This window comes from Psychrobacter sp. UBA6766 (genome assembly GCF_002453355.1).
Classification (GTDB): domain Bacteria; phylum Pseudomonadota; class Gammaproteobacteria; order Pseudomonadales; family Moraxellaceae; genus Psychrobacter.
In genome coordinates this window covers 1-57,671 of record NZ_DKGQ01000042.1, presented here as the reverse complement: position 1 = coordinate 57,671, position 57,671 = coordinate 1, and the positions used below count along the sequence as shown (strand labels likewise).

Sequence of the window (57,671 nt, the reverse complement as noted above, 5' to 3'; positions counted from 1 at the left end):
TGATAGCAGTATGACTAAAGAGTCGCTGGCGCTACTGCATAAATTGCCTGATCTTTCAAAACCTATTGAGCAGTTTCAAATATTACCGGCTAAAGAGTTTCCGCTCGATGAAGGGCGCGACACGTTTCGTATGAATTTTGCGGCGATGTTCCCTAATGCCAGTAGCCGCAAATCTGAGCTGCATAAGGATGTGATGGCAGGTATTGCCAGCAGTGGGCTTGAATACTACCAGCCATTATTTTTTGATTTAAAAGATTGGCAGTCCGAGAGTAGTTTATTTTCTTACTTGCCGAGCGATGCCTTATTTATCACGGACGAGCTAATTAACGAGAAACAGTCAGATTATTGGTCTCAGATTCAGCGCCGTTATGAAGAGCGTCGTCATGATATCGATAAGCCAATCGTTGCGCCTGAGTTGTTATATTTATTATCGAATACTTTAAATGAGCATCTGAATCATTATCCACGGGTAATATTGAGTGCACGTGATGAGCTGGCGACTATGACGGATGTTGCTGCGATTGATAGCGATGAAGCAACCCTAACGCCTGAACAACTACCCCTGACGTCAAAAAAACAAGGACTGATAACACTTAATGCCCAAGAGCCACCGCAACTGGCCGTCAATCATCAAAAAGCGGAGCCACTTACCGAGCTTTTGGAGTTTTTAAACTTACAAGCCCAAACAGGAACGCCAGTATTAGTAGTAGCAGAAACGGCTGGTCGTCGTGAAATTCTGATTGAACTGTTTAAAGGTAAAATAGATGTTAAAGCCTACGATAGCTTTGAGGCGTTTTTAGCAGCAGATAAAACTAAGAATACTCATGATAAAAAGCTACCGCAGGTCGGATTGACCGTAGCGCCTATTGAACGCGGTGTTTATGTTCCTGAGCGATTGGTATTGATTAGTGAAACGCAACTATTTGGCCGGCAAGTGCTGCAAACGCGCCGTCGCCGCCAAAGTGGTGTGTCAGAAGAGTTTTTGGTTAAAAGCGTCACCGAAATAACTGAAGGCAGTCCGGTGGTGCATATTGAGCATGGTATTGGACGTTATAATGGGCTGATTACGCTGGATGTTGGTGACGGCGAGCAAGAGTTCATTCACTTAAAATACGCTGATGATGCCAGTATTTATGTGCCGGTTGCTAATTTACAAATGATCAATCGCTATAGTGGCGGTGATCCAGCACTTGTCCCACTACATAAAATCGGTAGCGGTAAATGGGATAAAGCCAAGCAAAAAGCGCTTGAACAAATCCATGATGTTGCCGCTGAGCTACTTAACATGCAAGCTCGGCGCGAAGCAAAAGTTGGTATTCATTTTAAAATAGACCCATCACAGTATGAGCTGTTTGCTAGCCAATTTGCCTTTGAAGAAACGCCGGATCAAGCCAATGCCATCCATGCAGTGATGGAAGACATGAGACAAAATCAACCGATGGATCGTCTTATCTGCGGTGATGTGGGTTTTGGTAAGACAGAAGTAGCGATGCGCGCGGCCTTTATAGCAGTCAGCGCTGGTTATCAAGTAGCCGTATTAGTGCCGACCACCTTGCTGGCAGGCCAGCACGAAGACAATTTCCGCGATCGATTTGCGGATTGGCCGGTACGTATCGAAACCTTGTCGCGCTTTGGCGGTAAAAAACATCAACAGACGGTACTGGCTGACTTAGCGGCTGGCAAGGTTGATATCGTCATTGGCACGCACAAGTTACTACAACCTGATGTGAAATTCTCTAATCTCGGTTTGATGATTGTCGATGAAGAACATCGCTTTGGCGTGCGTCATAAAGAGCGCATTAAGGCGATTCAGACCAATGTGGACAGCATGTCGATGACAGCGACGCCAATCCCTAGAACGCTTAATATGGCGCTCTCAGGAATGCGAGATATGTCAATTATTGCCACACCACCAGAGCGTCGTCTCGCGATTAAAACCTTTGTCATGCAAAAAACGGATGCCTTGTTAAAAGAAGCTATCTTGCGTGAGCTACTGCGCGGCGGTCAGGTTTATCTATTGCATAACGATGTTGCCAGTATTGAGCGAATGGCAGAGACTGTCCGTGAACTGGTTCCTGAAGCACGAGTAGGGGTCGCTCATGGACAAATGCAAGAGCGCCAACTTGAACAAGTGATGCAGCAGTTTTATCATAAAAAATTCAATGTATTGATATGCTCGACCATTATCGAAACTGGTATTGATGTTCCGAATGCCAACACCATTATCATTGAGCGCGCGGATAAATTCGGCTTGGCTCAGTTGCATCAGCTGCGAGGTCGAGTTGGTCGCAGCCATCACCAAGCTTATTGTTACCTGTTGGTGCCGTCTATTAAAGGCCTTAAAGGCGATGCTAAGCGCCGTCTACATGCGATTGAGCGGGCCAATACCTTGGGCGCAGGCTTTATGCTAGCAAGTGAGGATTTAGAGATTCGCGGCGCAGGTGAAATCCTTGGCAAACAGCAAAGTGGTAATATGCAGGCGATTGGCTTTAGCTTATATATGGACATGCTTGAGCGCGCAACAAAAGCGATTAAAGCCGGTAAAGAGCCCGACTTAAACACGCCACTATCATTGACCAGTGAGATTAATTTGCACAGCTCTGCTTTAATACCAGAAGAGTATTTGCACGATGTGCATCAGCGCTTACTGTTTTATAAACGCATCAGTAATGCCGATGATAAGGAGGCATTGACCGATATTCGTACCGAAATGATTGACCGTTTCGGGACGCTGCCCGATCAGACCAAGCAATTATTTGCCATTCATGGGCTACGAATTCAAGCCGAACCGTTGAAAATTAATAGGATCGATGCCAATAGTAGTAGTTTGACGTTAGAGTTTGCGCCTGATACGCCAGTCGATGCGTTAGCGATTATTAAGCTTATTCAAAAGGACGGTCAGCGTTATCGAATGAATGGCGCCTCTGGTATTCGTTATCAAGATGCGGATAAGTTGGCAACGCCGCAGCAGCGTGTCACTGTGATTCAAGAGCTATTACGCTATTTTAGCGAACATATGGTGGCGGAGTCTGCTTAGTTTTGTTTATTCGTTGGCTTATCTCTCTAAAATATGCCAACTCATAAAGAGATTTAAATAAGATAAAGGTCAAGCCCTAAGACAGTCAGTCACGACGCTATTTTATCGGCTAGATAACTGATAAAATAGCGTCACTTTACAATATTTAGCCTACTATTTTTTATCGCGTACTGTTTTCTAAACGCTCTATTCTCTAAACGCATTGTGTTTTAGCAAAATAAGTGCTGCATTTTTACATACTACTTTACTTTATTTAAGCGTCATAACAAGAGAACCGTCATTATGTTCCAACTTCATCATAAACTTGCGGCTGACAGTTTTTTAGTGGGCGATTTCCCATTATCAACCTGTCGTTTAATCAATGATTGTCAATTTCCGTGGTTAATATTGGTACCGCGGGTATCAGGTATCAAAGAGCTATATGAATTATCTGAGGCAGACCAAGCGCAGTTTTTGCGTGAATCGAGCTGGTTATCAAGCCAACTTGCTAAGACTTTTCAAGCAGATAAAATGAATGTGGCTGCACTCGGCAATCAAGTGCCGCAGCTACATTTCCATCATATCGTGCGCTATCAAAACGATATGCAATGGCCAAATCCAGTATGGGGCGTTCCTGCCGTCCCTTATACCAAAGAAGTGTTGGCGCAAATGCAGCAAACGCTCATGATGGCGCTGCGTGGGCACCATCAAATGCCATTTGATTGGCAAATGTAATATATTTTTAAACGGAAGCTTTTGAATGTCGCTTCAGCATTCAATAATTGCTTTCATTCAAATGTGCATTGATTTTTAGCTCTCATTAAGTTTTCACTACGAAAAAGTCAGGTAGCTATTATCTGGCTTTTTTCCTTTTGTTATTATCATCAACATAAACCATGTTTATTGCGATTTAGTTTTATAGTATGTTTTAGGTAAATAAGCGATAAGTGGTATGCTTTTGCTTACCAGTGTCCTAGGTAAGATGGCATTAAAGCCGTATAATAGATAGATTTACTATCTACTCATATTAACAGATATTGATAAAGACATTTATTTATCAATGCATTCACTTATTAGTTTAAGCACTTATTAACCTAAAGACTGCGCAAAAACATACGTTGATAGAAGATCCGCTTTAATTTTTATTCAAACCTTTGATAGTTATCCTCTAAGCGAACATTGATCATGGCATTTTTTGAAACCACAGGCCCAAAGATTCCTGTACACCGTGGTGGTAATAGCAATGTTTATCGATTTGATTATCCAGAAATCTTTGTTTTAATACTAACGGTCGTATTGCTCGCGATACTTTACAACTTTAGCCCGACGTCGATGGCGCTCGCTGTCGTGGTTTGTCTGCCAAGCTTGTTGATTTTAATTTATAACTATCGCCGTCCAACCAGTTTTTGGACATCTAACATCGTTATTATCTTATCTTCAGCGGTCATAGGCTCGATACAGTTTTGTGCGGTCATTTCGCTCAGTCTAGCAGCGCTCATCGGTCTGCGAATTATTCTTAGTAGCCCGGAAAACCATCTCAAACTTCTCGCTGCATCAGTAGTGACGGTTATTGTTTTTTATTATGTCAGTGTGACTTTAAATAGCACTGAGATGGACTGTCACGACAGCTTTGTCACACCCGTTGTGTTATTGGCCAGTATGATTGTGATACTGTGCCATTTTCGCCACGTTTATCGGGATTATGTAGATTATGAAGCGCGGGCGCGGCAAGCGGCTGGACGTCTAAATACCATGGTTTCTGTCATTAATAAACTGACGCGGTTTGTACCGCCGCAAGTTTGGGAACCAATCGTCAAATCTGACAGTCCCGTTAGCGTCGAAAATAAACGCGCCAAACTGACGATGATGTTTTCAGATATTGTCGGCTTTACAGAGTTGTCCGATAGTTTGAGCGCTGATAATTTGGCGGACATTTTAAATACCTATATGCATTGTATGACGTTAATCGCCAATAAGCACGGCGCGGTGCTGGATAAGTTTATCGGCGACGGTATGGTGTGCTTTTTTGGCGAGCCGAACAGTCGGGGACCGCGCCAAGATGCGCTCGATTGTGTGGCAATGGCCATAGATATGCGCCGTGAAATGCGTACCTTGCGACAAAAATGGCGACTGCTCGGTTTCGAGGGACTATATATCCGTATTGGTATTACCACTGGCTACTGTCATGTCGGCAATTTTGGCAGTAACAACCGCCTGAGCTATACGCTGATTGGGAAAGAGGCCAACCTTGCTTCACGGCTTGAGGCCGTCGCCGGTAAAGGTCAGATATTTATTAGCGAAAGTACCCATGACTATATCTCGCATGATTATGACTGTGAATATGTCGGCGCTTTTCAGCTAAAAGGTTTTGATAATAAGGTAAGTGCGTGGCAAGTGCTTGACCCTGATGAAAATAAAGGGCAGTTGTCAAAATGGGTAGACCATACGTTACCCGGTTTTAATTTACATTTGAACTTTAAAGACATGCAAGATAATGACTATCAAGACATCAGAAATCGCTTAAATCTAGCTCTTGCACGTATTGAACAAGAAGAACAAGCAGCGATGCTTGAAATAGCAGAAGCCTGTAAGCAAGAAAATACCAGTCATAATTAGGTACAGATTGATTTCGATTTGAAAGTATTTATAAAAAGAAAAATCCAGTTATGATAAATAACTGGATTTTTTAGTTTAATTTTATACTTTATTATTTAATGATTTTCTTTCGCATGGTTTAGCGTATATTTAGGAATTTCGATGGTTAAATCATCATCCTCAAGCATCACTTGACACGATAGGCGTGAGTCAGGCTCCAAACCCCAAGCGCGATCCAGTAAGTCAGCTTCGATATCATCCATTTCATCTAACGTATTAAAGCCTTTACGCACCACAACATGACAAGTGGTACAGGCTTTTGACATCTCGCAAGCATGTTCAATCTTGATGCCTTTTTCCAATAGCGCTTTACATAAGTTGCTACCCGATTCTAGCTCGACTTCAGTACCTTCGGGGCAAATTTCATGATGGGGTAATATCGTAATTTTTGGCATAAGTTGTTTATCCGGTGCTAATCAATTAAAAAATAAAAAGGGTCAACCTAGTACAGGTGCTAAGCTAATGTGTTAAGTGTATATCTTATCAATATATCTATTACGAATGTATCTACTACCAATCTTGCGCACTGGTGCCAGACATGCTGGCTTTGACGCTTTGATTCATAATACGCGCTGCAAAAGCATCACTGTGCGGCTTGAGCTTGGCTTGTTCGGCTTCGATAACGGCTAAATCATCCGTACTAAGCGCCGTTTGTAGAGCTTGCATACTTTTAGTTAATGACTGCTGCTCTTCAGGTGAGATTAACGCAGCAAACTCGTTAAGCGCCGACTGTAGTGCTAATAACTCACGTTCCGCTTCTACTTTGGTCTCGATTAAAGAGCGCGCATTTTTGTCTTCTTCAGCGTATTTAAAGCCTGCGATCAATAGTTGCTCTTTTTGTTCATCAGACAGTCCATAAGAGGGCACAATCTCGATTTTACTTTCGGTCTTGGTTGTGGTTTCTTGCGCGCTGACGGTGAGCTGGCCATTGGCATCAATACTAAAGGTCACTTCAATACGAGCAAAACCTGCTTTCATAGGCGGAATACCGTATAACTCAAAGCGTCCAAGTGAGCGGCAGTTGTCGACTGTCTCACGCTCGCCCTGTACCACGTGAATCACCATGCCGGTTTGTCCATCTTGGTAAGTAGTAAATACTTGGCGTTTTTTGACTGGAATAGGGGTGTTGCGCGGAATCAGGACTTCAACCAGCCCGCCCATGGTTTCAAGACCAAGCGATAATGGCGTGACGTCGAGCAATAACAGGCCGTGGTCACTATCGCCATTGACCAGTTGATGAGCCGTCTGAGCGGCGCCTAAAGCGACGACTTCATCTGGATTTAGACGGCAAAGCGGCTCTTTCGCAAAAAAATCTGCGACCACTTGTTGGATAGCAGGCATGCGCGTAGAGCCGCCAACCAAAATGACTTCATCTAAGTCGGTGGCAGATAACTTGGCATCACGTAATACTTGTTCGCAGACACTTAACGTGCGGCGACTGACAGGCCCTGCAATACTCATCAAATCTTCGCGACGTAACACCCCTTGATAAGATTGTTCATTAACGACAATATCAATATCGACTTGCTCAGCATCGGTTAACGCTTGTTTATAAGTTTTAGCCTGTTGAGCAAGGATGGATTTGTCGTGCAAGCTGACGTTTTTAGGGTCGATATTTGATTGCTTAATGAGCCAATTGGTCAATAAGCGGTCAATATCATCACCGCCAAGCGCACTATTACCGCCCGTCGCTAATACCTCAAATACACCATCGCTGAGCTTTAAAATAGACACATCAAAGGTACCACCACCTAAATCATAGATTAGGTAGTAGTTTTCAGTATTGTCATCGCTAGGCTGATCGAGACCATAAGCAACCGCAGCAGCGGTCGGCTCATTTAATAAACGCAGAACATTAATACCAGCAGCCTGGGCGGCGTCTTTAGTTGCTTGACGTTGAGCTTCATCGAAATAGGCTGGTACGGTAATCACTGCACCTTGAATGCTGTCGTCTGGCAAAGCACTTGCGGCACGTTGTTCAAGCGCGGCTAAAATACGTGCTGAAACTTCAACAGGAGACACTTCGCCTTGCGCCGTTACAAACGCTGGCATGGCATCTTCGCTACCACTTAACTCATAAGGATGTGAGAATTTAATATCTGCTTGGCTACGTCCCATAAAGCGCTTAGCCGAGACAATCGTATTTTTTGGATCATCTGCTAAGTGTGTAAGGGCATCATGCCCAACCAATGGCTTGCCAGTGCTTGGATAGTAAACCACCGATGGCAGCAAGGTATCAGTTGTCGTACCTGCTTGCAAAACTTGCGCCTTGCCTGAGCGTACCACAGCGACCAATGAGCGCGTCGTACCAAGGTCAATTCCTAGGCCAAAACGATGCTGGTGAGGTTGAGCACTTTGATTAGGTTCGGCAATTTGCAATAAAGACATAAGAAAACTCAAAGATAAAATGAATTAAGTGAAATAGAACAAATACAACACAGCAACGATCATCATGTAACCGTTGTACTATTAATAATCAAAAATTGAACAATAAGCAAAAACAATCGTTTAAAAATATATGGATTTAGTAAGCCATGATAAAAATAGCAAAAATTGCAAAAGACATTTATTATTTGCAATTATACGGGATAATAGTGCCTATTTTAACCGCACTATATATTAACTTATCTCTTATAAAGTTAATAAGCGATAGCACACAGGTCTCTAAACGTATAAATCATCGTCATCTAAATGCTCAGCAGACGCGACTTCATCAAGCCCTGTGGTCACATCAGCATCTAACTTCACTAAGAATTTTAATTTTTGCGTCGCATCAATCGCCGTTTGCCAATCTTGGCTCTGATAAGCGCTATCAAAACGCTCAGATTGCTTATTTAGACGCTCGATAATTTGCGGATGTAGTTGTTTCAGCGCGGCAAGCTCTTTGCCTTCAATCGCATCATCCAAATCCATACGCATTTGCATCGCATCTTCTAAGAAGTCCAGATCGGCAATAGAATGTTCTAAGTTCTGCGCCTGCCCAGCGATATCCAACAAATAGCTGGCACGACTGTCAGGGGCACTTAACGTTTGATAAGCTTGGTTAATCAGCGCTGAAGCTTGCTCTGATTGCTGCTTGGCTTGTGCGCTATCCGCTGCATTTTTGCTATCAGCGACAAGGTTGTCCGGATGATAGCGTTTTTGCAGCAGGCGCAGCTGTTGATCAAGGCGCTCTTGATTGACCGCAAATTGTACAGGTTGTTCAAATAGGTCAAAGAAGTTATCAAACTGGGCTTCTGGAGTAATGTCTGTCATATCGTCTGCCTTCGTTTTTATTTATTATTGTAAGGTCTTCAGCGTTTTAATGCTCGTCTTTAATGGCTTAATGTTATGGGCACTTATGCAACAGCTTGTTTTGAATCGCCCACACTAAAAAGTCAGTTCTAAGCACAGATACATTTAATATCGGTTGCTTAAAGCCATCTTACTTAAGTCTGCTATACCGTAAACGATTCACCGCAGCCACATTCGCCTTTTTGATTAGGATTAGAAAATTTAAAGCCTTCGTTGAGACCTTCTTTTTCATAATCCATCAATAAGCCATCTAAATAGACCAAGCTTTTAGGATCAATAAAAATATTAACGCCACGGCTTTCATAACGGGTGTCGTTTTCGTCAGGCGTATCAACAAACTCTAAAACGTAAGCCAATCCTGAGCAGCCCGCTGTACGGATACCAACTCGGATGCCTTCACCTTTACCGCGATTGTTCAGGAAATCTTGAACATGCTGAGCGGCGCGTTCTGTCATTTCAATCATGCCAACTCCTATTGACTCTCAATAATTCAGATAATAATTGATGCAAGAGTGTCTTTTATCAACACTATTACGAATAAAGTATCAAAAAAGAAATAAAAGGTGACAATTACATGAGCGTTATTGTCACCTTTTGGGCGTTAGTAGCTTCTAACGTCGTACTGCTCATGTTTTTTTAGAATCTGCTACTAAGGCCTATTGTATAAATAAGCGCATACGCTCTACATTGACTTAGCTGGTTGCTTCTTCTGTTACTGCAGTAGTAGTAGCACCATGCTTACCTTTATAGTCGCTAATAGCGGCTTTAATGGCGTCTTCTGCAAGGACAGAGCAATGCACTTTAACGGGTGGTAGAGCAAGCTCTTGAGCAATATCATTGTTTTTGATTTCGCCAGCTTGATCCAAGCTTTTGCCTTTTAGCCACTCGGTGACAAGAGAGCTTGAAGCAATCGCAGAACCGCAGCCATAGGTTTTAAAGCGTGCATCTTCGATGATACCGTTGTCATCGACTTGGATTTGTAGACGCATCACATCGCCACAGGCGGGAGCGCCAACCATTCCCGTACCAACGTTTTTGGCATTTTTGTCAAGGTTGCCAACGTTGCGTGGATTTTCGTAATGATCAATAACTTGGTCACTATAGGCCATGAGGTTTTCTCCTAGTTAGATGATGAGTAGTTACTTAAACGACTAAATTATATGAGTAACTTATTCATTCTGAGTATCTCTCTACTCATCGATAATTGGGGTCAAACACATATTATAAAAACTGTATTTATAATTGTCTGATAAATGGTTTGGTTTAGTGGTTATATCTGATAACCATTAAACCGTTTAACTACTAAAAATTTTGCGAATCAATATTAATGCTCAGACCACTCTACCGAGTCTAAATCAACACCTTCTTGATACATATCCCAAAGTGGTGATAGAGCACGTAATTTTTCTACCGCTTCATGCATCTGTTTCACTACGGTATCGATATCTTCTTCGGTGGTATAACGACCAAAGCTAAAGCGGATGGAGCTATGAGCCAATTCATCTGGGCGACCGATAGCACGCAATACATACGATGGCTCAAGCGTTGCTGACGTACAGGCTGAACCTGATGAGACGGCTAAGTCTTTTAGCGACATCATCAATGATTCGCCTTCAACAAAGTTAAAGCTGATATTAATAATATTGGGAACGCTGTTTTTTAAATCGCCGTTTAGATAAATCTCTTCGATGTCTTGTAGACCGTCCCACAGTCTTTGGCGTAATTTTGCAACGTGAGCATGGTCTTCTTCATAACGTTCATTGGCCAATGCAAATGCTGCACCAAGACCAACAATTTGGTGCGTCGGTAAAGTTCCTGAACGCATACCGCGCTCGTGACCACCGCCATGCTGCTCAGCTTTTAGGCGAATACGTGGTTTACGGCGGACAAATAAAGCGCCGATACCTTTAGGGCCGTAAGCTTTGTGACCTGAGAAACTCATCAAGTCAATTTTCATTTCTTCAAGATTGACGGGTATTTTACCAATAGATTGCGCCCCATCGACGTGGAAGATAACACCAGCTTCGCGAGTAATTTCGCCAATCGCTGCAACATCCGTAATCGTACCAAGCTCGTTATTGACTATCATGAGGGATACTAAAATCGTGTCTTCACGTAATGCTTCTTTAACTTGCTGTGGCAGAATCAAACCTGTACCAGGCTGCGGCTCAAGATAAGTAATCTCAAAACCTTCTTGCTCAAGCTCACGGCAGGTATCTAAAACAGCTTTGTGCTCAATTTTACTGGTAATAATATGCTTACCACGAGACTGATAAAAGTGTGCTGCGCCCTTGATGGCCAAGTTATCTGACTCTGTCGCACCCGAGGTAAAGACGATTTCGCGCGGATCAGCATGAATCGCTTCAGCCACTTGTTGACGAGCCGTTTCTACCGCTTCTTCTGCTTGCCAGCCATAGCCATGCGAGCGTGATGCTGGGTTACCAAAAATGCCGTCTACTGTCAGATATTCGCTCATCTTAGCAGCAACTGACTTAGCAACTGGCGTAGTGGCGGCATAATCTAAGTATATAAGGTTGTTATGTTGGCTCATGCTGGGTTTGCCTCGCTGGTCGATAGGGTAATAGTATTGATGTCTTTTGTAGACATATCTTTTGTAGAAATGTCGTTTGGAAAAGCAGCATGCTGACGGTCTGATACTGACTGCACGTGTTCCATGTTTAATAATTGCGCTAATGTTATATTTTTCAAGTACTGCTCAACATGATTAGATAACGCACACCATAAATCATGCGTTAGGCACATTGTACCACTTTGGCAGTCACCGCGTCCGCCGCACTGCATTGCATCTACCGATTCATCGACGGCAGAAATAATGCTCATCACATCAATCTCATCAAGCGGCTTGGCTAAATGATAACCGCCTGCCGCGCCGCGGATACTGGTGACTAAACCGCGCTTGCGGAGTTTGGAAAATAACTGTTCAAGATAAGAGATAGATATCGATTGTCGCTTAGCAATGTCAGATAAAGAGACGGCGCTCTCTTGTTGGCTAGTTTGCAATGCCAAATCAAGTAAAGCGGTCACGGCATATCTGCCTCGAGTAGTCAAACGCATGTGTTATCTCCAATCCTTTTAATGATAAATTTATTTAACAACGATCTTAGTCTTGTCGTATCTAGGAAAATCATCTATCGACTAAGTGGTGTCTTGTCGCCATTAAACAGCAGATGGTTTACCCGATGTGTGCAACGATAGAATTATTATACGCAATCCCGAGTAATTTAGTCAAGATTAAAGTGTGGGTGAATGGTGAGTGCTACTTATCACTGTGATTGATAAAAACAATGACAGTTAAAGTGAAGAGAAAATCGAGGATAATAAATGAGCAATAGCTCAGGGTATAAGACTTTGAAGATTTGCAAAAGTGGCGATTTTGCAAGATTTGGCCATTTTTAGTTCACTTAGACAGCCACCATTTGAATTAAAGGCATATTCTAATACATTAAAAAAGCGTTTAATAAGTCTGAGACATATTAAACGCGATAAAAACGAAAAATTTTTAAAATTAAAATAAAACCTAGTGACTGTAAATGACTATAAATTAAGTGACTATAAATTAGTTGATTATAAGTTAGTTCATGATAAATAAGGCGATGATAGCGGCAATGGCGACGACAGCCGCTATTATGGTAGTGATAATAAACGTTTTTTGCTTACTTTGCAGCTCTTTTACTGTCGTTTCAAGCTCACGGTTTTTGATGGTTAATGTGTTAATTTGCGTTTGCTGCTCTTTAATTCGCAGCTTATAACTCTCCTTCTTGTCGGCCATTTCCGCTTCAGTAGGCTTAGGCTTATTTTTACCGCCTTTAATCTTTTTAATCAAACCTTGAATAAGGCTACCAAGACCAAGTTGCATTATAAATTGCTTAACCAATTGTACTTGCACAGACTCGCCGCGCATTTGCAGCTTTTCAGTCGTTTCGCTGTCGTGGGTAGTGATGGCGTTAATCACTTGAATGCTATAGGCATTGATAATAACGTCAGGCTCACTGCGGCCAATAGGCAACCTATCATCCAATAACACCCCTTTGGTACTAAAAGTGGCAAACACCTCTACATGGGGCAGATATAATCTAAGAGCGACGACGGTACCTTGCTTGGCAAGTGGATAAGCGGCTTTACGGAGTTCTGGGTCTAAACGTAACAGCAGAGTCAGCGCCGACTCGATAAACACCAATATGATATTAAGAAAAGAGTGAGACAACGTAGAACGCTTCATGTAAATAATCCGTTTTTATTGTTTAAGTTAAAGATAAAAGGTTAAGCAAAGATCAAAATAGACCCAAAATGTACAATAGAATTGCGCTTATAGTAACGCCTTTATCATAAAAAGTAACGCGCGTTTCTGTCAGTCAGAAAATTATTACCTTACAATTTGTCGGCTTATAAAGACACTGCTATTTATGACTGACGATATACTAGTCCGGCTTTTTAACGGGTTTTAGCATTAACACTGAGTTTTGAACAATAGAGTTATAAAACTAAAATCTGCAATAAAGCCATGGGTTAAATATTGGTAAACCCTCTAAGCTAAAGTAGCGATTTCGCAGAAAATTTGCAGCAGTTTTAAGTAACATTGAGTGTCAAATACGTAGTAGAGTGCACAAAAATATGTAAAATCGCTTGCGCTCCTTATGCGGCCTTGATATAAAGACTTAACAAAGCGAAACCTGTTTATGCGTAAGTCAGGTGGTTTTTATTGCTTAAGTACTCTGAGAGCGATACAATACTTGGCGTGAGCGTTTTTTACCCCCTAAAACTTGAAGGAAATTTTATGAATAAGTCAGAATTAATTGATAGCATCGCCGAAAAAAGTGGTCTAAATAAAACTCAAGCTGGCGAAGCTTTGAATGCAGTAATGGAAAGTGTTGGTGAAGCGCTAGAAGCTGGTGATAGCATCTCATTGGTTGGTTTTGGTACTTTTAGCGTCAAAGATCGTAAAGCACGTACTGGCCGTAACCCTAAGACTGGTGAAGAACTTAGCATCCCAGCAAGCAAAGTCCCAAGCTTTAAAGCCGGTAAAAACTTAAAAGAGCGTTTAAACTAAGCCGCTTTATTTAGGCCAAACTCTTTTTAGCCATTCTATGATGATCAAATGCTGGTTAGCGACGTGATACATGAATAAAAACAGCGTTTGTTAGCAGTCAAGGAATAGATGGCAACTTATGATTCAAAGCACAATCTAAGTCATGAGTGATGTAGCAAAAAAGCACCTAAAGATTAGGTGCTTTTTTTAGTGCTATAGTTTGTATCATTTAGTATGAATAGTAGCGTGAATATTTTGAGTATATATTAAAAATCACGTATCATAGGGCGCGCGATAGCGGTGTTGTTTAAACAAAGGGCTGTGAAATCTTGTCAGAAGCTTAGCCAATAAGCCATGTTTTGCAGCGATAAAGTGCACACGTTCTTCTTCTTACCATTGCCTGCTTATACAGCGTTGATATTATTAATAGTATTACAATGGTTTTTCATCAATATAGGTTAATAAAGCAGAGATAACTATGGATAAATTGCGCGATTTCTTAAAAAGCTGGCCGGGTCGCATTTTATTGATTTTATGCCTATCGCCGCTCGCTCTATTGGGTGTCGAAAGTTACTTTGGCGGCGGGGTCGATCCCAACCAGATCGCTCAAGTAGGGGACGCAAGCGTGGGACTGTCCGAGTATCAGACTGCCGTCAATAACCGCCGTACCGAGCTTTTAGAGCAAGTTGAGGATGCCAGTTTATTAAATGAAGATGTGTTACACGAGCAAGTGCTAAAAGGACTGATTGATCGTACCTTATTAGAGCAGCAGGCTGGCAAGCTTGGCATGACAGTTTCTGACGACACCATCAATCGCTTGCTACTTCAAGAAGAAATCTTTAAGGATGCAGAAGGTAACTTTTCTAACGAGCAGTTTTCAAACTTTTTACGTCAGCGCAATATGACAAAAAACCAGCTATTTGCTGAGTTCCGTAACCAGTTAAGCCTTGACCAGCTCAACGCCAGTATCGTAGGAACAGCGGTATATCCCATGCAAGCGGTCAGTCAATTGATTGATTTACAGCTAGAGTCGCGCAATATTTGGTTGCATCGTTTTAACTGGCAAGATTATGCTGAGCAAGTGAAAGTAAGCAAGGGTGATATACAAGCCTACTATGATACCAATAAAGACAAGCTAAAAAGCGCTGCCATGGTAGATTTGGCTTATCTGCAATTGAACCCACAGACAATCGAAGTCAGTGAAGTAACCAAAGAAGATTTGCAGCAGCAGTATGAAGCTTATAAACAAAGTCTTGCTGTGGTTGACGAGCGTAAACTCAGTCAAATCTTGCTAACCGGTAAAGACGCCAAAGCGCGCGCAGACAAGATTAAAGCCCGCCTTGCTAAAGGTGAGTCATTTGCCAAACTGGCTAAAACGGAGTCTGACGACCCGTCAGGAGAAACAGGCGGCGCTATCGGTAGCTTTAATCCAGCGGTGTTTGGTAATGACGCTGCAGCCGTTGAACAAGCGCTTGCAGGATTAAGCGTTGGCGATGTCAGTGACCCTGTAAAGACCAGCTTTGGCTATCAGATATTTACCGTGACTGAAGATAACGGTAGCAAGATACCAAGTTTAGAAAGTATGCGTGAAGAATTAACGGTTAAAGCCAAAGAATATAAACGTCAGGAAGTTTATGCTGATAAAGTGACGGCAATTAACGACTTAGCGGCAGATGGCTTTAGTATTGAAGATATCGCTCAGCAAGAAAATGTGCCATTAAAGCGTATCAAAGATTATCGTAAAGTAAATAATACCTCTGTTTTAGCACAGCCTGCAGTGATTAAGCAAGCGTTTGATGAATTTACGATTCAAGACCAAGCAGTGACGGCAGGAATTGAAGTTGGTAATGGTACGGTATGGGTACAGCCAAGTAATTATCGTCCAACAAAGACGTTGTCTCTAGCAGCAGCGACGCCACAAATTACGCAAATATTGCGTCAACAAAAAGCCACCGCACTGGCTTTACAAGAAGCGAAAAAATTAGCCGCTAACATTAAGACGCCTGCTGATATTACTAAGCAGCCCGTTAAGCTGCAAGCGTTAGGCGAAATAAACCGTCAGACCACGCAATTGACAGAAAAAGAGCGCGGCTTAGCGTTTAGTAAGCAAGCAGCTGCCAATGGTGTTGTGGCAGTAGCGAGCGAGACTGAAATGGGAGCGACGTTATTGGTCGGTGATCGAATCAAGACAGAGCAGCAATCGCCCTTATCCGCTGCCCAAAGAGCGCAAACTGCTGCTATTATTCGTGATAATTTAGGTCAAGATCAGTTGCAAGATTATCTAGATTATCTGCGTATGGTGTATAAAGTTGAGATTAACGAAGCCAATATGGCCAATGCGCAAGGACGTTAAGATATCTATAAAGCGCTTGTTACACGTTTTGTCTTAATAAGTTTTATTAACTCTTAAATAAAAAGCCACTACGATAGTGGCTTTTTTTATGCAATACAATTTTATTTACTCTTAACGCTTTTATCTTAACAGCATTATTTTAACCGCTGCTTAATGGCGGAAATGGCGCATACCAGTGAATACCATGGCAATGCCATGCTCGTTGGCGGCAGCAATCGTTTCGTCGTCACGCATAGAACCACCTGGCTGAATGATAGCCGCGATACCGACTTCAGCCGCGTTATCAATACCATCTCGGAACGGGAAGAACGCATCTGATGCCATTACCGCGCCTTCTGTCGCAAGACCTGCATGCTCAGCTTTGATAGCAGCAATACGCGCTGAATTGACGCGGCTCATCTGTCCTGCACCAACACCGATAGTGCGTTGGCCTTTAGCATAAACAATCGCATTTGATTTGACATATTTGGCGACATTCCAGCTAAACAGCAAATCAGCAATTTGCGCTTCCGTTGGTTGGACGTCGGTGACGATTTTTAAATCATTGGCGGTAATGAGGCCCAAATCTTGCTCTTGTACCAACAAACCACCATTGACGCGTTTATAATCAAGCTGGCTTTCGCGCTGCTCAGGCGTTGGTAGTTCGCCACAAACTAAGACACGGACGTTTTTCTTTGAGGCAGTTGCTTCAAGGACACCATCTTCAATACTTGGCGCAATAATGACTTCGACAAATTGATTGTCGATAATGGCTTTGGCAGCAGCAACCGTGAGCTCGCGGTTAAAAGCAATAATCCCGCCAAAAGATGATTCAGGATCGGTACTAAAGGCCGTGCGATAAGCAGTTACTTGATCGCTATCTACGGCGACACCGCAAGGATTGGCGTGTTTTACAATCACGCAAGCGGGCGCACTAAAGGCTTTTACGCATTCAAGCGCGGCATCGGTATCAGCAATATTGTTATAAGACAGCGCTTTACCTTGCAGTTGCTGGGCGGTTGCGATAGACGCTTGCTGGCTTTTTAGAGCATGGTTTTCAACATAAAAAGCAGCGTTTTGGTGTGGATTTTCGCCGTAGCGCAGGTCTTGTACTTTTTCAAGTTGAACGTTAAAGGTCCGTGAGAATTTCTCTGGTGCCTGGCTCTCATTAACTCGGCTACCCAAGAAATTGGCAATCATGCCATCGTATTGCGCCGTGTGCTCAAAGGCTTTAACCGCTAAATCGTAGCGTAGGGCGTGAGTTAGTGTCGTACCCTCACCTAAGGCGTCGAGTACGCGCGAATAATCAGTAGGGTCGGTCACAATACCAACGTGGGCGTGGTTTTTTGCTGCCGAACGAACCATAGTAGGACCGCCAATATCGATATTTTCAATAGCATCATCCATGGTCACGTCAGGACGTGCAATGGTTTCTGCGAATGGATAAAGGTTAACAACGACCAAATCAATACGCTCAATGGCGTGTTCACTCATTACCGCGTCATCGGTGCCACGGCGCCCTAAAATACCACCATGGATTTTTGGATGTAGCGTTTTTACGCGGCCATCCATCATTTCAGGAAAGCCCGTGTAATCTGATACTTCGGTGACGGCGACATTGTTTTCTGTCAGCAAACGGTAAGTACCGCCAGTCGATAATAAGCCAAATCCTGCTTTAAGCAGACCTTGAGCGAATTCAACGATATTGGATTTGTCGGAAACTGATAGTAGGGCAAGTGGAGTTGTACTCATAAAAAAAGTTCCATAAAAAAAGCCTGACGTAAACGTCTGGCAAGGTAATAATGACAAGCAGTAGAGAGGATATCGCGATTGATAAGATCATAAACTATAAACGTGCCATACATATTGAATGTCAATTAAGAATGATGAGCGTTACATTTGGCCGTACTGCGCAAAAGCATGAGGTATAAATGTTAAACTGATCGCGCTACATTAAACCATAGGTTTTGAGTTTTTTGCGTAGCGTTCCGCGATTGAGGCCTAACATTTGCGCGCACTTGGTTTGATTGCCGCGGCTCTTTTCAAGCACGACCGCCAGCAGTGGTTGTTCTATCTCTTTTAAAATAAGCTCATATAAATCCGTTGGCATCTCATCATCCAACATCGAAAAATACTGCCGCACCACGCGTTCTACATGCGCCCGTAAAGGTTCGTTGGCATGGAGGGTGTTGTCTAAAGAAGATGCTACCTTATGAATGGAGCGATGGCAGTCCTCTTTATCATAATCAGCAGGATTCTCAGCATTTTTGTCAAAATGAGTGGCAGTATACGGTGCATTCGGTGCCATAAGATAATATCCTTAAGAGTAAAGCGTGAAACCATAAGGCGTTTGAGCGCTATTATAACAAAGTCATCGCCTAGCAGAGCAACAGATTGAGCATTATCCTAGTATTACTTTAGGATTGACGCTATTTATTCCTATTCATTATTGTGGATTTAAAGCGTTTAGGATAAATACGATTGGATACTAAAAAATTTAATAAATAGTATTTCTAATATAGGGTATTTCACCAAGCCCATCTTTAATAAATAGGTTCAGCACTTACTCTGTTGATTTGAGCGTTGGCGACTGGGACGGTAAATAAAAGCTGCTTGCGATTTAAAGCCCCCAATTGGTTCTGTGTGCTTAATAAATAATCTTGCGGTGCGGCAATAAATTCGCCGATTAGTGCATTGTCACTATAAATACTGATTTTCACATGCGGAAGAAGTTGAGCCTGCGAACTTTTATTGTTTAAAGTGACGTTGATATCGCTAAAGGTATCGGCCGCTTTAATGCGACTGGGTCGATGCCCAACATCGCTTGTATTCAATGCCGCCAAGTTGGCGCTAGGTAGGCTACACGCAGCGATTGAACACAGTGTCTGTAAGCGCGCTGCATGAGCAGGGTTTTTAACCAAGTTATCTAAGTTAAAAATAACATACTGAGCAAAAAGTAGCAGCGCTAATACCAAACAACCAAGTGTCCACAGCAAGGAAGCTATCGAGCGCTTAGTAGGTGTTGATGAAAACTTGGCTTGGGCTTGCTGGCTTTTGGTACGCGCAGCATGGTTGTTGTCATCGTCTTTGGTAGAAACGCCCATACTGGCAAGCAGTTCCGATAAGTCGGTCTCACTTTTTGGTGAATGTTCCGCTTCGTTCTGATTTTGTTCTTTGAGTAATTTTTCAAGCCAAGATTCATCGCTCTTATCATCGATACTGGCGTGAATATTATTAGCTGCTGCTGAGCTTAGGGCAACTTGAGCAGCTGATGGTGATTCGTTTAAAAAAGTATTTGCTAAAGATGGATTTTCTACTGAATTAACGGCTGAGTGAGTGTTTCTATTTATAGTGGAGGCGGGCGTGCTATCCGCTGCTTGCGTTAACCAAGCGTCCATACTATCTAATGAGCCATATTCTAAATCTTCTTCTTCAACAGCTTCAACATCCATATCGTCATGAATTAACTCATCATGAATTAAGGTCTCATCAGGCATATCGTCATGAATGAGAATGTCTGCTTCTGAGATTATTGTTGGCTTTGTTGTGATTTTGGATTCTGATAAGATTTTAGATATTTGCTTACTGTTAGATATTTGCTTACTGATAGATACTTTAGATGTAGAAGCTGCGACAGATTTGTGTTCATTAGATTTATGTTCATTCACTATATCGTCGTCAGTAGTAGATTCTGTATCTGCCGTGACAATAAGATTGTTATTAACCAAAAAACTGTGCTGGCAATGTTCACAGCAGACATTCGCTGTTTTTTGGTTTAACTGCGTTTTTTTAATATTAAAAATAGCATGACAATGAGGGCACTGGGTTTTGATTGGCGTAGTCATAGAGTCGAATCCGAACAGGTATCAGTATTAATACCGCATAGCCACTTACCAACCGCTGCCTGTTATTCTTATGTTATCTTTTATAGATTAAGTATGATCTACGGGCAACGATAGAGCAGCGTCAAATACACAACATTATTTAACTGCCTCTCTATCGTAACAGATGTAATTAAATGTTGCTAGCCTGTAAATGTACCAGATAATCGCTGCCAATGTTGATCTTCTTGCGCAGTAAAAGCGTGCTTGGGGTCCAGGGCAAAGTAAGGCTGATAAGCATCGGTGACTTGTTCAGTCTGTGACTCAATGAGCCCTGCAAGCACGATACGACTTTTTGGTGCCATCAAAGTTGCAAAATAAGGCGCTAAGCCAATAAGCGGCTTGGCTAAAATATTGGCGACCATAACTTCTACGGGTTGAACGTCATTCTGTTGCCAGTAATCAGCAAAGTCTTCTGGTAAAAACGCTTGTAAGCGGTCATCAACGAGATTTCGTGCGGCATTTTGATTGGTCGCAAGCACGGCTTGTGGGTCAATATCGACCGCATAAACTTGGCGGGCACCCAATAATAGGGCAGCAATCCCTAAAATACCTGAACCACAGCCGTAATCAATCACGACTTTATCGGTAAGATCTTGCTCTGTTAGCCAATCAAGGCAGAGACGGGTAGTCGCATGATAGCCGGTACCAAAAGCCAGACCTGGATCCATAATAATATTGGTGGCGTTAGGGTTCGGCGGTGTTAGCCAGTTAGGGACAATCCATAAGTTATTGGCGCACTCGATAGGATTGTAATTGGACATCCATTCACGTTCCCAATCCTTATCATCGACAGCGCTGACCCAGGTTCGGCTAGCTTGAACTTGCGCGCCGATTTCATGACTTAACTGCTCAATCGCTTGACGATTGCCGCTCTCTGTAGTGGCATCAAATAATCCTGTTAATATAACTTCATCCCATAAGGGAGATTCACCAGGAAGTGGCTCAAATAACGGTTGATCGCCTGCGTCATCTAAAGAAATTGAAAGAGAGCCAGCTTCTAATAATAGCGCCTCGGCGAGGTCGACGTTATCTTTTTCACATTGTAAATGCAGTTGTTGCCATGCCATAAGGGTAACCTTAATTTAAAATAAAAAATGAATCATTAAAATGGAGAAGAAAAATTAACGACCGAGTATATAAACCTACTTTAGCGCTTATATATTCAGTCGTCATGGTAAATACTAGAGCTCGTGCTATTAGCGCAATGCTTGTTTGGCTTCTTTTATCACGCGGGCATTGCCTTGGGCTTGTCCTGATTGTAAGATGATTTGCCACAGCGCACGGCGGCGATTGTTATCTTGAGAAACCGTCAAACCACGGCGTGCCATTGCTTCTGCCTTACGTGGTTGATTTTTTTTGAGTGCCACTTGTGCCAAATAAAAATAAACTGCCGATGATTTGGGAGCGAGTCGTTGCGCGCGGGTAAAGCTACTTTCGGCGCCACTTAAATTGCCAGATTGTAATTGCCCCGTTCCCACTTGCATGAGGTTGCGAAAGGCTGGCAGGTTGCTGTTATTAGTGGTGCTTTGCTGACTGCGCTGCTTCGAGTTTTGCCGTGCCAGCTCCAACAGCTCACTATGTGAGGGTATCGATGATTCAGGTATTATGTAATCTTCACGAGAAGGCGTGAGAATAATGACTTCGGACTGCGTTTCTACTGGACTTTGCGTGGGCGGCGTATAAGGCTCAGTAGGGTTTTCATAACCATCGCTTTTAACAATAGGGGCCTGCGTCACCGCTTCTGGCTGCTTTGTCACTGATTGCTGAGTGGACGGTTGCTTAGTGGTTGATGGCTTAGCGACTGAAGGAAACGTTTGCATAGAAGAGGTTTTAACGGTTGTCGGCGCCGTTTGACAGGCACTTAAACTCAGCATTCCGATAAGCGCACTTATGCTAAGAATAGTATGAATAAGTTTAGTTTGTATTTTACATGGTGCAGTGATAGCGTATTTTGCTGCATCAGTTTGCTGTATAAATAATGCCATGTTAAAACCCTTTTTTAAGTTTTAAAAACGCTAGAACCATTCAACGGCACGGTTATACCAAGTATCGGCACGATTGGTTGACTCATCCTCTTGCTCAGTATTGTCATCTTCGTTATTCGCATCAACGGCTTCGCCATTAGGAATATCTAAGCCTTCACGGCGGCGCTGCTGACTGATAGCGCCTTGTTGGTTTTGCCACTGAATCTGCTCACGGGCACGCTCTTGTTGATATAATCCAATCGCGCAGCTACTGGCCTCTTGTGGCAGATACGCTGACATAACAGGAAGGTAGCGCGCATCGGCACAGCGCTCATTAGATAGCTTGCCTGAATTGTTTTCTAACCACAACCACTCAATCCCTTCCGGTTCTGGCAGAGCCACAGGAGTCAGTTTTAGACGGTTCATATAATCGACCCAAACTGGTAAAGCGCCACTACCGCCGCTTAGGCCGATAGGTTTATTATCATCACGACCGACCCAAACCACGCTGACATAGTTTCCACTGTAACCTGCAAACCAAGCATCGCGGTAATCGTTGGTAGTACCGGTTTTACCAGCAAGATTTAAGTGACTACCAAGCGATTTCACGCGTCTGGCAGTGCCGTTTTTAACCACATCTTGCAGCGCATAATTAATCAAAAAGTTGGTCTCAGGCGGGATACTGCGCTGAGTATTTAACCCCGTACGCTGTAAGATGCGACCATGATTATCAATAACGCTACGAATACTATGGATAGGCGTGCGGAACCCGCCGGTGGCAAACACTTGGTAAACCCCAAGCATATCCATTGGGCTAAGATTGACCGATCCTAGCAAAGCCGAAGGATAGGGCGGGATTTTTTCTTTTACGCCCATGCGCTGCAATTGCTTGGCAAAGGTATTAACGCCGAATTCCATACCTAAACGCACCGCGCTGTGGTTATAAGACTGTGATAAAGCCGTGGTAAATGGCACATTACCATGGTCACGATTGTCGTAGTTTTTAGGATTCCACTCAGTACCATCGCTAAGATTGACCGTAATCGGCGAATCATCGACCGAGCTTGCCAAGTTATAGCGCCCGCTTTCCAGCGCCGTCATATAAATAATCGGTTTTAATAACGATCCGACTTGGCGTTTGGCATCGACCGCACGGTTAAAACCCGTAAACTCACTGCCGCTACCGACTACTGAGACCAACTCGCCTGTCTCTGGGTTGGCACTGACTAAAGCACCTTGTAAATCCTTGGTCTTACTACCGCGACGGCGCAGCTCACCAAGTTTTCTCTCGACCGCTTTATCTGCTGCCAACTGTGCGATAGGATCTAACGTACTGATGATAATTAGACCTTCATTTTTAAGGTCGTCAGAATAATAGACTTTGTTCAATTCACGCTTAACGATGTCTAAAAAATCTGGGAACTGACTTTTGCCCTCGACTGGTTTGTCAGCCACGTCGAGTGGCTTTTCTATCGCCTTATCATACTCTTCTTGGCTAATTTTACCTACCGCTAGCATATTGCTCAGCACCGTATTTCGGCGCGCTTTTGAATCGTTTGGATGACGGCGCGGATTATAAACGCTCGGTCCTTTTGCCATACCGACTAGCAGTGCCTGTTGGTCTAAACGCAGCTCTTTAAGTGGTTTGTCAAAGTAAAATTGTGACGCCAATCCAAAACCATTAATAGAGCGGTTACCGTTTTGACCCAAGTAAATCTCGTTCAAATACGTTTGCAGGATTTCATCTTTGCTATAGTGCAGCTCAAGCAATACCGCCATCAGCGCTTCATTGGCTTTGCGTTTCATCGTACGATCAGAATTGAGATAGAAGTTTTTAATCAACTGTTGGGTGATGGTCGAGCCACCTTGTCTAGGACCACCGGTAAAATTGTTTAATACGGCGCGAGCAATACCGCGTATCGATACGCCTTTATGCTCATAAAACCCGCGATCTTCTGTGGCAATTAGCGCGTCAATCAGTGGCTGTGGTACTTGATCGAGCGTCACCACCATGCGATCTTCGTTGCTGTCTGGATAAATACCACCGATATTAACCGGCTCAAGACGAATAATGCCGGTTTTGGCGGGCAAAGTACTTTGTACCGACTCAATTTTATTGCCAGCAATGGTCATTTTGATGACTTGCTCTTTGTCCACATCATTGGCGCTATACGTAAAGCCGCGCGTATGGATAAAGTAGGTATTACCAGATTTATGGTAAGTACCCGTACGATCATACGCCTTGTTGCTTTGATAATTAAGTAGCTCAAGCCACGTCTTTATCGTGTCTTTATCGACATTCGCGCCTTGATATAGTTCTAAAGGCTGCGAGTAAACTTTGGCAGGAATATCCCAGCGCTTACCCTCAAACTTATGAGTAATGGTGCGATCAAGCTTAATCAAATACAGCGCCAGTAGCACCATACCAGCGATAATGACAATTAATAAAATACCACTAAACACCATGCCGCGCTGCTGTGAAGGGAGCGTGTTGATAGCAGACTTAGGCGACTGTGGTCGCTTAGAATTAGATTTTTGCACTGATGACACACCATTCTGGGATAAAAAACTGCCTCATAATGACGCAAATTGACAAATTTTTCAATCTATCATCGTCAACGCAAGCATTCATTAAGCGTTTGCTAGACATTTATAGTAGGCGTTTTGGATGCATTGAAATTATGTGATAAAGGGTTAGGCTGCTTACGACACCTGCTTATAGTATAATGTTCTTGTTGTTGCCTAAGTTAATGGCAATCGTTTTTTGCTAAGGCGTTTTCTCAAGCGAATGACACTTTTAATAGCATTTATTGATGCCATATAAGCCTTATTCAAAGCATGAAATAAAATAACAACTCATCATTTATCTTCTCCTACCATTTGCCCCTTGATATTTTTATCCACTTAATCAATGAGGCGTTATTGTTTTTATTATTAACTTTGTTTGTGCCAGCCATGCCAATATCTATGTAAAGTAGCTGTACTAAAGACAGACGAATTAAATAGCTCTTTTACATAGGGATTGACCCTATTTGATCATAGCAAGTTTACTCAAGGCTAATGAGCGATGAGTAAACCTGTCGAAAGGAAATAGCGCGATTATGTCCAGTATGCCCTCGTCCATGTCATCAACTAACAATGGTCAGTACCAAGATCTTTCTATTACTGAAGGGTTGGTGCTGCCGCGTGCGGGTCACTGCTTTCATTGCGGTGACCCTGTGCCAGAGCCGCCGTTTTATACCGATATTTTAGGTCAGTCGCGTGAGATGTGCTGTATGGGATGTCAGTTGGCCTCGCAAAGTATCGTCGAAGCGGGACTTGAACAATACTACCTTGACCGCTCGGAGATTAACCGCACGGCAAGTTTACCCACGCAGCTGACGCGCCTTGAAGCTTACGATCATGACGAGATAAAGTCGCAGTTTGTCTACGCTCAAGATGGCATGTCGGTGGCAGAATTGTCGGTCAATAACCTGCGCTGTGCCGCTTGTACGTGGCTGATTGAATCACGACTAGATGAATTAGATGGCATCAGTCAATGTCAGGTCAATTTAACCAATCAACGTATGCGAGTAATTTGGGACGAAGATAAGCTGCCAATCAGTCGTATTTTAGGCGTAATCAACGAAATTGGCTATGAAGCCAAACCCTACCGCCAAGATACGCACGAAGCCATGTTGGCGCGCCATAACAGTCAAATGCTCATCAGGCTCGGTATCGCCGCGCTCGGTTCGATGCAGGCGATGATGTATGCAGTGGCTATCTACTTTGGTGAATATAGCGATATGCTCATTTTTCAGCGTGATTTTCTGCGCTGGGTGTCTTTATTTGTCAGTACGCCGGTATTCTTTTATGCAGGGATTCCTTTCTTTACCTCAGCTTGGTCGGCGATTCGTGCTCGTCAAGTTAATATGGATGTGCCGGTTAGTATTGCCTTAGTGGTGACGTTCTTTGCCAGTCTTTATGCCACTATCACGGGGCAAGGGGAAACGTACTTCGATTCGGTCAGTATGTTTATTTTCTTCTTATTGGCTGGGCGCTACATTGAGCATAATGCACGCTTAAAAGCCGCCACCATGGCAAATGATTTAGTGGTGGTTGAGCCAGTGTTGGTACAAAAAATTGCTGAAAATCAAGACGCAGCTGAGCGTATCTTGCAGCAGTTAGAAAAAAATGTGCTTACTAAAAACAATCTTGATAATGACACTGAACAAGCTACCAATCCAAATAATAATTTAGCTGTTGATAAAACAAGCGTGTCATCAAAATCGATGCCCGACTTTATGCAGAGTATGGATGCCAATATTCAGCAATTGACGTCGCGTATCGCTCAAGACTGGCAAGAAAAAAATCATCAACCATTCAGTCTATCAAACACAGAAAGTGGGCTAGAAGAAAAGCAGATGGTGACCGCCCATAGTTTGCAAGTGGGTGATATCATTATGGTGGAAGCCGGTTCTGAGATTATCAGCGATGGCATTTTACTCAGTCCAACCGCTACTGTCTCACAAAGCTTGCTGACGGGTGAGGGTGATTTAATCATCAAGACCCAAGGCGATTATATCGTTGGCGGCGCGCAAAACGACAGTCAGCCGTTTGAGATGTTGGTCACCGCCTTACCAGAAGACAGTCAAATAGGCTTGATTGATAGACTGATGAACCGTGCTATGAGCGAGAAACCAAAACTCGCCCAGCAGGCAGATAAGCTGGCGCGTTGGTTTGTAGCACGGATTTTAGTATTGTCAGTCTTGGTATTTATCGGCTGGTACATCGTTGATCCAAGCCAAGCAATTTGGGCAACGGTTGCAGTACTGGTTGCCACCTGTCCTTGTGCGCTGTCTTTAGCAACTCCCATTGCACTTACTGTCGCCACCAACCGATTGGCAAGTTACGGCTTTTTGACCACGCGCGGTCATACCTTACAGACCCTTGCTGAAATTACCCATGTGGCGTTTGATAAAACGGGAACGCTCACTTATGGTAAGCCCAATTTATTAAATATCGAACTATTAACAGCCAATGATACGGCAGTTGACACCAATGAAGAAAAAGATAAGCTATTAGCGATGGCTGCCGCGCTCGAAGTGGGCAGTCGTCATCCGATTGCCCATGCTTTGCTGACAGCTGCTTATCAATTGCATCTACCCGCCACGCAGTCGTTGCAGTATTATCCAGCTGGCGGCGTAGAAGCTAGAATTGATGGCGCGCTATATCGCATTGGTCATGTGGATTTTGCTTTGGATAAAGCGAATAGAACGAATGATGCGGATAATGGCTCTTATCAAAATAACGACTTAACCATTAATTTGGTTGCTGAGCGTGCTAGCTCGGCCGTAGTACTGTCTTGTCAAAAGAGCGATTCAGACATATGGCACGCGCTGGCCTGTTTTTACTTTAACGATAAGGTTCGTGATAGTGCTAAATCGATGCTTGATATGCTTAAAGAAAGAGGTATTGAGCCAGTTATGCTGACAGGTGATCCAAGTCCGCAAGCATTGATAATGGCTGAAGAATTAGGCATGAAGGCCGCCTATAACGGGCTATCACCAACGGATAAAGTCAATCATATCCAAGCGTTACAAGCAAACGGGGCAGTGGTGCTGATGGTTGGAGATGGTATTAATGATGCGCCAGTATTGGCCGCAGCAGATGTTTCAACCTCAATAGCGGGGGCGGCAGATTTGGCGCAAGTATCGAGTGACAGTATTATTCTAAATGGCCAGATTGAAGCTATTACGGCGGCAAAACGTATCGCTGATAAGACAAAACGTATCATTAAGCAAAACTTGCGCTGGGCACTTATTTATAACAGTAGTGTCTTGATTCCAGCGGCTTTAGGCTATGTACCACCTTGGCTTGCGGCAATTGGGATGTCATTAAGCTCACTATTTGTGGTATTAAATGCCCTGCGTCTAAAGCGTTCTTAATTAACCCAGATTAAACTCATTCAAATGACCTTTAAAACTCGTCCAAAAAAAACCGTCTTTATAAAAGACGGTTTTTTTATTTAACTAACTGCTAAACAGGGTTTAGATTAGTCTTGCAGATAGCTTAATAGACGCATAAATTCGATATACATCCACACCAGCGTTGCAAGGATACCAATACTAAACAACCATTCGTAGTCTTCTGAGACGCCCATCGCTACACCGCGATCGATATTATCAAAGTCCAATAACAGCGTAAAAGACGCGATAACAATCACAAATAAGCTAAAGCCAATAGCAATAGCGCCGCCTTCAAATAAGAATGGTAGGCTTGAGCTAAACACTAAAGACAATACCCACTGCGCCACATAAACCAGCATGATAGCAATCAATGCTGAAGTGACGATGGAGCGGAACTTTTCAGTGACTTTAACCAAACCTGAGCGATAAAGCCCTAGCATGACCGCCGCGGTAACAAAGGTCGCGCACATCGCAGTGACAGGCACGGTTGGATACATGCGCATAAAGAATAGCGAAATACCACCTAAAAATATGCCTTCCAATAACGCATAAGGTACCGCAAAAGTCTTGGCTTTTTGCGGTTTAAAGGTGATAAAAAGGGCAAGACCAAAGGCAGCAAACATACTACCAAACGCCGCCATAGTGATAAAACCTTGTGATAGACCTGCCATCAACGCATAAAAGAAAAATCCAATACCAGTAATCGCCGATAATCCAAGCAATAAACTGGTTTTTTGAATCACACCCTTCACCGTCATCGGTGCGCCGCCAACAGCAAGCTCTGCGCGACTGACAATAGGATTTGCCATAAAGTTGTCCTTTTCAAAATATAAATAACTAAGATGCCAGCTACTTTAGCAAAACCGCCATTATTGTCAACTGTGTTTACGTGAGCGCATGCAAGGCATCACGTGACTATCGAGCCTTAATCAACCAGGGAATATTGATATATCTAGCGATATGAGTAGTTAAACAACTACGCCTAAAAGTAGCGTATGATAGGGATTATATGGCGTCAATTACGACAGTTAACAACGAAAATTGATAAACATGCTAGTCTAAGCGCTTATTTCTCGTTATTATTGCACTGTACTTTATCGTTATGCCGAGTCGTTTTATGGAAAACTCAGCGCAGTCCGCACGATTGCCGCACTTACACGAATCAGAGCTGTTTCACGCTATCAAAAACCCTGCTTTTAGGCGTATTGGTTTGATGGGCCGAGCTGGAAAACGCAGCGTTATCCAAAGTTTGGTACAAATTGCTAAAACCATCAATGAGATGAACCTAACATTGATTATGGATGTGCAAACGGCCAATTTACCGACGTTAAACCTGACCGAGATTGAGCGCGTAAAAATTGTTAAACGCAGCCTGATTGGTGAAATTTGTGACTTAGTCATCGTCGTGGGTGGTGATGGTTCGATATTGCATGCCGCCGAAGCTTTGGCGCGTTATCGAGTGCCGGTATTAGGGGTCAACCGTGGTCGTTTAGGGTTTTTGGCCGATGTGAAGCCCAATGAGGCAGCCTTTAAACTACGCCAAGTACTGATGGGTGATTATCAATTAGATCATAGGTTTTTGCTTACCATGGAGATTCGTGAAGGTCGTAAGATTATCCACGAAGACATGGCGCTCAACGATGTGGTTCTACATGCGGGTAAATCGGTGCATATGATTGATTTTCAGATGAAAATCGACGGTCACGATGTGTATCGTCAGCATAGTGATGGTCTTATTGTCGCGACGCCGACGGGTTCGACGGCTTATGCGCTCTCCGGCGGTGGTCCGATTATTCATCCGAGTATGGATGCCATCTGTTTGGTGCCAATGCACCCGCATACTTTGTCCAGTCGCCCCATCGTAGTCAGCGGAACGAGTGAGATTTGTATTCGCATTCACGAGGACAACCGTACTCAGCCGCAAGTGAGCGCCGATGGCAAGCCGAGCATAGCGCTTGACCAAGAGCAACGCCTTTATATTCGCAAACATCCTGATAAGCTCACTTTGCTACATCCACCCGGATTTGATTTTTATGAAGCTTGCCGAACTAAGCTACACTGGAACGTCCATGCCGAAGAGTTCAGTATGGATGTCGATGATGATATTATAGAAGAATAAATGCAGTGCTACTTTTTTCAAAATAGCGCTGTGTTATAAACATAGTCGTGGAGAGTAGGTACGATGGACAAACAAACGATATTAGCAAGTGTCACGCCAGAAGTGGTGGAGAAATTTCGTCAAGCCATTGAGCTGGGTAAATGGCCAGATGGGCGCAAGTTGACGCCTGAACAGCGCGAAACTTGTATGCAAGCAGTGATGGTTTGGGAGCATGAGCATTTGCCACCAGCCGAACGTACTGGTTATATCCATAAACCCGTGAGAGAAGATGGCTCTGTCGTGGGCGCCGAATGTGATGTCGAGCATGAGCATCATTATCCCAATATGCCCAACCCTAAAGGGGTGGTACAACCTGTTAAATTCCGTAATAAATAGGCAGGTTTATTAGTAATCGTACTTATCAATAAGTTATAGTTAAAATATTTTAAAAACGCTACGGTACTGCTTGTATAGTTTTTTTGCAGCCTCTATCTGCGTAGGCTCAGCAAGCAAGAAAAAACTATACAAGCAGTATGTGGTATATCGATATTACTTTTCATTGACTATATCAGATAAATACGCCGCAATAGTAAAGGCAAGAATAAGAAAAGCCACGCTAATACCATAGCGTGGCTTTTTTAATGACTTCAGAATAAAAAAATAAAAATTAGAAAACTAAAGGGCACTGGTATCAACACTTGGACGCGGCGTTAAGGGATTTTTCTCCATCAGAAATCCTTGCCAACCCCAATGTAAGAAATTACGAATATTGGCATGGTCGGTACCTTTAGGCGTCGCTTGCACTTTGGCATAGTGCTCACCGAATAGCTTTAGTGTGTCTAATTGATTTAAGCCGTGGTGTTTTGCAAAACCAAAAATTTTCGCGCTGCCTTCATTTTCGCCAGCCGCATTGTGCAGCATACCATTAACAAAAGGCACGGGCGCATAGCGATAAAAATCATCAATAAAACTGATAACATCATTGAATCCAATGGCTTTTTTATTCAAACCATTAAGTAAAGCCGATACATCTGATGGGCGGATACTCATAAATAAATGACCTCAGAGCAGATTAAAAAGCAAAAATAGGGTGCTTGATTTATGCTCAATAATTATTGATAGTTAGATGATAAGCAAACAGCTTAGCGATTAAAATAGTCTTCATCGTCAAATGAAGGCGCAAAGCTACCTTGTTCAAGATGCTGCATTTGCGATTGTACCGTGCGTTCATGCTGAATACGCTGATAAATCTCTTCACGGTGCACCGCAATATCTTTTGGCGCATTGACGCCGATTCGTACTTGATTGCCTTTAACGCCTAGGACAGTCACACTGACCTCATCGCCAATCATTAGCGTTTCGCCCACGCGGCGTGTCAAAATTAACATGCGTCACACTCCTTATGTCGCATCAACAGATTATTACTCATCAGATTGCGTCTCAATTACAGGACATTACCGAAGTATTAGATAGGCAAAGTAGTTACTATAAAAACAATGTATCACGTTGTACTAATAGCGGTAATGATAGATAAATTCATTTAGCCCAAATGAAAGCCCCATTATAGGGGGCATAACAGATACTGTCACGGATTTTCACAAAACTATTAGGTATATACTTACCTGAGCAATAGTAATAAAAGAAAATAGAGCCTAAAAAGACTCTATTTCATGAGTGTTTTACTAGAAACCAATCGCTATTTAGCCAATTGTTATTGAACCAAATATAGCTTACCGCGATTTAATGTATAACCATTAGCAACTAAGCCTTTAAGTGCTATAACCCATAAGTATTATAACCCAGCGATTGTGCTATCGCCGTCTTCTCGGTCAAGACCAAAGGCGGTGTGCAATGATTTGACCGCTTTTTCTAAATGCTGCTCTTGGATAAGTACAGACACTTTGATTTCGCTGGTTGATATCATTTGAATATTGATGTTGTTTTCGGCCAAAGTCTGGAACATAAGGCTGGCAACGCCAGCATGCGAGCGCATACCAACACCAACTAAAGACACTTTAACCACTTCGTTATTGGCCAAGATCTCTTTGGCACCAATCTCATCTTTCACTTCATTTTCTAGTACTTTCATGGTTTTATCCATGTCCGTACGGTTGACGGTAAAAGTAAAGTCAGTAGTGCCATTGGTCGATAAGTTTTGCACGATCATATCGATTTCAATATTGGCACGACCGATAGGGCTTAGGATGGCAGAGGCGATACCAGGATGATCGGGTACACCGCGCACGACTATTTTTGCTTCGTCGCGATTAAAAGCGATTCCTGAGATGATTGCCTGTTCCATATTGTCTCCTTCGTCTATCGTAATTAGGGTGCCGACATTGTCTTGAAAGTCTTGGTCGAAGCTACCATCGTTGTTTTCATCAAAGCTAGATAATACGCGTAGAGGCACGCCGTATTTGCCAGCAAACTCTACTGAGCGAATCTGTAAAATCTTAGAGCCAAGGCTTGCCATCTCAAGCATTTCTTCAAAGGTAATCTTTTCAAGTTTTTTGGCTTTTGAGGTCACGCGTGGGTCAGTGGTATAAACACCATCGACATCGGTATAGATTTGGCATTCATCAGCGCCTAAGGCTGCGGCAATGGCCACACCTGTGGTATCCGAGCCGCCGCGACCTAAGGTTGTGGCGTTACCTTCTTCATCGATACCTTGGAAACCTGCCACGATGACAATGTTGCCTGCATCTAGTTGCTCACGGATGTTTTTGTCATCAATGCTTTCGATACGCGCTTTAGTGTGGGCACTATCGGTTTTAATGGCGACTTGGCGACCGGTGAATGAACGGGCGCCAATACCAAGCTCTTTAATCGCCATCGCCAGTAAAGAGATAGAAACCTGCTCGCCCGTTGACACCATCTGGTCGTACTCGCGCGGATCAGGTTGGCTGCTGATTTGGCGTGCTAAATCAATCAAACGGTTGGTTTCACCGCTCATGGCAGACACAACTACGATCACTTGATGACCGTTGTCGTGCCAACGTTTGACTCGTTTGGCGACATTTTTGATGCGGTCGATACTGCCCATCGAGGTGCCGCCGTATTTTTGTACTATTAACGCCATAAAAATCTACCTATTATTCACCAATGGCCATCTGTTACTTATCGACATCAATCCATCATGGCGCGGTTTGCCGTGACAGTGCAAGATTCATTTTAATAACGATAAAGCCGAATTATAAAAATTGCGCCCTTTATTTGCTCTGCTATTTTACTGTTTATAACCATACACTTGATATGCTGACAGTCGTTAAGCGTGCTACTTTATACCATATTAGCGGTATAACTTTAAGTGCTAGCAAGCATTAGATATATGGCGATTGGTTATAACCGTTATAACCAATCGCCTATATTGCTACTATTTACGCAAGCTTTTCTGCAACCCAAGCGCTCAGTGCACTGATAACGGTATTGGTATTGGCAGATTTTGGCGCACCGCCTTGAGCATAATCAGGTTTACCGCCGCCTTTACCGCCAAGCTCGCTTGCCAAATGACGAATAATATCGCCTGCTTTGACGCGATCGGTCAGTGATTTATCGACGCTTGCCGCTAGGGCTAGCTGCTCGTCTTTATCGCCAATCAGTACAATCACGCTGTACGGCAGTTTTGATTTAACATCGTCCATCAGCGTACGAACAGATTTGCCGTCAACACCGCTTAAGGTACTAATCAGCACTGGCGTACCAGCGATGGTCTGTACTTCGTCAAGCAAGTTGGCCGCTTGAGCGCTGGCGATTTTTTGTTGTAGGCGTTCAAGCTGTTTTTCTAAATCGCGCTGCTTATCCGCCATGGTGCGCACACGCTGCGCAACCTCTGGACGCTTTACTTTCAATTGAGCGGCAAGCTCACTTAGTTGCTGCTCACTTTGCTGAATGTTTTTAATCGCATTCATACCAGTGACCGCTTCAATACGGCGGATGCCCGCGGCAATACCAGATTCGCTGGTAATTTTTAACACACCAATATCACCCGTACGCTGTACATGAAGTCCGCCGCACAGCTCAATAGAAAATGGCTGACGCTGACCATCAACGATACTGTCGGTGCCCATGGTCAAGACGCGAACGTCATTACCGTACTTTTCGCCAAACAGCGCCATCGCACCTTGCTTCATCGCTTCATCGATAGACATGTGCTCGATTCGGGCAGGGGTGTTGGCTTGGATTTGCTCATTGACAAGGCGTTCGATACGACTGATTTCTGAGCTACTCACCGGTTTATCATACGAGAAGTCAAATCGTAACACGTCGCTTGAAACCAATGAGCCTTTTTGCGTGACTGTATCGCCGAGTACTTGTCTTAGCGCCGCATGCAATAGATGGGTTGCCGAATGGTTTTTGGCGCTCGCCGCACGAATGCTAGACAATACCTGCGCATCAGCCGTTTGTTGAGCGTTAATCTCACCCATGGTGACCACACCATAATGAATAATGGCTTGGCCAGATTTTTTGGTATCTTGTACTTCAAAGACGCCCGTTGCGGTACGTATTTCACCAAGCTCGCCCACCTGACCACCGCCTTCAGCATAAAACGGGGTACGGTCAAGGACGACCACGCCTTCTGTACCTTCGTTTAAGCTTTCTGTCTGATTGCCGTCTTGATAAAGCGCATGAATGGTCACGCCTTCTTCTTCAAGTTGCTCGTAGCCGACAAAGGTCGTTGGGTTGTCTACTTGGATGACGCTACTATAGTCGACATCAAATTTGCCCGCATCACGCGCACGTTCACGCTGCGCTTGCATGTGTTCATCAAATTCTACTTCATCAATCACAATACCACGCTCACGGGTGATATCAGCGGTCAAATCAAGCGGGAAACCATAAGTATCATATAGCTTAAATGCTGCTTCGCCAGAAAGCGTGTCACCATCTTGCAAGCCTTCAAGCTCGCTGGCAAGCAGACGTAGCCCTTGCGCTAAGGTTTTGGCAAATTGTGATTCTTCTTTTTGAATGGCGTTTTCGATGAAGTTTTGCTTATCTTTTAGCTCGGGATAGGCGCTGCCCATCTCAGCAACCAAAGGTGCAACCATTTTATAAAAGAACTCACTGTCCGCACCAAGTTTATTACCATGACGTACCGCACGGCGAATGATACGGCGGAGTACATAACCACGACCTTCATTACTTGGCGTGACGCCATCAGCAATCAAAAAGGCTACGGCACGGATATGATCAGCGATGACTTTTAATGACGATTGCTGTTGATTCTGAATACCTAAAATCTCAGCGGCAGCATCCATCAAATGCACAAACAAATCTATCTCATAGTTGCCATGGACGCCTTGCATGATGGCACTGATGCGCTCGAGACCCATGCCGGTATCCACGCTTGGCGCAGGTAGCGGCAGCATGGTGCCGTCTTTTTGGCGATTAAACTGCATAAAGACGCAGTTCCAAATCTCGATATAGCGATCACCATCTTCTTCAGGCGTACCCGGCAAACCACCTTCAATATCAGCGCCATGGTCATAGAAGACTTCGGTACAAGGACCGCATGGACCGGTATCACCCATTGTCCAAAAATTATCAGAAGCGTAAGGCGCGCCTTTATTGTCACCAATACGAATAATGCGTTCGCTAGGAAGGCCGATGTCTTTATGCCAAATATCAAAGGCTTCGTCATCGGTTTCATAAATGGTCACATACAAGCGGTTTTTATCGATTGCCAACCACTCATCCGAGGTCAAAAATTCCCAAATGTAAGCAATACCTGCTTGCTTAAAATAATCACCAAAAGAGAAGTTGCCCAACATCTCAAAAAACGTATGATGGCGTGCCGTATAACCGACATTATCTAAGTCGTTATGTTTACCACCGGCACGAACGCATTTTTGTGAGCTTACCGCACGCGTATAGTCACGTGGCTCCATGCCCAAAAAGGTCTCTTTAAACTGATTCATGCCAGCATTGGTAAATAGTAATGTTGGATCATTGTAGGGAATCAAGCTCGACGAGGCGACGGCGGTATGCTGCTTGCTTATGAAAAAATCAATAAAAGCTTGACGAATATCGGCTGAGCGAAATGGCTGGCTCACAGCGGCTCCTTACTAACGAGTGGTTTCATTAAATAGAATAAGTAAAATAATTTTGCAAGCGATTTTAGCACAAACGTGCTAAGCGTGTTGAAGATTCATAAGCAAACACAAGGTAAATCCGGCTTAACTGTTGTGATTAAGCGAGCGTTTGCATTGAGTAATGGCTGCTGTTAAAGCGCTAAGTTTTTAACAAGTACCGTGGAGTTGGTATAAAAATTATCGTATCAAAGTCAAAGTATTTCATGAGAGGACTCAGCTAATCGATTAAATAACTTATTCAGTCAAAATAGTCACATCGGTTTCATCGAGCTTATCTTTAATCAATGGATGCGACTCGATAACTTGTACAGGCATATAGCGTAGCTGCAACCGAATCGGTAAATAATCGGGAAAATTTTCCGCCATATCTTTAGTAATCATCGCTTCAATGTGACGGACGTCATAAAAAGTAGGGGTCGTCTCGCCGCGAATCACCGCTCGCACAACTTGATTATTGTCGTTTTTATCAAACTGCGTATTGGTCAGCACATTGCCTTTATCACTAAAGTAGCTATTAATCGTCTCTTTGACGCTACTTTCAAATACTTGCTGCTTGGCATTCGTTTGTAGATTAATGGTTAAGTATGTTCCTAAACCGCCCAATAACAATAACGTTACCGCATTACGCCGCAAAAAAGTCAAATAGGTGCCGGATTTATAATCGTCATCGACCAAACGACGAAATCCTAACAGCCACAGCACTAAAGCGTTGGTAAATTGAATAGCAATAATATTGGTCAATGCCAGTAGCAGCGCGCCAAGTCCAAGCTGTATTTCATTATTGGCAAATAAAATCCCGCTAGCAGCAAGCGGTGGCACCAAAGCCGTGGCTACTGCAACGCCTACCACTGCCACCGACAAGTGCGGTGACACCATCGCATAAGCACCAGCCGTACCACCGGCAAGAGCAATCATTAAATCCATCGAAGTCGGCTGCGTGCGCGACAATATTTCGACGGTTAGCGGTTGATCTTTGTGAAGCCAACCGACCATAAATCCGACTAATACCACCAAAGAGATACCAAGAAACACCGTGATAAGTGATTTGCGTAATAGCGGCATACGGTGGTCAATAATCGCCAAAGCTACCCCAGTGATAGGGCCAAGCATCATCGCTACTAACATCGCGCCAATGACGACAGCCGCCGAGTTGGTTACCAGTCCATAGCTTGCAATGATAGCCGAGAGGATGTTCATGATGAAGTACATCTTACTTGGTAGTGCGTTGGCTTCAATTCTCACGCGTACTTCTGGATGGTCTACTTTTTTATTACTAAACTGCTCGGCAACAAATTGCTTATAAGATTCAAGTTTGGCTTCTTTTTTTTCTTTGACCTCTTCTTCGCCGTCTTTCTTTTCTTCGTTCGCGTCTTCTACGCTACTATTATTGTCGTTAGTTTGACTGGTACCTTGAACTTCATTACCTTCCTGCTCATTTTTATTTTTATCTTCTTCTTGGTCTGTATTTTCTGCCTCTAAGTTTTGTTCTAAGCTTTCTTGTATATTTGCTTCAGTTGCTGGCTTATCAGATTGAATGTCGTTTAAGTATGTCTGATTAAAGCCAGTTTCTGCTTCTGCTGCTACGCTGACTTCAACCTTGTCTTCTTGCTGAAAAAACGCTTCCGCTGTATCGGTAAATCCAGATTCTGCTCTATCATTCAATGATTCATTTGTGGCATGAGAATCTGCTTCAGAGGATTCTAATGAAGCAACCACGACATCAGGCGCCACCGTTTCCATTTTGATGGTCGTCTCAGGCGCTTGTCCATCTGCTGACTCTTCTGCTCGTTCTTTATCACTGTTATTTTCAGTGTTCGTTTGTCCGGTAGTATCGGCTTCACTGTTAACTTGACGGTCAGATTTAAATTTACCATCGTTTTGAGGTTCATTTACAGACAATGAATCGTTAGCGGTATTGGAGTCAGATGAGGTCATAGAAGAAAGCTTTATGAAAAATAAGGTTAAAAAACGAAGTTAGAGAGTTAAACGTTGTCGAATGTACGAGGCAAAGAATTTCAGAGCTAAAAAAAGCCAGAAGCTCACTATTGTAATGATAAATGGATAACGGTGTATGAGTTTTTTGGCACTAAATATAAGAGGGGATGAGTAGGTGATAAACAGGTAATTTGACAAGATTCTTATAGAAAAAATATAGAATGCAAATCAACAATTATAATAAGGTTTTCAGCGTGAATCACTTATTATAAGTGGGCTAAGAGTCTATAGGAAAAGGCTTACTATTTGTGTGGATTTAGTGTATAAAGGTATTATACCCACACAATAAATGAGGAATAAATTATGAACTGGCCCCTATTCTCCGTTATCTATTCAATAGCCGCAACTGTCACCATCGGTGTGTTCATGATTGCTGCTTTGATCACAGGGTTTAATCAAATTCCACATATTCAAATGGCGGTAGCAGTGGGCTTTATTTTGTCTATTCCTGCCGCATTATTCTTCACCAAAAAAGTCGGGAGTATTACCGGTAATGAAGAAGGTTATAAAGTGTGATTTTAAAGTGTAAAATGTTGACAGTAAGAAAAAATGATACTTAGCTCTAGATGTTACACAAAATAAAAAACAGCCCCTTTTTAGGAGCTGTTTTTTATTTGTTGTGATGGGCTGTTATTAAGATTACCTATTTAAGCTCAACGGTTGCGCCATTTTCGATATTAGCATAAACCTCTAACACATCCCAGTTTGTCAAACGGACACAGCCAGCTGATGCTTGGCGGCTGATACCTTCAGGCTTTGGTGAGCCATGTAGACCATAAGAAGGCTTGGACAAGCCCATCCATACGACACCGACAGGGCTGTTTGGTCCTGGTGGTAGCATGTGTACTTTTTTATCTGAGCCATTACCCACGGTCGCTTTGTACCACGGCATTTTTACTTTATTTACAATTTTAAATGTGCCTTGCGGTGAGGGCGTGGCATCGCTTCCGACAGTCGTTGGATAGGTAGCGACGAGCTTATCACCGTTATAAGCGTATAGGGTTTTGTCGGCTTTATTAGCAACGACACGGTTAATACGCTGTTTGAGTGGATCACGCGTGTTTAGAACCGTGATGGTTTCACCGGCTTTATACTCTTTGTTTTTATTCAACTTATCTAAGTAGCGTACGTCCATATGAAAGCGTTCGCCAAACATCTCTTTGATGTCTTGGTAATATAAACCTTTCATTTTCGACTTGGCTTCTGCGCCCGCAGGAGTGGTAGCAAAGTTGGTATTCACATCATCTTCAGTGATGGTATAAGTCACTAAAACTGGCTTATTTGCCGGGATATTTTTATTCAAAGCGTCCCACGTTTTTTGGTCCATTTTACCAGTGGCTGGCAAGCCTTTCATGGTTTGGAAGTTAATCAGCGCTTTTTTGCTGTTCATGCCCCAGCCGCCATCGATAGCACCAGGTGAGGCGTGGTTCCAATCTAATAGCGCCTGCATTTTGATGGTCATCGCTGAGTTGACTTTCATATTCGGTGTCCATGTCGCACCGTTGACTTGCTTGGCATAATTAGAGAGATTTAGCGTGGTATATTTTTTACCATCGACATCTTCGATACTCTTAATAGAAGTATCGGCTGGGCGGTTATTTGCTACTGCTGCATTAGGAGCGGCGACAGCTTGACCATCACTGATATCGTCAGTGCTATCAGACTGCACATCTTTACGAGCCAGCTCTTCGACGCTCATATTATCAGCGCTAACGGTCTGTTGCTCTGTATCCATTTGTCGCGCTGCATTTTCGTTTTCGTCGGCTTCTTGTTTTTCGTCAATCAACTGAGTCATACGATCAGGTGAATTAGACTTTAGAGCAGGCGTGGCTACAACAGGAGCGCGACCATCGATTGAGCTACTGCGGTTCTCTTGCACGTTGAGGCTAACTTTTTTAGCGAGACTAGGCTGAGCAATAGTAGACATTGAGTCAGCTTTGCGGACTGGCAAGGTGCGCGTATTATCGGCAGGTGCAGCAACGGCGCTGGCACTAACAATAGAGATAGCTATAGCGGTAATTAAAGGCTTCATTTTCATCATATTTGCTTACTTATGGTTATAACTAATGCGGCTATTATGCGCATAATTTAGGCGCTTCGCAAACTTTTGACACATCTTTTTTTGTTTAAGGCTTGCTAAACGTCAATGGTTGACGTATTCACTACAGTTGGGAAATAATTTAGTCATGCTGAGTATAGAAGTGTATGCAAATTTCTTCATTTACTGGGCGCTTTACACTCCAGTTGATTTGTACAATTTATATCGGTATTACTGTGTTTATTTTATAGTGAATTCACTATATGCAAGTTTTTTGGCTGTAAAAAACGCAGTCATTGGCGCGGCAGGATGTTTGCGTCTATAATGTATGACGAGTTTTTATTTAATAAATCAGCTGCTAATTGACAGCGATTTAACCCATCCGCATGTCGTTAATGAACATGCAATCAGTAAGGTGTGATATGTCAGAAGACCAAACCATGAGCGCAGAAGCGTTTCAAAATCAGTACTTTGCTGATGAGTCGCAAGGCTTAGAAGATGATATGACGTACGATTTGGAGTCAGGGCTGCTCGGTGAACACGATGAGTTTGCCAATCTGCGTGCCGAGCTTGCAGAGGCGCGTGAGCAGCTAGTCAGCATTCGTGATTTTATTCGTTTTGCCGTTACCCAGTTACGCAACTATGATGTGGTTGTTGCTCAAGGAACAACAGATGAATTTGCCGAAGCTTCTGCTATTGTGTTGCACACGCTGTCTTTAGATTGGTCAGCCAACGATCAGATTCTTGACTGTCGCTTGACCGCTTCAGAAAAACAGCAGGTGCTGAGCTTGTTAGAAGAGCGTATCGCTGAGCGCAAACCGTTAAGTTATTTGATCAATTTATCCTATTTCTGTGACCTACCTTTTTATGTCGATGAGCGCGTTTTGATTCCGCGTTCACCAATTGCCGAGCTGATTCGTCAGCAGTTTTATCCGTACTTTGATGTCAATGAGTTGGCAAAGCCGCTTGGTATGGGCATGAATAATCAAGCCGCCGCCTTCTTTGATCATGGTTTAGAGATTAAGCAGCTGTCGCAGCCTGAGCGTATTTTAGACTTATGCACGGGTTCTGGCTGTATCGCTATTGCGCTTGCGACTCGCTTTGTCGATGCTTTGGTCGATGCAGTTGATATTGATAAAGGCGCGCTGGAAGTGGCGATGGTCAACGTTGATCATCATGACTTAGGTCATCAAGTCAATGTGATTGAATCTGACTTATTTGCGAAGATTCCTGCTGAGCATCAATACGAGCTGATTGTCACCAATCCTCCCTATGTCGATGCGGCGATTATGGCAGATTTGCCGCCAGAGTTTTTATATGAGCCGGAACATGCGCTTGCTGCTGGCCAAGATGGACTGGACTTGGTACATCGTATCCTATTTGAAGCTCCGGATTATCTCAGTCCCGAAGGGTTGCTTGTTTGTGAAGTGGGCGATAGTGAATGGGCGTTAAAGCAAGCATATCCTGAAATACAATTCGATTGGTTAAAATTTGCTCATGGCGGCCATGGTATTTTTGCTATTACCTATGACGAGCTTATGACCCATCGTCAGTTATTTGACACTTACGTGCAATTATTGGATAGCAATCAATAATCAGCTAAATAAATACCAGCTAACTAATCATTAGCGCTGAGCGATTATCAAAATAATCAAAAGTAGATTTTACTTATTTAAGGATAAATATGGCTGGCAATAGTATTGGACAGGTTTTCACCGTAACGACGTGCGGCGAGTCACATGGGGCAGGACTTATGGCCATCGTCGATGGTGTGCCGCCAGGTTTGGAATTGTGCGAAGCAGATTTGCAGGTAGATTTGGATCGCCGTAAACCTGGAACGTCTAAATACTCGACCCAGCGCCGTGAATCTGATGAAGTCGAGATTATCTCTGGTGTGTTTGAAGGTAAAACCACGGGTACGTCGATTGGGCTTTTGATTCGTAACACCAATCAAAAATCAAAAGACTATAGCGACATAAAAGACACCTTTCGCCCCGGTCATGCCGATTATACCTATAGTATGAAGTATGGCTTCCGTGATTATCGTGGTGGCGGGCGTTCATCAGCCCGTGAAACGGCTATGCGTGTGGCCGCCGGTGCTATCGCCAAAAAATACTTGCATGAGCGCTTAGGTGTGCAAGTCCGTGGTCATGTCACCCAAATTGGCTCAGAATACAGTCAAGTGTTAGATCCGAACCAGATCGACTGGGACTTTGTGAATAGCAATCCGTTCTTCTGCGCGGATAAGGATGCGGTAAGTCGCTTTGAAGTCCTGATAGACAGCTTGCGCCGCGAAGGAACGAGCTGCGGAGCGCGTTTGGAGGTGATTGCTAGTGGTGTGCCTATCGGACTCGGCGAGCCGGTATTTGACCGCTTAGATGCGGATATTGCCCATGCCATGATGAGTATTAATGCGGTAAAAGGCGTTGAAGTTGGGGACGGGATGGCGGTGGCTGGACAGTTTGGTCATCGCTCACGTGATGAGATGACGCCAGAAGGTTTTACTGCCAATCATGCAGGCGGTATCTTAGGTGGTATCTCATCTGGACAAGACATTCGCGTGAGTATCGCCCTGAAACCTACCTCTAGTATTACGACAGCTGGCAAGAGTATCAATACAGAGGGTGAAGAGATTGAGATGCTCACCAAAGGTCGTCATGACCCTTGCGTGGGTGTACGCGCGACTCCCATTGCTGAAGCGATGCTAGCGATTGTATTACTGGATCACTATTTGCGCCATCGCGGTCAAAATGCCGATGTTGAGCAGCCTGTGCAGTCGATTACTTAGATTTTCTGCCATCTATTTATTTGCCCTTTGTCGCATCTACTGCTGTTCTATTAGATACGTTAGAGGGTTTTTTTTATGCATGCCTCAAAAGTTAAGTAGGTAAGTTATAAACTCTCATTTAAATACGGTATGTCTTGCTTAATCAAACAAAAAAATCTGGTTTTATTTATCAGTTAAAGGAACTTAAAAACATGAGTAACTATTTAGATGCTGTTATTGTTGAACACAATCCTAAAAACAGAGTGATTGACCGAGCCGTCATCTGGCTGCATGGCTTGGGGGCTAGCGGTCATGACTTTGAGCCAGTTGTTCCACAGTTAGGTCTTGCGGATGACATGGCGGTACGTTTTATTTTTCCCCATGCTCCACAGCGTCCAGTGACGGTTAATGGTGGTATGGTCATGCCCGCATGGTATGACATCTTAGAGATGAGCCTTGAACGTAAAGTCGATATCGCTCAAATCGAAGAATCTTCTCAGCAAATCTATGATTTGATTGCTCGTGAAATTGAGCGCGGTGTTAAGCCGGAGCATATTGTCATTGCAGGATTTTCGCAGGGTGGGGCAGTGGCATATCATGTGGCGCTTGGTTATCCACAGCGCTTAGCAGGCTTGATGGCGCTGTCTACCTATCTTGCGACCAATGACAATATCAACTATAGCGCTGCCAACAAAGACATGCCGATATTAATTGAACATGGTACGCATGACCCTGTTGTACCTGTGGTATTAGGGGAGCAAGCCCAGAATTTGTTATCGGCGAAAGGCTATAGTGTCGTTTACCATACCTATCCAATGGCGCATCAAGTTTGTATGCCGCAGATTCAAAATATTGGCCAATGGATGAATAAAGTTTTGGCTTAAACGATTGAGCTGTAACTTAATGTAATACGGGGATTTTATAGGTTGAAAATCTATGGTTAATTCCTATATAATAGTCAGTCTTATTGGGGATGTTCTGGCTTCGACGCTGGTGATGAAACTCAATGATGCATGTCGAGAGTGTATGTCCTCTCGTTAATCAAACATATATTGTTATAGTCGCAAACGACGAAACTTACGCTCTAGCAGCTTAAACCCTGCTTACTTGGTTGCTGATCACCTACAGTTGGTCAACTAAGTTGAAGCGTCCGCATGTAGGCTCGCCACAAGTGATTGTCTCAATCGCTTGGGTTCAAAAGTAGAGAATCGTCCAATCCATCCTGACTGTCGGATCGGTGCGGATTAAAACTAAAGACAGAAACTAAACATGTAGATTCATGAGCGTAATGCTGGCGGACGCGGGTTCAACTCCCGCCATCTCCACCAAATATTAAAAATCCGATTACTTAACGTGGTCGGATTTTTTTACTTATATCGTCTGCCCTATGAGAAAAGTCTTATATTTCATCAATTTTCTTAATCAGTTATTTCATCTGCAACTTGACTGTCATGGGCTTCACCCTCTACAACTTTAAAATTGAGCGGATGCCCATCGGCATCACAGGATAGATGTATCTTTGTAGTTGCTTCGCCACGGCTTCTTTCAATTGTTCGAACTTCACCAAACCGAGCTCCACTTGCATGCTGATGACACCGTATATAGCTTCCGTCGATGAATACCCATTCCGCATCGATTAAAATGCATGCTTTATTTTAGAAGAAATATACGCTTTTTCCAGCTAGGGCGTGTCCTCAATTCATCTTGCAATGAATAATGGTGTACACCCTAAACTGAGTAATAATATAAATTAGAACAGGAGAGGAGAAAAATACTCGTTATGAAGGGTTTTGTAGAAAAACGGGCAATAAGGATAATAAGAAAAATAAGAAAAAGGCTTCCAATTGCTTGGAAGCCTTTTAATATAATGGTACCCGGAGCCGGACTTGAACCGGCACGCTATTACTAGCGAGGGATTTTAAATCCCTTGTGTCTACCAATTTCACCACCCGGGCAAAACTTGTATTATCTATAAAGTAAGCTTTCTACTTGCTAGATAGTGGTCGCTATTATAAGCATTTTCATTAATAAAGCAAGCTAAAATTAACGTCATACTTATAAATTTTAAGCTAAATAATTGGAGGCTGAGGTCGGAATCGAACCGGCGTTAACGGAGTTGCAGTCCGCTGCATGACCACTCTGCCACCCAGCCAATCAAGGATGCCTATATTAGCAAAAATAATTTAAATTACAAGTCATTTTTTAATGAAATGTAACTTATTTGCTAAGTTGTCGTTGTTTACTCATAATTTCAAGGTTATTTGCCCATTAATCAAACAAATCAAGTCATCATTAAGCTTAAACTCAGCGATGACTTGTCTAAAACGATTGTCCCAGTTGGTTGTTATCTGTTAAACAATATCTTGATTATTTCGTTTTGCTTTTTTGATATCGTGATAAGTTGCGGTACAAATTAATATCAGCACGCCAAGCGTAATCGCTGGCCAAATGAGGATATATAATCCATAGATAAAGACGTTGTCCATGATGTCTCCTTATTGTGTTTATGTACATTTTTTTACTAAAATTAAGCAGGAATGGTTAGCCGATCATTAGCCAACCATCAATTGTTAATACTATTTTTACTTAAGATTTTTGTCATTGCTGTGCTTGCGGCTTTTTATCATAGTCGCCGACCCGTTTTTTAATCAGGTCAAAGTCAAAATGCTCGTTACCTATGAGGCTGACAATCACACAGACAATGGTACTAGCGCCATAAGCGGTCAGTGAAGCAAGTAGGACCATATATTGGCGTAGAAAGCCTGTGGCAAAGATGAGCATCAGTACCAGTGTGATAGCAGCAGCGCCCATGCCGATTTTTCGACCCAAGAAGCCAAAAATCATCAATCCAATGACCACAGCAGCACCAACACTGGCCAAAATCTCAAAAAATAGAGCAGTGAAACCTATAATCGGTATCAGCTCGAAGCGCGCGACGCAGAATAATAGAAGTCCGACGATGACGGCTGAGGTAAAGGCGACATTGGTCACTCGATTCCAGAACACACTGGCAATTACAGGGAATACGATCGTGCCCCATAATGCGCCAACGAAAACTAGCATCACTAAAATATCAAGCTTAAAGCTGGCGAAAATCAATCCAGCGGCTGTAGCGATAATCATCGTTGAGCGTCCGACCAGCATCATGGTTTTTGGTTTAATGCGCCCTTTGGCGATATTTTTGCCATAAACGTCTGCCATCATAATCGTTGATAGCGCCGATAAATCTGAGTCAGCGGTTGAAGACAGCGAACCAATTACCAAAATAAAGAACAATGCAATAAATATCGGATGTAGATAGGTGCTGACCATTTGCGGGATTAAGTTATTCATATTGCCGTCGAGCGGTTCAATACCCATGGTCAATGCCATCAAGCCAATCATGCCAAGACCAATGACAATACCAGCGTAGCCGACCGTTGCGGTAACAAAAGTGGCTTTGATTTTGGTTTTATCAATAGCAAATAGACGCTGGGTAATAGTTTGGTTACCGATGGCATAAGCCAACACTGCGACAAAATAAGGTGCACCTTGCTGAAAGAAAGCTTCAGAAGAAAATAAATTTTGCTGCTCTAACGTTAAATTCGACAGGCCGCTGACCATGACCGAAGGCCCACCCATAGCAAATAGCACTGCAGGAATGATGATGACTCCGATCGCCATCAAGGCGACCAGTTGGGCAAAATCGGTAAACACCGATGCCCGAAATCCTGAGGTTAATGTATAGCTGAGCACGCCGACACCTGCAATGATGACACCGGTCTGAAATGATAGCGGCGATAATACTGACACCAAAGCACCAGCGGCAGTGAAGTTGACCATCAAGCTAATTAAGCTGCCCATAAGGTTGGATATGGCTAAAATTAATTGGCTTGATGATCCGTGGCGCGCGTGGATAAGTTCACCTAAAGTATGACCATTAGGAGCAAGTTCTCGAAAGCGCATACCAAAGGGGTAGATGAATAAAATCATCAAAGCGCCCCAAAAACCATAATGTATCGGTCCTGAAACGCCATATTTATAACCGGAGGTTGCAGCCGCATAAAACGACGCCGCCCAAATCCAAGTTGCTGTCATACTTGCCGCGCCCATACCGAAGCCGACATTGTGACCGGCAACCATAAATCCAGAAGTGGTTTCCTTGTCTTTTTTAATTAATAGAGACAGCAGATAAGTACCGCCGTAAAACCCTAGTAATAATAAAATAATGGTCAATGATGAAAATTGGAACAATGACTCAGTTTTCAAATTCATACCTCGCAATTGTTTAAATGAATAAAGGTTTGAGTTAAAAGTAGTGCCATAAACCTTTAGGAATGTAACGGGACGAATGGACCCTATTTGCTACGTATATAAACGAGCAATGACATAAACAGTGATGACAGCCAGACGCTTACACTAAGTAGGATGCTATTTTTTTCATCAAACACAGGCTATTAAACGAATATTTAAAAAAATACGTGCTAAAAGGCTGTCTTAGAAATAATGGCAGCAACTCTCAATAGGCGTCTGTTAATGGATTGACCATTACGCTGTCAAGTGATGCATACTCGATAGTAGCGATACGCTAAAAGAAGCTTATGAGATAAACATCTATAGCAAAAATACGGATAAGCACTAAGTCTGAACTGCTTGACTTGTGCCAGATTAGACAGCTTATAGTAGCTGCGATAGACAATATTTAAGGTAGCATATTACCCATTTTATTGCCTGTGAGCTATCATCCGACGTCGTGATGATAAGTAACGTTTTATGGAAGCGGTTGTCCTCACTTACTTATCATTTATAAATAAAACTACAGCCATGTTAAATTCTAGTAACATGTTTGTGCGGTAAGAGTAACCCATTCTGTCTCTAATCTCAAATTCTACCGCAAACTTCGTAGTCAAACAGGATTAAGACAAACTACTAGATAGTTAATAAAATAACCGTAATGAGTAGGGAAAAACTGAATTTTGAAGAGAGATTTAAAAAAATTCAGTAGTCTCGATGGAAGAGTGACGGTGAATGACAGTAAGGATAATAGGATATACGAAAGGAAGATAGATTGAGTTGAGCTGAGTTGAAAATGATAGGTAATATGCTCACAGTTTAGCAATGCTATTAGATAGATGTAATAGAACGGCCATCAGTTTACTATTTTAAGCGTTTGAATAGTTCGTATAATAAGTGACGCGGTCATCACGTAAAAACCCTGCCAGTCCCAAGCCGTAGCGCTCAGCGACACGAACCGCGGTACTGGTCGGCGCCGACATACCCACTAACCAAGGAATGCGACTACGAATGGATTTTTGTACCAGCTCAATAGACAAGCGCGAGGTCATCACCACGCATGTTACCTCCGCTTTATGACGCAATTGCCAACCGATGAGTTTATCAAGTGCGTTATGACGTCCGACGTCTTCAAATAAATATAAATCATTGCCTTGCATGGTTGCGGCAGCATGAACCGCGCCAGTTAACTGGTGGGTATGCTGCGCAGTATCAATTTGCTGTCGCATTTGCAATAGATAGTTGAGATTGGGCGTGGTTGATTGTAGGGGCTGTTGGACTTGTTGCGAGCTTGATGATGAATAATGACTCAAATCGGGAAGGGCTTGGGAAAGCCCTGTAATACCGCACATACCGCAGCCTGTACGACCAGCTAGCTGACGTCTTTGGGCTTGAATACGCTGATGACAGCGCTGATTTAACACCAGCTCCACTACATACACATCGTAATCTTGCAATTGCGCTGAAAACTGCTCAAAGCCAGTCTTTTCGGCAATCAAATCATCCGTTAAATCACTGGTAAATCTTCGATAACTGGCAATATCGGTCAGTTGCGTCACCTCCCAGTCTAATAACTCATAACTATGATGAATCAGCCCTTCACTGTATAAAAATCCAATGGCAAGATATTCAAGCTGATAGGGGCTTGCCATCAGTATGGCGTAATGAATCCCGTTAATGACGATGGCAATGGCTGCCTCCACTGCTAGCATCGCTGATTTATTGTCAATCTCCATCTCTGGAGTTTTATCAGACATATCTGATGTAGATACATAGGCATGTTTTTGGGTTAAATGCAGACGCGATAAGGGTACTGTCTGTGTATCCTTTAATGATTCAGCAGCAGTAGCAGTATAGGTTTCTAAACGATCGGCTACGCCATTTATCAAAGGTTCTACTGCAGCTGAGTTGTTTTTACTGACCATTATTTTTACTAACCATTATTTTTAACCATTTTTTAATCTAACCATCTTTTATTAAGCGCTGGCAACTAGTTTGCCTTCATTGACGCGCTGTAAAATAACGGTGACAGACTTGTAAGAGGGCGTTCTTGAGTCGGGCGCATGACTGTCTAAATCGATAAGGTCGTTACATTCAGGATAATAAGTCGCCACGGCATTGGCAGCAATATCCATCTCGGTAAGGATGAGCGGCCCTAAGGTACGGCGCTCATCCTTGCTGTCTTGACGCGATACCATCACACTATCGCCCTTTTGCCAACCTAAACGCTTGATTTCATCTGGATGCATAAACAACACATCACGGCGGTTGGTTCGGCGATAGCGGTCTTGATGGCCGAAAATCATGGTGTTAAATTGATCATGACTGCGAACACTGGTTAGTTGCCATACTTTTTGCTCAGGGCTTTGGGTTTGATTGTGATCGCTATTGCTTGGATGAATCTCGGGTTCATTATTTTTGCTATGGTCGTTTTTAGCATTGTTATTTTTAGCATGGCTATGATAGCTTGATGTGGTTTCTGCCATTTGCGCTGCGACATAAGTAATGGAATATTGCGGTACTTCAAATTGGGCTTTACCACTATCAGTAGTCCAGACGCGATGACGTGCAGGATGATACAAATGAAATCCACGCTCGCTTTCGCGGATTCGCTGGTTAAAGTTTTCAAAGCCGTCAATGGCTTGAGCGATATAATTACGGATGATATCGAAGTCGCTGCTCATGGTTTGCCATGGAATAGACGAATCGGCGTCAAGCACATGGGTTGCCATATCGGCCACAATTTGCGCTTCAGATTTTAAATCATCACTAATCGGCTCAATGCGACCGCGAGTAGGAACAATTTGGCACATCGAGTCTTCAATCGTCGCGAACTGCTCACCTTTTTCCGTTACTAAGCGTTCGGTACGGCTGATACAAGGTAAGATAAGGTTGTTTTTACCTGGATATAGCATGGTTTCATTAAGTTTGGTGCCAATAAAAACATTAAGCTCGGTAGTGGTTAAGGCCGTTTGAATGGCACTTTTATCGGGGGCGGCGACGGCATAATTACCGCCCATGCTAATAAAGGCTTTGAGCTTACCTTGCATCAATGCTTTTGCCCCAGCGATGACATCAAGCCCATCTTCTTGCGGCATAGGGCGCTTGAACACGCGCTCAAGGCTATCAAGTAAGCTCTGTTTAGGGCGCTCATGGATTCCCATGGTGCGATCGCCCTGCACATTTGAGTGACCACGCACTGGTGAGGCGCCTGCGCCATCGACACCAATCATACCCATGAGTAGCAGCAAATTGGTAATCATGGCGACGTTATCTTCGCCTTGGACATGTTGGGTAATACCCATGCCCCAGGTGCAAATGGTTGCGGGGCTATCAGCAACAAGTTTGGCAAGTTTGACAATGTCCGCTTTACTGATACCGCAGCCACGCTCTACCTCTGTCCAAGACTGCTGGCGTAACCAAGTATCTAGCGCTTCATAGCCTGATGTATGCTGCTCAATAAAATCACGATCAATTTTACCGTTTTTGGTCAGCCATTTGGCCAAGCCCGTCAATAAAGCGGTATCACCACCGATTTGAATTTGAATGACTTCATCAACCATTTCGTCACTTTGCCCTGCGGCCATATGGGTTGGTTTTTGCGGATTTCTAAACTTGCTTAAACCTTGCTCACGCATCGGGTTAATAGAAATGATTTTGCAGCCTTGCTTATGAGCGTGTGCCAGCATCTCAAGCATACGCGGATGATTGGTGGCAGGATTTTGCCCAAATAGCATAATCAGCTTCGCCTGCTCAAAATCTTCCAAAACTACGGTGGCTTTACCGACGCCTAACTGTTTGCCGAGCATCACTGACGTTGGCTCGTGACACATGTTTGAGCAATCTGGCAAATTATTGGTGCCAAAACAGCGTACGAACAATTGGTACATAAAAGCAGGCTCGTTAGTGACGCGTCCTGAGGTGTAAAATAACGCTTCATCTGGCGAAGCAAGATTTTTTAACGTATCAGCAATACACTCATAAGCCGCCTGCCAAGAAATCGCCACATAGCGGTCTTGCCCCGCATCATAATATAACGGCTCTGATAAGCGGCCGCTGTGCTCAAGCTCGTAGCCTGACCAGCCTTGTAGTTCTTTAACGCTATGTTTGGCAAAAAAGGCTGCATCGGCGCGCCTGCTCATCGTTTCACTAGCAATGACCTTAATCCCTGTCTCACAGACATCAAGGTTTTTATGAGTCTTATGATCTGGCCATGCGCAGCCCGGACAGTCAAAGCCGCTGTTGGGCTGATTGCTATGCAAAATACTTATGCTGCCACGCAAAAAAGCCTTGTAATCCATTAGCTTACGAGTAGAGGCAACCAAAGCTGGCCAGCCAGCGGCAGGGTGGGGATAAACAGGAATTTTGCGCATGACAGACCTCATAAGCGAATGGCGATAAGTAAGTATGACTGTAATAAAAGTCATTGCCTTAAGCACTACTATATAATGGCTGGCCAAAATTTTTTAGTATCATTACCTATAGATAACAAAAAACCTCAAAGCAAGTCATGCGTTTGAGGTCTTTTATAGGAAAAATTAATTTTACTGCTATTTGGTTTACTACGTCTTGATTTGATATGTCATTTAATAACGCGCATCTTTGGGTTTTTTACCATTAGGCCAGTCGTTTACTTTGCCAGCAAAGTCAGGACGCGGTTGATGAGTAAAAAATTCAGCAACATCGATGGCATCTTGATCACTGAGCACATTGCCATGACCCCATAGTCCTTTGGTTTGAATACCCATCGGCATATTATATTTGACAAAAGCCGCCGCTTTATAAGTACGCGCCATGCCCGCACCGATATTAAAGGATTCATCGCCCCATAATGGCGGGAAGACAATATCGCCGCGACTGTCTTTTATGCCTTCGCCGTTGTCACCATGGCAGGTGGCGCATTGTGCTTGGTAGATTTTCTCACCGCGTACAGGATTACCGACCAAGGATTCATCGACTTTACCCGCGTTTTGGATATCGACCTTTTGCTCTTTTGGCGTATTTTGTGACAGCCATTTCATATAGGCCAACATCGCCAGCATTTCAGGTGATTTGGGCTCTAATGGTTTGCCATTCATTGAGCGCTGGAAGCAGCCGTTGATGCGTTTGGTCAAATCGATCTCTTTACCCGCGCGCGGCATCACGCGCGGGTAGAAGTTGTAACTGTTGATATAAGGGTCGCCAAGCGGGATTTTACCTTGTGAGATATGGCAGCTATTACAGTTCATTTGTGCGCCGACATGTTCGGGTAATAAGCGCTTGGTTTCGTTTAACAAGCGCTTACCATAAAAAATTTCATCAGCGTTTGGCTCATCTAGGATAGAAGTATCTTGCGGCAGCACATAAGTACCAATGTCTTCGTTGGCATCATCCGCGGTGACCAGGCCATATTTAGGCGCGTTTTGCTCAGCAGGCTCGGGCTGTGAGCAGCCACTACCGATAGCGGCGATACTAAGCGCTGAAGCAGTCAGTACAGTGGTGGTTAGTTTGCCCATTTTCATTTTCTGAGAGATAACGCTAACAACAGCAAGCAGGTTGTGTGGACAGATTTTCATTATTTTGCTCCTTTTGTTTGCGCGTCAATACTTAGGTCTGGGGCAATATCGGTACTGGTTTTTGGTTTTTTAGCGAGGAAAGCGCGCATTTTTACCACATCGTCAACACCGATTTCAGGCGCTTGGTTGGTCCAGCTATTACGGACATAGTTGACCACTTCTGCTACATCCGCATCACTTAGGTTGATAAATTCAGGCATGGTAAAGGCCATGCGGTCGTGCGGCGTTTCGGGCATGCGGCCACCGCTCAAGGTGATTTGTAATACTGAGTCGGCATTTTTCGCATATACCGCGCTATTGCCATCAAGGGCTGGGAAAATACGCGCCACGCCTTTACCGTCAGCACGGTGGCAAACTTGGCAATACTCGGCGTACAGAATTGAGCCGCGCGAATCATAGTTGCCATCAAGCAGTTTTTGCGTGGTCATGTCTTTTTTCGCTGGCAAGGTTGTTTCTTTATTTGGCGCTGGCGCTAAAGTCTTTAGATAAGATGACATGGCGTTGATATCATAGTCTGTCATATATTGCGTGCTGTGCTCGACCACTTCGGCCATAGCGCCGAAGGCTGCTGTGCTGTCCGTGCGACCAGTTTTAAAGAAGTCATTTAATTCTGCAACGGTCCACGTAGCCAAACCACGATGCTCACCGCGGATACTTTTGGCGCGCCAGCCATCGATGACCGCACCGCTCAAATATTCATCTGAATCGGCATTGCTTAGGGCGATTTCTTGGAAACCGATACCGCGCTCAGTATGACAAGAGCCGCAGTGTCCAGGACCTTCAATCAAATACTGGCCACGGGTCAATAGCGCATCATCAGTTTCTGGCACGAAGTCACGTTTTGGGTCAAACATTGTTTGCCAATAAGCCAGCGGCCAGCGCCAATTGGCTATCGGCGGCAACTCACTTTTTAAGTTGGCTTGCTTAACGGGTTTGACGTCAGACATAAAATAGGCGTACATCGCGGCCAAATCTTCATCGGGCATGAGCTGATAAGACGGATAGGGCATGGCAGGATATAGCGCTTTATTATCACGGCGCACGCCATGCTTGACGGCATTTTTAAAGTCGCTAAAGCTATATTGACCAATACCGGTTTCTTTATCAGGGGTAATATTGGTTGAATAAATGGCCCCTAGTGGCGTCAGCATCGGCAGACCGCCGGCATAAGTTTCACCATCAAGCGTCGTATGGCAGGCGACACAGTCAGCGGTACGCGCAATATATTGCCCTTGTTTTATCAGGGCAGGGTCGCTGATATTGACCTCAATGTCACTGCTAGTCGTTCGCGTATTAGGCAGTATTTGCCCAATGATAAACGCTAAAATTAGCCCTACAATGGCTGCCATAATAATGATTAATGGCCACTTTTTCATAAGCCTGCCCTCCATAAGATATCTTTACTAAGCTTCTCACTCATCATCACGATTTAATGACGTCCATTAGGCGTCCTTATTAAATATTCTGAAGTTAAACTTAGTGAATGAAAAGTTACACGATTGTTATCTAGTATAAGATGGAGGGAGGCATTGCGATATTGTGGAAAACCACATTATAGTTATGGTCTTCATTTATAATGGCTATTTGATAGCTCAACTGTAAGGCTAGGTTTATGGTTAAAAAGTCTAAAGTCTGGGCTATTTTGAAGGCTTATTTTATTATCGTTGTAGCGTCCTTCCTTTGGTTGATGCTAGGCAGGGCCAATGCGCAAACCTACTATTTGGGCGTGCTGGCACCGCAAGGTGAAACAGTGGCGCAAGAGCGTTGGCAACCGTGGCTCAATGAGCTTAATGAGCAACTCCGAGAAGACACAGTGGTCTTAGTGCCGCTAGCGTTAGAGAATTGGCAGCAGGAAATCGAAGCGCAGCAATTTGCCTTAGTGCTTGGCCCGCAAGTACAACTGATTAAAATGAATACCACGCATTGGCGCTGGCTTGCAACCTTGGAAGCCGATACAGAGCCCGCTCAATTGTATAGGCCTGACGATAACCGTGGTAAATACCTTCATGAAAAAAGTTTCAGTAAAAGCGCTGATAAGCCGCTTTCTACAACGGTTAATCTAGCCAATGAATTTAATAAGCTGTCTCAAGATAGGCAGTTAAAAGGACCCAGCGCCATGGAAGCCGTCGCCAGTGCACTTTGGGTAAAGGAGGACAGCGGTATTTATCAGTTGCAAGATTTGCAGCAGCGCAAAATTGCTGCCGTCGATAGCGAGGCTTTCGGCGGTTATTTACTGGTCGCACATTTATTACAGCAAAACGGCGTACCGTCTAATCGTTATCGGTCTCAGTTTGTCGGCTATCCTATTGAGCGCACATTATATGCGTTGGCGAATGGCAGCGTAGATGCAGCGATTGCGCCGCTTTGCTTGATGGAAGAGATGGTGCGGCAAGGGAAAATTAGTAAGAAACAATACCGTCTTATTCACCCTATGGCAACCGCATCTAGCTGTCAGTCTTCAACAAAGATATATCCCAATTGGACATTGGCAGCGACTGAGCAAGCACCTGCGGCACTGATTCGGCAAATCAATCAAAATTTATTTGGTTTGAGTCAATATGGAAAGAGTCAACCAGAGCAAGAGTCGTTAGGAATAGGACAGCGCTGGCTACCACCCGAATCGAGTAGCGATGCTGAACGTATTCTTTATGATATGAACCGTCATCCGGCTCAAAAGCAGCTGGGCGCGCATATGCTCGATTGGGTAAAGGCGCATCGATTGTGGATGGCGGTTATTGTCTTAATCATACTGATATCGACGGTAAATTATGCGTGGATGAGCTGGCTGGCATGGCGACGACGGCAAAAAATCATTCTGCAAAATCAACTGATTCGTGATTATGACCAGCAGCTACGTCAATCAGAACGCTTCGCTGTCATCGGTGAGATGAGTGGATCAATCGCCCATGAAATCAATCAGCCGCTGGCGACCATTCAAAATTATGCGCAAGGCTTATTGATTCGCAGCCAAAGCAATGTCAGCCGCCAAGACAGTAAAGAAAGTACGGGTCTGGATAAAAACTCTGCCCGTAGTTTGAATGCGCTAGAAAAGACGCTAACGGACAAGCAAGTGCTAGAAAAGCAAGCAATAGACAAACAAGCGACAGAAAGTGCATTACAGCAAATTGTCAATGAAACCGAACGGGTCGCGGCTGTCATCAGTAATATTCGGCGCTGGGCAGGGCGCGCGCAGTCGGATGAAGTTGAGGTGGATATCGCCACTACCTACGAGCAATGTATATTGCTGCTTGGTGAAAAGGCCTCAAGTATTGGTTTTTGGCTGGCGAGTGACTACCAGTCTTTGCAGTTGCCAAGCTTGGCTCTTGACCAATTATTGCTGAATAGCATGGTTAATGCCGAGCAGCAAGGGGCGACGCAGATAATGCTACGTTGTCAGACAGAAGATTATAAAGGCAAATCCTATATAGTGTTGCATATAACCGATGATGCAGGCGGTTTTGATGAGGCGCAGTTGCTTAACCATAAACCTTTAGAAGGTAATCAGCAGTTAGTTGAGGGTCAATCACAACAGCGTCCGACTAATAAATATGCCACCAAATCGACCAAAGAAAATGGTTTAGGCTTGGGGCTGATGATATGTCAGCGTCTTTGCAAATCACTTGGCGGTATGATGCAGCTTGGCAATATCGAAGTCCAGCAAGAGCTCAATGCTATTCAAGCGTTAGATGGTTATCAGCAACGCTTAAAGCGGTCGTTAAATGGTAAAGTGCGCTTGATGAAAACTGAAAATATCTATCCATTAGCAAACAAGGTAGGCGCACAAGTGTCTTTTTATCTGCCGCTGCACTTGGCTGATAATGCGGAGAAATAAGATAATAAAAACAGAGCTATGTAAATCCAAGTATTTATAAAATCTGCAAATAAACTTAATCATAAGGTTGCGTATGAATGCTCAGCATAATTCAATTAAGCACTCAGAATGGCAGACGCCAGCTGATAGCAATAATGAACCTCTATTGATTCATATCATCGACGATGAAGAAAGCGTGCGTACATCCTGTAACTTTCTGATTAGCAGTTTAGGATTACCGACCCAAGTGTGGTCAAGTGCCCTGATATTTCTGCAGCGAGTCGATATCTACCGTCCCGCAGTGATCGTCAGTGATTTAATGATGCCAGAAATGAGCGGTCAGGCACTACAAGCGCAGCTTAATCAACATGACAGTCCGATAGCCTTTATTGCCTTAACTGGCAAGGGTGAGATTGCTGATGCCGTGGATATGCTCAAACAAGGCGCCGCTGATTATTTAGAGAAACCGATTAATAGCCACCGTCTCCAAGAAGCGCTTGAGCGTGCGCAAGTATTAACACTCAAGCGTGCTCAGCTTTATGCTATTAAAAAACTCTATGCGCAGCTGACCGATAAAGAAAAGCAGGTCGCTCATGAATTGCTGCAAGGAAATCTGAATAAAAACATCGCTGACCATTTGGATGTGTCCGTACGTACGGTCGAGGTGCATCGCTCACAAGTGATGAAAAAAATGCAAGCGCAGCATGTCAGTGAGTTGATTCAAAAATTGATGTTGCTTGAAATTTAACGTTTAGAGCTATTGCTGTAGCTATAAAAAAACGCCTAATAAGTAGACGTTTTATTTTTTAAAATCTTAGATTAACACATGAAGTGCGATTTCCAAGAGCAAGTGAAAAAAAGAGCTAGATGCGGTAGCATCAAAGTCTTTATCCACCGACCAAAGTG

Annotated in this window: 40 protein-coding genes, 2 tRNA genes, 1 other RNA gene and 2 pseudogenes (1 of these 45 running past the window's edge); 15 read left to right on the top strand and 30 right to left on the bottom strand. The window is 43.6% G+C overall.

The window, feature by feature from the left end:
• From mfd to B4K26_RS09425, 3 genes are all read left to right on the top strand, one after another.
• Positions 1-3,037 carry the 3' portion of a transcription-repair coupling factor gene (gene mfd / locus B4K26_RS09435; protein ID WP_296245088.1) on the top strand. Its footprint begins 677 nt before the window's first position, so 3,037 of the gene's 3,714 nt are visible here — the last part of the coding sequence; the start codon falls outside the window, past its left edge; it ends in the stop codon at positions 3,035-3,037.
• A 282-nt stretch (positions 3,038-3,319) separates the two neighbouring features.
• Positions 3,320-3,751, top strand: coding sequence for an HIT domain-containing protein (locus B4K26_RS09430; RefSeq protein WP_192522485.1), 432 nt, complete (start codon positions 3,320-3,322; stop codon positions 3,749-3,751).
• Positions 3,752-4,201: 450 nt separating this feature from the next.
• Entirely contained in the window at positions 4,202-5,632 is a 1,431-nt protein-coding gene (locus B4K26_RS09425) for an adenylate/guanylate cyclase domain-containing protein (RefSeq protein ID WP_296245086.1), read from the top strand.
• A gap of 95 nt (positions 5,633-5,727) precedes the next feature.
• Here the strand turns inward: B4K26_RS09425 and fdx are convergent, their stop codons facing one another.
• From fdx to B4K26_RS09385, 8 genes are all read right to left on the bottom strand, one after another.
• The gene (gene fdx / locus B4K26_RS09420; protein ID WP_296190981.1) at positions 5,728-6,066 is read right to left on the bottom strand and encodes an ISC system 2Fe-2S type ferredoxin; all 339 of its coding nucleotides are present in this window, start codon (positions 6,064-6,066) and stop codon (positions 5,728-5,730) included.
• A 115-nt stretch (positions 6,067-6,181) separates the two neighbouring features.
• Positions 6,182-8,059 (bottom strand): Fe-S protein assembly chaperone HscA, encoded by a 1,878-nt coding sequence (gene hscA / locus B4K26_RS09415; protein ID WP_296245085.1) that lies wholly within the window; start codon positions 8,057-8,059, stop codon positions 6,182-6,184.
• A 276-nt stretch (positions 8,060-8,335) separates the two neighbouring features.
• Positions 8,336-8,926, bottom strand: a complete 591-nt coding sequence (gene hscB, locus B4K26_RS09410; protein ID WP_296245084.1) for a Fe-S protein assembly co-chaperone HscB — start codon at positions 8,924-8,926, stop codon at positions 8,336-8,338.
• A gap of 182 nt (positions 8,927-9,108) precedes the next feature.
• On the bottom strand, positions 9,109-9,429 hold the full coding sequence (gene iscA / locus B4K26_RS09405) for an iron-sulfur cluster assembly protein IscA (protein WP_296245083.1): 321 nt from the start codon (positions 9,427-9,429) through the stop codon (positions 9,109-9,111).
• Positions 9,430-9,657: 228 nt separating this feature from the next.
• The gene (gene iscU, locus B4K26_RS09400) at positions 9,658-10,074 is read right to left on the bottom strand and encodes a Fe-S cluster assembly scaffold IscU (RefSeq protein ID WP_296245082.1); all 417 of its coding nucleotides are present in this window, start codon (positions 10,072-10,074) and stop codon (positions 9,658-9,660) included.
• Positions 10,075-10,289: 215 nt separating this feature from the next.
• Positions 10,290-11,516: an IscS subfamily cysteine desulfurase gene (locus tag B4K26_RS09395; protein WP_296245080.1), complete on the bottom strand. Its 1,227-nt coding sequence runs from the start codon at positions 11,514-11,516 to the stop codon at positions 10,290-10,292.
• Positions 11,513-12,040 (bottom strand): Rrf2 family transcriptional regulator, encoded by a 528-nt coding sequence (locus tag B4K26_RS09390; protein ID WP_296245079.1) that lies wholly within the window; start codon positions 12,038-12,040, stop codon positions 11,513-11,515. The genes B4K26_RS09395 and B4K26_RS09390 overlap by 4 nt, the downstream gene beginning before the upstream one ends.
• A 517-nt stretch (positions 12,041-12,557) precedes the next feature.
• On the bottom strand, positions 12,558-13,205 hold the full coding sequence (locus B4K26_RS09385) for a hypothetical protein (protein WP_296245078.1): 648 nt from the start codon (positions 13,203-13,205) through the stop codon (positions 12,558-12,560).
• Positions 13,206-13,721: 516 nt separating this feature from the next.
• Between B4K26_RS09385 and B4K26_RS09380 the strand changes: the two genes are divergently transcribed.
• Complete coding sequence (locus tag B4K26_RS09380) at positions 13,722-14,033, top strand: HU family DNA-binding protein (protein WP_223808465.1); 312 nt, start codon at positions 13,722-13,724, stop codon at positions 14,031-14,033.
• Positions 14,034-14,490: 457 nt separating this feature from the next.
• Positions 14,491-16,365, top strand: a complete 1,875-nt coding sequence (locus B4K26_RS09375) for a SurA N-terminal domain-containing protein (protein WP_296245076.1) — start codon at positions 14,491-14,493, stop codon at positions 16,363-16,365.
• A gap of 150 nt (positions 16,366-16,515) precedes the next feature.
• On the opposite strand, the gene purH is transcribed toward B4K26_RS09375, so the two are convergent.
• From purH to mrcB, 6 genes are all read right to left on the bottom strand, one after another.
• Positions 16,516-18,096: a bifunctional phosphoribosylaminoimidazolecarboxamide formyltransferase/IMP cyclohydrolase gene (purH, locus tag B4K26_RS09370; protein WP_296245075.1), complete on the bottom strand. Its 1,581-nt coding sequence runs from the start codon at positions 18,094-18,096 to the stop codon at positions 16,516-16,518.
• Positions 18,097-18,292: 196 nt separating this feature from the next.
• Positions 18,293-18,562, bottom strand: coding sequence for a DNA-binding transcriptional regulator Fis (fis, locus tag B4K26_RS09365; RefSeq protein ID WP_409521357.1), 270 nt, complete (start codon positions 18,560-18,562; stop codon positions 18,293-18,295).
• A gap of 325 nt (positions 18,563-18,887) precedes the next feature.
• The gene (locus B4K26_RS09360) at positions 18,888-20,189 is read right to left on the bottom strand and encodes a DUF3426 domain-containing protein (protein WP_296245073.1); all 1,302 of its coding nucleotides are present in this window, start codon (positions 20,187-20,189) and stop codon (positions 18,888-18,890) included.
• Between the two features lie 179 nt (positions 20,190-20,368).
• Positions 20,369-21,295, bottom strand: a complete 927-nt coding sequence (gene prmA, locus B4K26_RS09355) for a 50S ribosomal protein L11 methyltransferase (RefSeq protein WP_296245072.1) — start codon at positions 21,293-21,295, stop codon at positions 20,369-20,371.
• A gap of 129 nt (positions 21,296-21,424) precedes the next feature.
• Complete coding sequence (locus tag B4K26_RS09350; RefSeq protein WP_296245071.1) at positions 21,425-22,213, bottom strand: tetratricopeptide repeat protein; 789 nt, start codon at positions 22,211-22,213, stop codon at positions 21,425-21,427.
• A gap of 30 nt (positions 22,214-22,243) precedes the next feature.
• A complete protein-coding gene (gene mrcB, locus B4K26_RS09345) occupies positions 22,244-24,733 on the bottom strand; it encodes a penicillin-binding protein 1B (protein ID WP_296245070.1) in 2,490 nt (829 codons plus the stop codon).
• Between the two features lie 560 nt (positions 24,734-25,293).
• On the opposite strand from mrcB, the gene B4K26_RS09340 reads away from it, so the two are divergent.
• Entirely contained in the window at positions 25,294-28,119 is a 2,826-nt protein-coding gene (locus B4K26_RS09340; protein ID WP_296245068.1) for a heavy metal translocating P-type ATPase, read from the top strand.
• Positions 28,120-28,226: 107 nt separating this feature from the next.
• On the opposite strand, the gene B4K26_RS09335 is transcribed toward B4K26_RS09340, so the two are convergent.
• Positions 28,227-28,949, bottom strand: a complete 723-nt coding sequence (locus tag B4K26_RS09335; RefSeq protein WP_296245066.1) for a Bax inhibitor-1/YccA family protein — start codon at positions 28,947-28,949, stop codon at positions 28,227-28,229.
• A gap of 308 nt (positions 28,950-29,257) precedes the next feature.
• Between B4K26_RS09335 and B4K26_RS09330 the strand changes: the two genes are divergently transcribed.
• Together B4K26_RS09330 and B4K26_RS09325 are read left to right on the top strand one after the other, a co-directional pair.
• Positions 29,258-30,259: an NAD(+) kinase gene (locus tag B4K26_RS09330; RefSeq protein WP_296245064.1), complete on the top strand. Its 1,002-nt coding sequence runs from the start codon at positions 29,258-29,260 to the stop codon at positions 30,257-30,259.
• Between the two features lie 63 nt (positions 30,260-30,322).
• Positions 30,323-30,634: a YeaC family protein gene (locus tag B4K26_RS09325; RefSeq protein ID WP_296245060.1), complete on the top strand. Its 312-nt coding sequence runs from the start codon at positions 30,323-30,325 to the stop codon at positions 30,632-30,634.
• 279 nt (positions 30,635-30,913) lie between these two features.
• Here the strand turns inward: B4K26_RS09325 and B4K26_RS09320 are convergent, their stop codons facing one another.
• From B4K26_RS09320 to B4K26_RS09300, 5 genes and pseudogenes are all read right to left on the bottom strand, one after another.
• On the bottom strand, positions 30,914-31,288 hold the full coding sequence (locus B4K26_RS09320; RefSeq protein WP_296245058.1) for a HopJ type III effector protein: 375 nt from the start codon (positions 31,286-31,288) through the stop codon (positions 30,914-30,916).
• 170 nt (positions 31,289-31,458) lie between these two features.
• Positions 31,459-31,626 (bottom strand): annotated as a pseudogene (gene csrA, locus B4K26_RS09315) (carbon storage regulator CsrA); the annotation flags it as partial.
• A 404-nt stretch (positions 31,627-32,030) separates the two neighbouring features.
• Positions 32,031-33,317, bottom strand: coding sequence for an aspartate kinase (locus B4K26_RS09310; protein WP_068404454.1), 1,287 nt, complete (start codon positions 33,315-33,317; stop codon positions 32,031-32,033).
• 298 nt (positions 33,318-33,615) lie between these two features.
• On the bottom strand, positions 33,616-36,288 hold the full coding sequence (alaS, locus tag B4K26_RS09305) for an alanine--tRNA ligase (protein WP_296245053.1): 2,673 nt from the start codon (positions 36,286-36,288) through the stop codon (positions 33,616-33,618).
• Between the two features lie 273 nt (positions 36,289-36,561).
• The gene (locus tag B4K26_RS09300) at positions 36,562-38,262 is read right to left on the bottom strand and encodes a DUF389 domain-containing protein (RefSeq protein ID WP_296245051.1); all 1,701 of its coding nucleotides are present in this window, start codon (positions 38,260-38,262) and stop codon (positions 36,562-36,564) included.
• 363 nt (positions 38,263-38,625) lie between these two features.
• Here B4K26_RS09300 and B4K26_RS09295 point away from each other — a divergent pair, with 363 nt between their 5' ends.
• Positions 38,626-38,838: a hypothetical protein gene (locus B4K26_RS09295; protein ID WP_296245049.1), complete on the top strand. Its 213-nt coding sequence runs from the start codon at positions 38,626-38,628 to the stop codon at positions 38,836-38,838.
• Between the two features lie 127 nt (positions 38,839-38,965).
• On the opposite strand, the gene B4K26_RS09290 is transcribed toward B4K26_RS09295, so the two are convergent.
• The gene (locus tag B4K26_RS09290) at positions 38,966-40,249 is read right to left on the bottom strand and encodes a L,D-transpeptidase family protein (RefSeq protein WP_409521358.1); all 1,284 of its coding nucleotides are present in this window, start codon (positions 40,247-40,249) and stop codon (positions 38,966-38,968) included.
• Between the two features lie 533 nt (positions 40,250-40,782).
• Here B4K26_RS09290 and prmB point away from each other — a divergent pair.
• The 4 genes from prmB to ssrA all read left to right on the top strand — a co-directional run bounded on the left by prmB (position 40,783) and on the right by ssrA (position 44,455).
• Complete coding sequence (gene prmB / locus B4K26_RS09285) at positions 40,783-41,955, top strand: 50S ribosomal protein L3 N(5)-glutamine methyltransferase (RefSeq protein WP_296245046.1); 1,173 nt, start codon at positions 40,783-40,785, stop codon at positions 41,953-41,955.
• Positions 41,956-42,044: 89 nt separating this feature from the next.
• Complete coding sequence (gene aroC / locus B4K26_RS09280) at positions 42,045-43,148, top strand: chorismate synthase (protein WP_296245043.1); 1,104 nt, start codon at positions 42,045-42,047, stop codon at positions 43,146-43,148.
• Positions 43,149-43,339: 191 nt separating this feature from the next.
• Positions 43,340-44,011, top strand: a complete 672-nt coding sequence (locus B4K26_RS09275; protein WP_296245040.1) for an alpha/beta hydrolase — start codon at positions 43,340-43,342, stop codon at positions 44,009-44,011.
• An 85-nt stretch (positions 44,012-44,096) separates the two neighbouring features.
• Positions 44,097-44,455, top strand: a transfer-messenger RNA (tmRNA) gene (gene ssrA, locus B4K26_RS09270).
• Positions 44,456-44,548: 93 nt separating this feature from the next.
• On the opposite strand, the pseudogene B4K26_RS09265 reads toward ssrA, so the two are convergent.
• The 9 genes and pseudogenes from B4K26_RS09265 to B4K26_RS09225 form a co-directional block, all read right to left on the bottom strand.
• Positions 44,549-44,764 (bottom strand): annotated as a pseudogene (locus B4K26_RS09265) (IS5/IS1182 family transposase); the annotation flags it as partial.
• Between the two features lie 231 nt (positions 44,765-44,995).
• Positions 44,996-45,082: transfer RNA gene (locus tag B4K26_RS09260), tRNA-Leu, on the bottom strand.
• Positions 45,083-45,205: 123 nt separating this feature from the next.
• Positions 45,206-45,279 (bottom strand) — tRNA-Cys (locus B4K26_RS09255).
• 199 nt (positions 45,280-45,478) lie between these two features.
• Positions 45,479-45,613 carry a putative transporter small subunit gene (locus B4K26_RS09250; protein WP_296245038.1) on the bottom strand — a complete coding sequence of 45 codons (135 nt, stop codon included), beginning with the start codon at positions 45,611-45,613 and terminating at the stop codon, positions 45,479-45,481.
• A gap of 112 nt (positions 45,614-45,725) precedes the next feature.
• Entirely contained in the window at positions 45,726-47,360 is a 1,635-nt protein-coding gene (locus B4K26_RS09245) for a sodium:solute symporter family protein (RefSeq protein ID WP_409521359.1), read from the bottom strand.
• Between the two features lie 908 nt (positions 47,361-48,268).
• Positions 48,269-49,324 carry a formate dehydrogenase accessory sulfurtransferase FdhD gene (locus tag B4K26_RS09240; RefSeq protein WP_296245033.1) on the bottom strand — a complete coding sequence of 352 codons (1,056 nt, stop codon included), beginning with the start codon at positions 49,322-49,324 and terminating at the stop codon, positions 48,269-48,271.
• Between the two features lie 51 nt (positions 49,325-49,375).
• The gene (locus B4K26_RS09235) at positions 49,376-51,772 is read right to left on the bottom strand and encodes an FdhF/YdeP family oxidoreductase (RefSeq protein ID WP_296245031.1); all 2,397 of its coding nucleotides are present in this window, start codon (positions 51,770-51,772) and stop codon (positions 49,376-49,378) included.
• 213 nt (positions 51,773-51,985) lie between these two features.
• Entirely contained in the window at positions 51,986-52,954 is a 969-nt protein-coding gene (locus B4K26_RS09230; protein ID WP_296245028.1) for a c-type cytochrome, read from the bottom strand.
• Positions 52,954-54,330 (bottom strand): cytochrome c, encoded by a 1,377-nt coding sequence (locus B4K26_RS09225; protein WP_296245026.1) that lies wholly within the window; start codon positions 54,328-54,330, stop codon positions 52,954-52,956. The genes B4K26_RS09230 and B4K26_RS09225 overlap by 1 nt, the downstream gene beginning before the upstream one ends.
• 236 nt (positions 54,331-54,566) lie before the next feature.
• Here B4K26_RS09225 and B4K26_RS09220 point away from each other — a divergent pair, with 236 nt between their 5' ends.
• Entirely contained in the window at positions 54,567-56,786 is a 2,220-nt protein-coding gene (locus tag B4K26_RS09220) for a sensor histidine kinase (protein ID WP_296245025.1), read from the top strand.
• Positions 56,787-56,859: 73 nt separating this feature from the next.
• Positions 56,860-57,513 (top strand): response regulator transcription factor, encoded by a 654-nt coding sequence (locus tag B4K26_RS09215; protein ID WP_296245022.1) that lies wholly within the window; start codon positions 56,860-56,862, stop codon positions 57,511-57,513.
• Positions 57,514-57,671 lie beyond the last annotated feature (158 nt).

Bases quoted from the DNA above. Each gene is read 5' to 3' on its own strand.
- B4K26_RS09430 (WP_192522485.1), top strand. From the start codon at position 3,320: ATGTTCCAACTTCATCATAAACTTGCGGCTGACAGTTTTTTAGTGGGC.
- B4K26_RS09425 (WP_296245086.1), top strand. From the start codon at position 4,202: ATGGCATTTTTTGAAACCACAGGCCCAAAGATTCCTGTACACCGTGGT.
- fdx (WP_296190981.1), bottom strand. From the start codon at position 6,066: ATGCCAAAAATTACGATATTACCCCATCATGAAATTTGCCCCGAAGGT.
- hscA (WP_296245085.1), bottom strand. From the start codon at position 8,059: ATGTCTTTATTGCAAATTGCCGAACCTAATCAAAGTGCTCAACCTCAC.
- hscB (WP_296245084.1), bottom strand. From the start codon at position 8,926: ATGACAGACATTACTCCAGAAGCCCAGTTTGATAACTTCTTTGACCTA.
- iscA (WP_296245083.1), bottom strand. From the start codon at position 9,429: ATGATTGAAATGACAGAACGCGCCGCTCAGCATGTTCAAGATTTCCTG.
- iscU (WP_296245082.1), bottom strand. From the start codon at position 10,074: ATGGCCTATAGTGACCAAGTTATTGATCATTACGAAAATCCACGCAAC.
- B4K26_RS09395 (WP_296245080.1), bottom strand. From the start codon at position 11,516: ATGAGCCAACATAACAACCTTATATACTTAGATTATGCCGCCACTACG.
- B4K26_RS09390 (WP_296245079.1), bottom strand. From the start codon at position 12,040: ATGCGTTTGACTACTCGAGGCAGATATGCCGTGACCGCTTTACTTGAT.
- B4K26_RS09385 (WP_296245078.1), bottom strand. From the start codon at position 13,205: ATGAAGCGTTCTACGTTGTCTCACTCTTTTCTTAATATCATATTGGTG.
- B4K26_RS09375 (WP_296245076.1), top strand. From the start codon at position 14,491: ATGGATAAATTGCGCGATTTCTTAAAAAGCTGGCCGGGTCGCATTTTA.
- purH (WP_296245075.1), bottom strand. From the start codon at position 18,096: ATGAGTACAACTCCACTTGCCCTACTATCAGTTTCCGACAAATCCAAT.
- B4K26_RS09360 (WP_296245073.1), bottom strand. From the start codon at position 20,189: ATGACTACGCCAATCAAAACCCAGTGCCCTCATTGTCATGCTATTTTT.
- prmA (WP_296245072.1), bottom strand. From the start codon at position 21,295: ATGGCATGGCAACAACTGCATTTACAATGTGAAAAAGATAACGTCGAC.
- B4K26_RS09350 (WP_296245071.1), bottom strand. From the start codon at position 22,213: ATGGCATTATTTATACAGCAAACTGATGCAGCAAAATACGCTATCACT.
- B4K26_RS09340 (WP_296245068.1), top strand. From the start codon at position 25,294: ATGTCCAGTATGCCCTCGTCCATGTCATCAACTAACAATGGTCAGTAC.
- B4K26_RS09335 (WP_296245066.1), bottom strand. From the start codon at position 28,949: ATGGCAAATCCTATTGTCAGTCGCGCAGAGCTTGCTGTTGGCGGCGCA.
- B4K26_RS09330 (WP_296245064.1), top strand. From the start codon at position 29,258: ATGGAAAACTCAGCGCAGTCCGCACGATTGCCGCACTTACACGAATCA.
- B4K26_RS09325 (WP_296245060.1), top strand. From the start codon at position 30,323: ATGGACAAACAAACGATATTAGCAAGTGTCACGCCAGAAGTGGTGGAG.
- B4K26_RS09320 (WP_296245058.1), bottom strand. From the start codon at position 31,288: ATGAGTATCCGCCCATCAGATGTATCGGCTTTACTTAATGGTTTGAAT.
- B4K26_RS09310 (WP_068404454.1), bottom strand. From the start codon at position 33,317: ATGGCGTTAATAGTACAAAAATACGGCGGCACCTCGATGGGCAGTATC.
- B4K26_RS09300 (WP_296245051.1), bottom strand. From the start codon at position 38,262: ATGACCTCATCTGACTCCAATACCGCTAACGATTCATTGTCTGTAAAT.
- B4K26_RS09295 (WP_296245049.1), top strand. From the start codon at position 38,626: ATGAACTGGCCCCTATTCTCCGTTATCTATTCAATAGCCGCAACTGTC.
- B4K26_RS09290 (WP_409521358.1), bottom strand. From the start codon at position 40,249: ATGTCTACTATTGCTCAGCCTAGTCTCGCTAAAAAAGTTAGCCTCAAC.
- prmB (WP_296245046.1), top strand. From the start codon at position 40,783: ATGTCAGAAGACCAAACCATGAGCGCAGAAGCGTTTCAAAATCAGTAC.
- aroC (WP_296245043.1), top strand. From the start codon at position 42,045: ATGGCTGGCAATAGTATTGGACAGGTTTTCACCGTAACGACGTGCGGC.
- B4K26_RS09275 (WP_296245040.1), top strand. From the start codon at position 43,340: ATGAGTAACTATTTAGATGCTGTTATTGTTGAACACAATCCTAAAAAC.
- B4K26_RS09250 (WP_296245038.1), bottom strand. From the start codon at position 45,613: ATGGACAACGTCTTTATCTATGGATTATATATCCTCATTTGGCCAGCG.
- B4K26_RS09240 (WP_296245033.1), bottom strand. From the start codon at position 49,324: ATGGTCAGTAAAAACAACTCAGCTGCAGTAGAACCTTTGATAAATGGC.
- B4K26_RS09235 (WP_296245031.1), bottom strand. From the start codon at position 51,772: ATGCGCAAAATTCCTGTTTATCCCCACCCTGCCGCTGGCTGGCCAGCT.
- B4K26_RS09230 (WP_296245028.1), bottom strand. From the start codon at position 52,954: ATGAAAATCTGTCCACACAACCTGCTTGCTGTTGTTAGCGTTATCTCT.
- B4K26_RS09225 (WP_296245026.1), bottom strand. From the start codon at position 54,330: ATGAAAAAGTGGCCATTAATCATTATTATGGCAGCCATTGTAGGGCTA.
- B4K26_RS09220 (WP_296245025.1), top strand. From the start codon at position 54,567: ATGGTTAAAAAGTCTAAAGTCTGGGCTATTTTGAAGGCTTATTTTATT.
- B4K26_RS09215 (WP_296245022.1), top strand. From the start codon at position 56,860: ATGAATGCTCAGCATAATTCAATTAAGCACTCAGAATGGCAGACGCCA.